The 57,671-nt window shown below is 36.2% G+C and carries 50 protein-coding genes (1 of these 50 running past the window's edge); 38 read left to right on the forward strand and 12 right to left on the reverse strand.

Features of this window, described 5'->3' with window-relative positions:
• The 14 genes from CDIMF43_RS02590 to CDIMF43_RS02655 all read left to right on the forward strand — a co-directional run.
• The coding region (locus tag CDIMF43_RS02590; protein ID WP_199198144.1) for an Ig-like domain-containing protein at positions 1-819 on the forward strand (819 nt) is incomplete at its 5' end.
• Between the two features lie 81 nt (positions 820-900).
• Entirely contained in the window at positions 901-1,566 is a 666-nt protein-coding gene (locus tag CDIMF43_RS02595; RefSeq protein WP_074402098.1) for a cyclic nucleotide-binding domain-containing protein, read from the forward strand.
• Positions 1,567-1,798: 232 nt separating this feature from the next.
• Positions 1,799-3,484, forward strand: a complete 1,686-nt coding sequence (kdpA, locus tag CDIMF43_RS02600) for a potassium-transporting ATPase subunit KdpA (RefSeq protein ID WP_109841121.1) — start codon at positions 1,799-1,801, stop codon at positions 3,482-3,484.
• Positions 3,485-3,510: 26 nt separating this feature from the next.
• Positions 3,511-5,568: a potassium-transporting ATPase subunit KdpB gene (gene kdpB, locus CDIMF43_RS02605; RefSeq protein WP_109841122.1), complete on the forward strand. Its 2,058-nt coding sequence runs from the start codon at positions 3,511-3,513 to the stop codon at positions 5,566-5,568.
• A gap of 18 nt (positions 5,569-5,586) precedes the next feature.
• Entirely contained in the window at positions 5,587-6,138 is a 552-nt protein-coding gene (locus CDIMF43_RS02610; protein ID WP_074402101.1) for a potassium-transporting ATPase subunit C, read from the forward strand.
• Positions 6,139-6,156: 18 nt separating this feature from the next.
• On the forward strand, positions 6,157-8,874 hold the full coding sequence (locus CDIMF43_RS02615; RefSeq protein ID WP_074402102.1) for a sensor histidine kinase: 2,718 nt from the start codon (positions 6,157-6,159) through the stop codon (positions 8,872-8,874).
• Entirely contained in the window at positions 8,871-9,557 is a 687-nt protein-coding gene (locus CDIMF43_RS02620; RefSeq protein ID WP_074402103.1) for a response regulator transcription factor, read from the forward strand. Before CDIMF43_RS02615 ends, CDIMF43_RS02620 begins: the two co-directional genes overlap by 4 nt.
• Positions 9,558-9,706: 149 nt before the next feature.
• Complete coding sequence (locus CDIMF43_RS02625) at positions 9,707-10,060, forward strand: iron chaperone (protein ID WP_109841123.1); 354 nt, start codon at positions 9,707-9,709, stop codon at positions 10,058-10,060.
• Positions 10,061-10,175: 115 nt separating this feature from the next.
• Complete coding sequence (locus CDIMF43_RS02630; protein ID WP_074402354.1) at positions 10,176-10,937, forward strand: alpha/beta fold hydrolase; 762 nt, start codon at positions 10,176-10,178, stop codon at positions 10,935-10,937.
• A 411-nt stretch (positions 10,938-11,348) separates the two neighbouring features.
• Entirely contained in the window at positions 11,349-12,785 is a 1,437-nt protein-coding gene (locus tag CDIMF43_RS02635) for a helix-turn-helix domain-containing protein (protein WP_109841124.1), read from the forward strand.
• An 87-nt stretch (positions 12,786-12,872) separates the two neighbouring features.
• Positions 12,873-13,835: a ribose-phosphate diphosphokinase gene (locus CDIMF43_RS02640; protein ID WP_074402106.1), complete on the forward strand. Its 963-nt coding sequence runs from the start codon at positions 12,873-12,875 to the stop codon at positions 13,833-13,835.
• A 17-nt stretch (positions 13,836-13,852) separates the two neighbouring features.
• Complete coding sequence (locus CDIMF43_RS02645) at positions 13,853-14,074, forward strand: DUF2829 domain-containing protein (protein WP_074402107.1); 222 nt, start codon at positions 13,853-13,855, stop codon at positions 14,072-14,074.
• Positions 14,075-14,130: 56 nt separating this feature from the next.
• Positions 14,131-14,889 carry a 3-oxoacyl-ACP reductase gene (locus tag CDIMF43_RS02650; RefSeq protein ID WP_074402108.1) on the forward strand — a complete coding sequence of 253 codons (759 nt, stop codon included), beginning with the start codon at positions 14,131-14,133 and terminating at the stop codon, positions 14,887-14,889.
• Positions 14,890-15,051: 162 nt separating this feature from the next.
• The gene (locus CDIMF43_RS02655) at positions 15,052-15,561 is read left to right on the forward strand and encodes a QueT transporter family protein (RefSeq protein ID WP_074402109.1); all 510 of its coding nucleotides are present in this window, start codon (positions 15,052-15,054) and stop codon (positions 15,559-15,561) included.
• A 44-nt stretch (positions 15,562-15,605) separates the two neighbouring features.
• Here CDIMF43_RS02655 and CDIMF43_RS02660 read toward each other — a convergent pair whose 3' ends face one another.
• From CDIMF43_RS02660 to CDIMF43_RS02675, 4 genes are all read right to left on the reverse strand, one after another.
• On the reverse strand, positions 15,606-16,226 hold the full coding sequence (locus CDIMF43_RS02660) for a hypothetical protein (protein ID WP_109841125.1): 621 nt from the start codon (positions 16,224-16,226) through the stop codon (positions 15,606-15,608).
• On the reverse strand, positions 16,223-16,582 hold the full coding sequence (locus CDIMF43_RS02665) for a hypothetical protein (protein WP_109841126.1): 360 nt from the start codon (positions 16,580-16,582) through the stop codon (positions 16,223-16,225). The genes CDIMF43_RS02660 and CDIMF43_RS02665 overlap by 4 nt, the downstream gene beginning before the upstream one ends.
• A gap of 239 nt (positions 16,583-16,821) precedes the next feature.
• A complete protein-coding gene (locus CDIMF43_RS02670; RefSeq protein WP_162532902.1) occupies positions 16,822-20,022 on the reverse strand; it encodes an ABC transporter permease in 3,201 nt (1,066 codons plus the stop codon).
• Between the two features lie 14 nt (positions 20,023-20,036).
• Complete coding sequence (locus CDIMF43_RS02675) at positions 20,037-20,732, reverse strand: ABC transporter ATP-binding protein (protein WP_109841128.1); 696 nt, start codon at positions 20,730-20,732, stop codon at positions 20,037-20,039.
• A gap of 402 nt (positions 20,733-21,134) precedes the next feature.
• On the opposite strand from CDIMF43_RS02675, the gene CDIMF43_RS02680 reads away from it, so the two are divergent.
• Positions 21,135-22,004 carry a class II fructose-bisphosphate aldolase gene (locus CDIMF43_RS02680; RefSeq protein ID WP_034572287.1) on the forward strand — a complete coding sequence of 290 codons (870 nt, stop codon included), beginning with the start codon at positions 21,135-21,137 and terminating at the stop codon, positions 22,002-22,004.
• A gap of 103 nt (positions 22,005-22,107) precedes the next feature.
• Entirely contained in the window at positions 22,108-22,827 is a 720-nt protein-coding gene (locus CDIMF43_RS02685) for a pseudouridine synthase (RefSeq protein ID WP_074402114.1), read from the forward strand.
• A 56-nt stretch (positions 22,828-22,883) separates the two neighbouring features.
• On the opposite strand, the gene CDIMF43_RS02690 is transcribed toward CDIMF43_RS02685, so the two are convergent.
• The 3 genes from CDIMF43_RS02690 to CDIMF43_RS02700 all read right to left on the reverse strand — a co-directional run bounded on the left by CDIMF43_RS02690 (position 22,884) and on the right by CDIMF43_RS02700 (position 25,360).
• Positions 22,884-23,732 (reverse strand): PhzF family phenazine biosynthesis protein, encoded by an 849-nt coding sequence (locus CDIMF43_RS02690; RefSeq protein WP_109841129.1) that lies wholly within the window; start codon positions 23,730-23,732, stop codon positions 22,884-22,886.
• 109 nt (positions 23,733-23,841) lie between these two features.
• Positions 23,842-24,561 carry a YebC/PmpR family DNA-binding transcriptional regulator gene (locus CDIMF43_RS02695; protein WP_034572283.1) on the reverse strand — a complete coding sequence of 240 codons (720 nt, stop codon included), beginning with the start codon at positions 24,559-24,561 and terminating at the stop codon, positions 23,842-23,844.
• A 94-nt stretch (positions 24,562-24,655) separates the two neighbouring features.
• Entirely contained in the window at positions 24,656-25,360 is a 705-nt protein-coding gene (locus tag CDIMF43_RS02700; protein ID WP_074402116.1) for a GntR family transcriptional regulator, read from the reverse strand.
• Positions 25,361-25,539: 179 nt separating this feature from the next.
• Between CDIMF43_RS02700 and CDIMF43_RS02705 the strand changes: the two genes are divergently transcribed.
• Complete coding sequence (locus tag CDIMF43_RS02705) at positions 25,540-26,856, forward strand: PTS sugar transporter subunit IIC (RefSeq protein ID WP_074402117.1); 1,317 nt, start codon at positions 25,540-25,542, stop codon at positions 26,854-26,856.
• Between the two features lie 27 nt (positions 26,857-26,883).
• On the forward strand, positions 26,884-28,320 hold the full coding sequence (locus tag CDIMF43_RS02710) for a 6-phospho-beta-glucosidase (RefSeq protein WP_109841130.1): 1,437 nt from the start codon (positions 26,884-26,886) through the stop codon (positions 28,318-28,320).
• A gap of 43 nt (positions 28,321-28,363) precedes the next feature.
• On the opposite strand, the gene CDIMF43_RS02715 is transcribed toward CDIMF43_RS02710, so the two are convergent.
• Complete coding sequence (locus CDIMF43_RS02715) at positions 28,364-28,981, reverse strand: DNA alkylation repair protein (RefSeq protein ID WP_233218337.1); 618 nt, start codon at positions 28,979-28,981, stop codon at positions 28,364-28,366.
• On the reverse strand, positions 28,909-29,073 hold the full coding sequence (locus CDIMF43_RS13790; RefSeq protein WP_233218279.1) for a DNA alkylation repair protein: 165 nt from the start codon (positions 29,071-29,073) through the stop codon (positions 28,909-28,911). Before CDIMF43_RS13790 ends, CDIMF43_RS02715 begins: the two co-directional genes overlap by 73 nt.
• Before the next feature lie 139 nt (positions 29,074-29,212).
• Between CDIMF43_RS13790 and CDIMF43_RS02720 the strand changes: the two genes are divergently transcribed.
• The 7 genes from CDIMF43_RS02720 to CDIMF43_RS02750 all read left to right on the forward strand — a co-directional run bounded on the left by CDIMF43_RS02720 (position 29,213) and on the right by CDIMF43_RS02750 (position 41,631).
• Positions 29,213-31,552, forward strand: coding sequence for a helix-turn-helix domain-containing protein (locus CDIMF43_RS02720; RefSeq protein WP_109841131.1), 2,340 nt, complete (start codon positions 29,213-29,215; stop codon positions 31,550-31,552).
• 143 nt (positions 31,553-31,695) lie between these two features.
• Positions 31,696-32,883, forward strand: coding sequence for a M20 family metallopeptidase (locus CDIMF43_RS02725; protein ID WP_109841132.1), 1,188 nt, complete (start codon positions 31,696-31,698; stop codon positions 32,881-32,883).
• 1 nt (position 32,884) lies between these two features.
• Positions 32,885-34,258 (forward strand): MFS transporter, encoded by a 1,374-nt coding sequence (locus tag CDIMF43_RS02730; RefSeq protein ID WP_074402122.1) that lies wholly within the window; start codon positions 32,885-32,887, stop codon positions 34,256-34,258.
• Positions 34,259-34,310: 52 nt separating this feature from the next.
• On the forward strand, positions 34,311-35,483 hold the full coding sequence (locus CDIMF43_RS02735; protein WP_109842321.1) for an amidohydrolase: 1,173 nt from the start codon (positions 34,311-34,313) through the stop codon (positions 35,481-35,483).
• Positions 35,484-35,560: 77 nt separating this feature from the next.
• Positions 35,561-35,899 (forward strand): zinc ribbon domain-containing protein YjdM, encoded by a 339-nt coding sequence (locus tag CDIMF43_RS02740; protein WP_034572271.1) that lies wholly within the window; start codon positions 35,561-35,563, stop codon positions 35,897-35,899.
• A gap of 301 nt (positions 35,900-36,200) precedes the next feature.
• Positions 36,201-40,142: a 5'-nucleotidase C-terminal domain-containing protein gene (locus CDIMF43_RS02745; protein WP_109842322.1), complete on the forward strand. Its 3,942-nt coding sequence runs from the start codon at positions 36,201-36,203 to the stop codon at positions 40,140-40,142.
• 307 nt (positions 40,143-40,449) lie between these two features.
• Positions 40,450-41,631, forward strand: a complete 1,182-nt coding sequence (locus CDIMF43_RS02750) for a NupC/NupG family nucleoside CNT transporter (RefSeq protein WP_074402123.1) — start codon at positions 40,450-40,452, stop codon at positions 41,629-41,631.
• A 71-nt stretch (positions 41,632-41,702) separates the two neighbouring features.
• On the opposite strand, the gene CDIMF43_RS02755 is transcribed toward CDIMF43_RS02750, so the two are convergent.
• Complete coding sequence (locus CDIMF43_RS02755; protein ID WP_074402124.1) at positions 41,703-42,041, reverse strand: winged helix-turn-helix transcriptional regulator; 339 nt, start codon at positions 42,039-42,041, stop codon at positions 41,703-41,705.
• 127 nt (positions 42,042-42,168) lie between these two features.
• Here CDIMF43_RS02755 and CDIMF43_RS02760 point away from each other — a divergent pair, with 127 nt between their 5' ends.
• Positions 42,169-42,891 (forward strand): SDR family oxidoreductase, encoded by a 723-nt coding sequence (locus CDIMF43_RS02760; RefSeq protein ID WP_109841133.1) that lies wholly within the window; start codon positions 42,169-42,171, stop codon positions 42,889-42,891.
• A gap of 124 nt (positions 42,892-43,015) precedes the next feature.
• Entirely contained in the window at positions 43,016-43,552 is a 537-nt protein-coding gene (locus CDIMF43_RS02765; RefSeq protein WP_074402126.1) for a dCTP deaminase/dUTPase family protein, read from the forward strand.
• 35 nt (positions 43,553-43,587) lie between these two features.
• On the opposite strand, the gene CDIMF43_RS02770 is transcribed toward CDIMF43_RS02765, so the two are convergent.
• Positions 43,588-45,069, reverse strand: a complete 1,482-nt coding sequence (locus CDIMF43_RS02770; protein ID WP_162532903.1) for a helix-turn-helix domain-containing protein — start codon at positions 45,067-45,069, stop codon at positions 43,588-43,590.
• 427 nt (positions 45,070-45,496) lie between these two features.
• On the opposite strand from CDIMF43_RS02770, the gene CDIMF43_RS02775 reads away from it, so the two are divergent.
• From CDIMF43_RS02775 to CDIMF43_RS02800, 6 genes are all read left to right on the forward strand, one after another.
• Positions 45,497-46,420, forward strand: coding sequence for a helix-turn-helix domain-containing protein (locus CDIMF43_RS02775; protein ID WP_109841135.1), 924 nt, complete (start codon positions 45,497-45,499; stop codon positions 46,418-46,420).
• A 212-nt stretch (positions 46,421-46,632) separates the two neighbouring features.
• Positions 46,633-47,370, forward strand: coding sequence for a hypothetical protein (locus tag CDIMF43_RS02780; RefSeq protein ID WP_074402129.1), 738 nt, complete (start codon positions 46,633-46,635; stop codon positions 47,368-47,370).
• Between the two features lie 127 nt (positions 47,371-47,497).
• A complete protein-coding gene (locus CDIMF43_RS02785; protein ID WP_109841136.1) occupies positions 47,498-47,908 on the forward strand; it encodes a VOC family protein in 411 nt (136 codons plus the stop codon).
• 436 nt (positions 47,909-48,344) lie between these two features.
• Positions 48,345-50,642 carry a glycosyl hydrolase family 18 protein gene (locus CDIMF43_RS02790; protein ID WP_109841137.1) on the forward strand — a complete coding sequence of 766 codons (2,298 nt, stop codon included), beginning with the start codon at positions 48,345-48,347 and terminating at the stop codon, positions 50,640-50,642.
• 90 nt (positions 50,643-50,732) lie between these two features.
• A complete protein-coding gene (locus tag CDIMF43_RS02795; RefSeq protein ID WP_074402132.1) occupies positions 50,733-51,125 on the forward strand; it encodes a hypothetical protein in 393 nt (130 codons plus the stop codon).
• Between the two features lie 171 nt (positions 51,126-51,296).
• A complete protein-coding gene (locus CDIMF43_RS02800; RefSeq protein ID WP_074402133.1) occupies positions 51,297-51,584 on the forward strand; it encodes a hypothetical protein in 288 nt (95 codons plus the stop codon).
• 98 nt (positions 51,585-51,682) lie between these two features.
• On the opposite strand, the gene CDIMF43_RS02805 is transcribed toward CDIMF43_RS02800, so the two are convergent.
• Complete coding sequence (locus CDIMF43_RS02805) at positions 51,683-52,582, reverse strand: helix-turn-helix domain-containing protein (RefSeq protein ID WP_074402134.1); 900 nt, start codon at positions 52,580-52,582, stop codon at positions 51,683-51,685.
• Between the two features lie 375 nt (positions 52,583-52,957).
• On the opposite strand from CDIMF43_RS02805, the gene radA reads away from it, so the two are divergent.
• From radA to gltX, 5 genes are all read left to right on the forward strand, one after another.
• Positions 52,958-54,334, forward strand: a complete 1,377-nt coding sequence (gene radA, locus CDIMF43_RS02810; protein WP_109841138.1) for a DNA repair protein RadA — start codon at positions 52,958-52,960, stop codon at positions 54,332-54,334.
• 59 nt (positions 54,335-54,393) lie between these two features.
• Positions 54,394-55,503 (forward strand): PIN/TRAM domain-containing protein, encoded by a 1,110-nt coding sequence (locus CDIMF43_RS02815; protein ID WP_074402136.1) that lies wholly within the window; start codon positions 54,394-54,396, stop codon positions 55,501-55,503.
• Positions 55,504-55,514: 11 nt separating this feature from the next.
• Positions 55,515-56,222 (forward strand): 2-C-methyl-D-erythritol 4-phosphate cytidylyltransferase, encoded by a 708-nt coding sequence (gene ispD / locus CDIMF43_RS02820; protein WP_109841139.1) that lies wholly within the window; start codon positions 55,515-55,517, stop codon positions 56,220-56,222.
• A 2-nt stretch (positions 56,223-56,224) separates the two neighbouring features.
• Positions 56,225-56,704 (forward strand): 2-C-methyl-D-erythritol 2,4-cyclodiphosphate synthase, encoded by a 480-nt coding sequence (gene ispF / locus CDIMF43_RS02825; protein ID WP_074402138.1) that lies wholly within the window; start codon positions 56,225-56,227, stop codon positions 56,702-56,704.
• Positions 56,705-56,788: 84 nt separating this feature from the next.
• On the forward strand, positions 56,789-57,671 hold the 5' portion of the coding sequence (gene gltX / locus CDIMF43_RS02830) for a glutamate--tRNA ligase (RefSeq protein WP_109841140.1). Its footprint extends 590 nt past the window's final position; the window shows 883 of its 1,473 coding nt (coding positions 1-883); the start codon lies at positions 56,789-56,791; its stop codon lies off the right edge, out of view.

The following is a 57,671-nucleotide window of genomic DNA, read 5'->3' on the forward strand; positions in this document are numbered from 1 at the left end:
AGTAATGGTAACTGGACAGCAGTGAAAGAAGGAACGACAGTAATTACCGTTACGACTTCAAACGGCAAGACAGCCTTTGTCTTTGTAACCGTAAAAGCCAATGGAATTCCTGTAGAAAGCATCACAGTAGAACCAAAAGAACTGAATCAACTTGTAGGAGACACTGGGAAATTAGCCATTACATTCCAACCAAGCAACGCAACAGACAAGAGCTTGAATTTTGTAAGTAATGATCCAAGTATCATGACGATTGATAGTAATGGTAACTGGACCGCTATGAAAGAAGGCTCGACAGTTATCACAGTCACAACTTCAAACGGAAAACTAGTGACAGTTCTTGTTACTGTAAAAGAAGTAGTTAAAAATGGAGTCCATGTACTTTATGAAGATTATCCGGTTACTACTGGGTATTTTGATCCAAAAGGAAACGGATATGAAAATACTGGATTCGATCATGATTTCGGTGCATTAGAGCCGTATCGTGGTTTAGGACCAGATCATTATAGAATTACAAAAGTAGGATATATTCAAATTAAAGAAGATGGACAGTACGGTTTCCTAATTGAATTAAAAGGAAATGATGCTGGTTATGTTGGGATTAATGATAAACAAATTATCAATTATGATCCTAAAATTGGTGGCAATAAAGATAATCCATACCAATTCTTTAAAAAAGGCGATGTGATAAAAGTTGAAATTAAACATTTCCACAGAGATCCATCAGCATCTGCTCCATTTAAGTTGAAATGGACTACGCCAAGTAATCCGTATTCACCAAAATCGATAGATGTATCTGAAATCATGCAAACACCGAATTAAGCAAAAAAGGTGAAATAAACTTAAAGATCAGCTATTTTTGTAGCTGGTCTTTAAGTATTTTAAAGGATTGCGAGGGGTAAAATGGATATAAAAAAAGCCTTATATTTAGAGCAAGATGCAACGTATAAATATCATCAAATGAAACTCTACAAACCTGGAGACGTTTATCAGTATGAAAACGATGAAGAAGAAAAAATTGTTTTTTTAGATGAAGGAGCAGCTTTGATACAAGCGCAAGGAAAAGAGTCTGATTGGGTTAGTCACGATTTAGTAACGCCTAAATATATTATTTCATTAGAAAATATGATGACGAATGTCTATATACCTAGCTATTTGATGTATCGAGTGAAATTTGTAGAAACTAGTAGAATGTATATTGTAGATCGAGATTACTTTTTAAACCATTTATATTTAAACCCACTTGATTTTCAAGAATTTTTTGAGAGCTTAGCGATAAAGTACATTAACAAGACACGGATGATTTCAGTAAGCAATGAAAGTCCTGTAACTAAAATCGCTAATTCGTTATTTGCGATTATTTATACACTACATCCGAATCAACAAGTTAAGTCGTACCAATTGCCAAGTTACATTACCCAAAAATTTATTTCTGAATATAGTTCAACCGGAAAAGCTAGGACTTCGGAAGCTCTAAAAGAGTTGGAGCGGATTGGAATCGTCCAGAAAAAAAAGCCTTTAAAAATAGATGTTGAACGCTTAAATCGATTTATTACAAATGAACATTAAAGCTATAGAAAAACCTGATTTTAAAATCAGGTTTTTTTATTTTCTCTATCTTTATGCTTTCTTAACACCCTAAACCTGCTTCTTAACACTATCTTTACTTCATACTTGGTATGCTGATGGTAACTTTTAAAGAAGGAGTTAACATCATGGAAACTGTCATTTTATTAAGTGGTATTGGCGCATTGCTATTGTTTTGTTATTTAATTTATGTGCTGTTCTGGGGGGACAAACAATGAAAATCGAGTTCGTATATCAATTGCTATTTTTAGTAGTTTTAGTTGGCTTAGGAATACCGTTAGGAAAATACTGTTATAAAGTGATGACCTCACAAAAGGTTTGGATGGATCGGCTGATTCAGCCAATTGAAAAAATGGTGTATCGCTTTATTGGACCAAGTAGTCAAAAAGAAATGAATGGAAAAACTTACGCACTATCAGTGATTAGTTTTAGTGTTTTAGGATTTATTGCCGTATTTTTACTAATGTTAATGCAAGGGATATTGCCAATGAATCCAGAGAGATTTTCTGGAACGACAGTGAGCTTGGCGTTTAACACGGCGTTAAGTTTTGTGACAAATACAAACTGGCAAGCATATGCTGGAGAAACAACATTATCACCTTTCACACAAATGATGGGCTTGACTGTCCAAAACTTTGTATCGGCTGCTGTTGGAATCTCGGTATTGTTTGTTCTTTTAAGAGGGTTTATGAGGAAATCTCAAAAAACGATTGGGAACTTTTGGCAAGATTTAACGAAAGCAACCTTGTATCTTTTAGTGCCACTGTCAACTGTGATTGCGATTTTATTGATTTCTCAAGGAGTCGTTCAAACATTTAGTGGAGGAATCGATTATTTTTCTTTAGAAACAGGAAGTAAAGGATTGATTCCATTAGGTCTAGCGGCTAGTCAAATCGCCATTAAACAATTAGGAACAAATGGCGGAGGCTACTTTGGAGCTAACTCTGCATTTCCGTTAGAAAACCCAACCATTTTTAGTAACTTGGTTGAAAATATCGCCATTCTCTTGATACCAGTAGCATTGATTTTTGCTTTTGGTTACTTCGTTAAAGAACATAAGCAAGGTCGCACCATTTTTATTGTATCAATGGTTTTATTGGTTTTAGCGTTGATTGGTGTGATGTTGAGTGAATATTATACAAGTCCTCAATTTGCCGATGTTGTGGCAAGTGGAAATTTGGAAGGAAAAGAAACTCGCTTTGGCGTTGGCTGGTCTGCACTTTGGGCTGTCAGTACTACCGCAGCATCCAATGGGTCGGTTAACAGCATGCTAGATAGCTTCACACCCTTTGGAGGAATGATCCCGATGTTCTTGATGCAGTTGGGAGAAATTGTGTTTGGTGGCGTCGGCAGTGGGCTATACGGTATGATCGCCTTCGTCATTTTGACTGTTTTTATTGCAGGCTTATTAGTTGGAAGGACGCCAGAATATTTAGGGAAAAAAATTGAACCTTTTGATATGAAAATGGTCTGTCTTGTTATTTTAACGCCACCGTTATTGACATTATTAGGTACGATGAGCTTTGTTTTATTGCCATCGGCCATGAGTCAATTAACCAATTCAGGAGCCCACGGCTTTTCAGAAATTCTCTATGCCTTTTCTTCATTGGCAAACAATAATGGGAGTGCCTTTGCTGGGTTAACTGCAGACACAACGTTCTTGAATACGGTTGGCGGAGTCATTATGTTGCTTGTTCGCTTTATCCCGATGGTAGCCATTATTTTCTTAGGTGGAAACTTAGCGAAGAAAAAAATGGTTGCTGTCAGTGATGGAACGCTATCAACAACTAATGGGACCTTTGTTGGGATGTTATTAGGCGTTATTTTCTTAGTGGGTGCATTAAGTTTCTTGCCAGCCATAGCATTAGGCCCAATTGCGGACTTTTTTACCACACGATAAAACTATAAGTAAAGAGGGATCTGAAAATGAAGGAAGAACAATCTCAAAAAGACATTCTAAAAGATGCGTTTAAACAATCTTTTGTTAAATTATCGCCTAAAATTCAATTGCAAAATCCAGTGATGTTTGTGGTGTATTTAGGGGCGGTACTCACTACTATTCTCTATTTTTTATCTTACTTTGGCATACAAGATAGTGCATCTTGGTTTATTTTAGCGATTGCGCTTATTTTATGGGTAACGATTTTATTTGCGAATTTTGCAGAAGCGATTGCAGAAGGGCGTGGACGAGCTCAAGCAGGTAGTCTGAAAAGTGCGAGAAAAGAAGTATTTGCTAAAAAAATCAAATCCATCAAAGATACAACTCATTACGAAGAAGTTAGTTCGGTGAATTTGAAACGTGGAGATTTAGTTTACGTTGTTGCAGGAGATCAAATTCCAATGGATGGGGATGTGGTAGATGGCGCAGCATCAGTAGATGAAAGTGCCATTACAGGTGAATCTGCTCCTGTAATTAGAGAATCAGGTGGGGATAGAAGTGCTGTCACAGGTGGCACGACGATTGTTTCAGATGAGCTAGTCATTAAGGTAACAGCTGAAAGTGGCGAAAGTTTTTTAGATAAGATGATTGCCATGGTAGAAGGCTCATCTCGTAAGAAAACACCCAATGAAATTTCATTGCAGATTTTATTGATTACATTGACCCTAATTTTTCTAGTCGTTTCAGCGACATTATTGCCTTATTCAAGTTTTTCAAGTCAATTAGCAGGAAACGGAACGGCGTTGTCTTTAACCACCATTATTGCTTTATTAGTATGTTTAGCACCAACGACGATTGGCGCGTTGCTCTCTTCAATTGGGATTGCTGGAATGAGTCGTTTAAATAAAGCAAACGTATTGGCGATGAGTGGACGTGCGATTGAAGCAGCTGGCGATGTGGATATTTTAATGCTAGATAAAACCGGAACAATCACATTAGGAAATCGTAAAGCAAGTGAATTTTTACCAGTAGAAGGTATTTCAGAACGGGACTTAGCTGACGCTGCTCAATTGTCTTCTTTAGCAGATGAAACTGCTGAAGGACGAAGCATTGTTGTCTTGGCAAAAGAAAAATTTGATATTCGAGCGCGTAACTTTAAAGAACTAGAAGCAAACTTTATTGATTTTTCAGCTAAAACAAGAATGAGCGGGATTGATTATCAAGAAGTTGAAATCAGAAAAGGTGCGGCTGATGCCATTAAAAAATACGTGCAAGAAAAAGGCAGTACGTATCCAGTTGAATGTGATGAGATTGTTGAAAGAATTGCTAATTTAGGAGGTACACCGTTAGTTGTTGCTAAAAACAATCAAGTATTAGGTGTTATTTATCTAAAGGATATTGTGAAGTCAGGTGTTAAAGAGCGTTTTGAAGATTTAAGAAGAATGGGTATTAAAACAATTATGATTACTGGGGACAACCCTATGACCGCGGCGGCAATTTCAGCAGAAGCAGGGGTAGATGATTTTCTTGCTGAAGCAACACCAGAAGCAAAATTGGAATTGATTCGTTCGTACCAAGAAGCAGGCCATTTAGTTGCGATGACTGGGGACGGAACGAATGATGCTCCTGCTTTAGCGCAAGCCGATGTGGCAGTGGCGATGAACACAGGGACACAAGCAGCTAAAGAAGCTGGGAATATGATTGATTTAGATTCAAGCCCAACGAAACTGATTGATGTCGTAAGAATTGGCAAACAGTTGTTGATGACTCGTGGTGCCTTAACAACCTTTAGTATTGCAAATGATGTAGCCAAATATTTTGCGATTATTCCAGTATTGTTCTTTGGAATTTATCCACAGCTGGATCGTTTGAATTTAATGCATTTAACCAGTCCAACAAGTGCGATTTTAGCAGCGATTTTGTACAATGCCTTAATTATTGTTGCATTGATTCCACTTTCATTAAAAGGAGTTCAATATAAAGAATTGCCAGCAAGCAAAATTTTACGACATAATTTATTTGTTTATGGTTTAGGTGGTTTAATTGCACCTTTTGTCGCTATCAAATTATTAGATATGCTATTGACCGTGATGGGGTTAGTTTAATTAAAGAGGGGAAAAAATATGAAAATTGTGATGCCAGCTTTTAAAATGTTCCTAATAATGAGTGTAATTTGTGGGGGGATCTATACGATTGCTTTAACGGGAATCGGTCAACTGTTCTTCCCAGAACAGGCGAATGGAAGGGTTGTTAAAGTGACCCACAATGGTGCTGAGAAAGTAATTGGCTCAACTTTGTTGGGGCAAGAATTTAAGGGAGCTCAGTTTTTACAAGGTCGACCAATTGGTGTCAGTAATTTATCTGGCGTGAGTTCAGAACAAAAAGATGCCGTCTCAAAACGAGTAAAACAATTAAAACAAGAAAATCCAAACCAAACAGGCAAGATTCCTGCTGATTTAGTGACGGGATCAGGTAGTGGCGTTGATCCAGAAATTTCTCTGGCTGGAGCAAACTATCAAGTTGCTCGAATTGCAGAAGCGAGAGGGATTTCTGAGACTATCGTTCAAAAAACAATCGAAAAGAATACAACTGGGGAACTATTTGGTAAAATAGGAGAACCAAGAGTAAACGTACTTGGTGTAAATAAACAATTAGAAGAGTTAAAAACCAAGTAAAATGAGGTGACAGGGCTAATGAATGAAGAAAACCGCCCAAATCCAGATCAATTATTATTGAAATACGGTGTGAAATCCAGTCATCATCGAGGAAAACTCAAGGTCTTCTTTGGATATGCTGCGGGAGTAGGGAAAACCTACGGTATGCTGCGAGCAGCGATTGAACAAAGCGAAGCAGGGAAAAATGTATTGGTGGGATATGTAGAGCCACACGCTCGTCCTGAGACGATGGCGTTGCTGAAAAATTTGGCGACGTTGCCAACCAAAACAATTGATTACCGAGGGATGTCTTTAGAAGAATTTGATTTGGATAGTGCGTTACTTGCTAAACCAGAATTAATTTTAGTGGACGAGTTAGCGCATACGAACATTGAGGGCTCACGCAATCGGAAAAGATACCAAGATATTGATGAGTTGTTAAATGCAGGAATTGATGTCTATACGACGATGAACGTTCAGCATTTAGAAAGCTTAAATGATATTGTGGAAGAAATCACCAATATTCATGTCAACGAAACAGTACCCGATCATTTTTTTGATGAAGCTTTTATTAAACTGATTGATGTTGAACCGGAAGAACTGGTATATCGTCTAAAAGAAGGCAAAATTTATCAGCCTCACAATGCAAAAAAAGCGATGAATCATTTTTTTACACTGGAGAATTTAAAATTATTAAGAGAAATTGCGATTCGAAAAGCGGCGGATTACATTGGTATGGAAAATCGTCCAGATCAGCTGTTAAATAATAAGCGTGTTCAGAGCAAACTTTTAACTTATATTGACGATACCTCTAAAGTAGGGGCAGAAAAATGCATTCGTTGGACAGCCAGATTAGCAGTTGCGTTTCGAGCAGAGTGGGTTGTTTTATTTGTTGAAAATGATGAATCTGATGGGAAATCAACAAATGAACAGGTGATGAAGAATTTTGAATTGGCGGAAACATTAGGCGCTGAAACCGTGACCTTAAATGCTCATGATAAAGTTGAAACTATTATTCAATACGCTAAGTTAACTGGAGTTACGGATATCATTATTGGTAAAAAACGTCGCGGACAAAATTTCCGTAAGCTTTTTAAAACAGAATTGGAAGATCAATTAGTTCAAGAATTGAATAATGTTGAAATTCATATGATTCCTTTTGCGGAGAAAACAGATTCTGCTAAACCAAGAGAGATAAAAAACTCGTGGAAACCAAAACTATTTTCCACCAGTAATTTTTTAAAGACGATTTTATTATTAGTCGTAGCAACGCTTTGCTCAGAAGTTGTCACATATCTGGGGATTGGCGATCAAAATGTGATCGTCGTGTATTTGCTGTTTGTCTTAATTATTGCAAGAGCAACTTATGGGTACAGCTATGGTGTATTTGCCTCTATTTTAAGTGTGCTTTTATTTAACTGGTTTTTCGTTGAACCACTGTATTCGTTAACAGTTTATAAACCAGGGTATCCAATCACGCTCCTGATTATGTTAGCTGTTGCACTCTTTACTAGTAATATGATGATTCGAGTTAAAAGCCAAGCTCGTGATTCCATTGAAAAAGAACACCGAATGGAAGTTATCTACGATTTAAATAAGGATTTGTTACGAGTTAAAAGTATTAATGGCATTGTTGAGATTACCAATCGTTATTTGGCGCAAACTTTGGAACGTAGTGTTATTTTTTATACTGAAAAACCAGAGCAAAAGCAAGCGTATCAAGTTGAGGTCTATGATGGCAATCACGAAGCGCAAAAAAGTTTGGTATCTGAGTCTGAAATAGCTGTAGCTAATTGGGTTTTTAATAACCGTAAGGAAGCCGGTTTTGGAAGCAATACATTAATGGGGGCAAGCACCTATTACTTCCCGTTACTGTCTCAAGGTGAAGCCGTAGCTGTTATTGGCGTCTACTGCTTGAATGAGGCGCCGTTAACTCATGAAAATTTAAATTTTTTAAAGTTGATTAGTACTCAAATTTCATTAGCCTTGGAACGCCAGCATTTAGCAAATGAACAACAAGAAATTTTATTGGAAAGCGAAAAAGAAAAAATGCGAGGCAATTTATTACGGGCGATTTCTCATGATTTACGAACACCGCTAACTGGAATTTTAGGAGCAAGCTCAGCGATGATTGAAAATAAGGATAAATTTACGGAAACATTAAAATTGCAACTTTTAACAGATATTAAAGAGGATTCCGAGTGGCTGATTCGGATGGTAGAAAACCTATTGTCAGTGACGCGAATTGATGAGGGGACTATGAAAGTCAATAAAGTTCCAGAAGCAGTAGAAGAAATTGCTGCAACAGCCGTTCGAAGAATTCGCAAACGTTTCCCCCAACAAGAAATTCAAGTGAAAGTACCAACAGAATTGATTTTAGTCCCGATGGATGGTAAATTGATTGAGCAAGTATTGATCAATTTAATGGAAAATGCCATTCGTCATTCAGGAAAAATCACTCCCATTATGGTGAATGTACTAAGGCAGGGAAACGACGTAGTATTTGAAGTACAAGATCAAGGGTTGGGAATCAAAAAAGAACGTTTAACGAACCTATTTAATCCTTTTGATGGGTCAAAAGTCAGCCAAGGGGCAGTTCCGGTGGATGCTAAAAGAGGCTTGGGGATTGGCCTTTCTATTTGTAAAACGATTATTGCTGCGCATAACGGGACGATTTCTGGGGAAAATAATCAATCGAAAGGTGCAGTTTTTCGTTTTACCTTACCAATTGAACCGATAGAGGAGGAAAACGGATGAGTCCACGGACCATACTGATTATTGAAGACGATCCAGGTATTTTAAATTTTATGTCTGCAATCTTAAAAGGAGAAGACTATAAAATTATAACGGCTACGGAAGGTTCACAAGGGATGAGCTTAGCAGCAACTTGGAATCCCGATTTAATTATGCTTGATTTAGGTCTGCCGGATATGGATGGTCTAGACGTGCTGAAGACGATTCGAAGTTGGTCTAAAACCCCAATCATGATTGTTTCAGCTCGAGGTCACGAACAAGAAAAAGTAGCGGCTTTAGATGAAGGTGCAGATGATTATATTACTAAACCATTTGGCACTTCAGAGCTTTTAGCACGAATTCGAACAGCTTTGCGCCATGGGGTGCCTATGGAATCAAAAGAAAGCATAGTTGAAAATGGAGAACTGGTGATTGATTTTGAGAAACGTCTTGTGAAAATTGAAGGAAAAGAAGTTCATTTAACTCCAAATGAATACAAAATCATTCAACTCTTAGCGAAACATCTGGGAAAAGTATTAACCCATGATGCAATTTCTAAAAGCATTTGGGGCCCGTATCATGGCGATAACCAAACGTTAAGGGTAAATATGTCAAATATTCGTAGAAAATTGGAAAAAAACCCGGCTGATCCAATCTACATTACCACTGAAATTGGCATTGGCTATCGAATGGTTGAACGAACTTAGAAAAACAATTAAACACCAAAAGACAAGCAAACGGCAGGTTTTCGATAAATACTCGAAAATCTCTCATCTGCTTGTCTTTTTATTAACGCTTGAAAGAAAAAAATGCGATAATAAAACTATTAAATTAAGAGAAGGAGCTGATTCAAAAGATGATTGAAAAAAGCCAAGAAATCACCACTTATATTCAACAATTTCCTACTGAAATTCAGGAACGAATGGAAACGATCAGAGACTTGATTCATCAAGAAGCACCTACAGCGACAGAAACCATAAGCTATGGGATTCCAACCTTTGTATTAAAAAAGAATTTGGTTCATTTTGCAGCCTATCAAAAGCACATTGGTTTTTATCCAACTCCAAGTGCAATACGGGTGTTTTCAGAACAACTGCAAGACTATCAGACCTCCAAGGGAACCATTCAACTGCCAAACAATAAGGCGTTGCCACTAGAATTAATTCGTCAAATTATTCGCTATAGAGTCAAGGAAAACCAAGCACTGTAAATGAAAAAACAAATAAAAAGTAGGCATTAAGCGTTAGTTATGAAAAAGTTCAGTAAGTTTGTTAAACTACTAAAAAAAGAGTAGCAGAATGAATGTGTGGAAAGGAATCCTTAGAATGAAAATCAGTGTACGACATCGTTTTATTAAAAAAATCCCAGTTTTAGAAGTAGTTCCAGAAGAATTTAAACTATTGCCGTTGCCGTTGGTGATTTATTATCATGGTTGGCAGTCGTCGAAAGAGTTAACATTAACGCAAGCAAGAAAGATGGCTAAAAAAGGAATTCGTGTTATTTTACCAGATGCAATGAATCACGGCGAGCGAAGAAGTGGCCCTATTTCTCCAATTCCGTCGATTACATTTTGGTCGAGCATTCAATATAATTTAGTTGAATTTTCTCAATTAACTCATTTTTTTCGCAAACAAGACTTGATTTTGAAGGATAGGATTGGCGTAGGAGGTGTTTCTATGGGAGGGATCACAACTTGCGGTTTGTTAACACAGCACCCAGAAATTCAAGTCGCTGCTTCTATGATGGGAACGCCAGCTCCGATGGATTATGTAGCGCTTGTTTCAAAAACGGCTAAGGAGCGAGGCGTCTTTATTCCAGAAGATTTACCGTTATTATTGAGTTGGATTAAGTACTATGATTTATCCAAAAAACCTGAAAAATTAGCTAAACGACCTGTGTTATTTTGGCATGGGACAGAGGATGAAAAGATTCCTTATCAAGAAGTAGCTCATTTTTATCAACGTATTAAAGAGGAGCCCTATGCTGAAAATAGCCAATTTATTACAGCTGAAAAAGAACGTCATTTAATTCGAGGAGAAGTGATGGATCAAGTGGCTCAGTTTTTTGCAACGCAATTTCATCTGTAAGCATAAAAAAACCACCTGTAGGGGAACAGGTGGAAAGTAGATTCATTATACTTTAGGGGGAGAATAATGAAAGGACTAAGTCATTCGTTGGTTCGTTATTTTAAGATACGTTAAGTATACCCTTTAATTGTGAAGAAAATATGTCTAAACAAGTAAGTAAGTTTGAATTATTCGCTCTTTAAGTTAATTGAAGAATACCATTGAAAGGCGAGTTAGTAAATAAAGTAAGGTCTAATTAAGAGATTATTCAATCTTTGAACATTGGTTTTTTTTATGAGTTTTTTTTAATAAGTGTAGCCTGACACCAAGAAATTTGATACCGTTTAGAAATTGAATTCAATCAGATTTTAGACTCATTAAAATCAATAATTATTTGTTATTTAATGAGGTTTGAAGAGGAAGGAACGTTATATGGAACTATATTTAGATAAAAGAAAACAAAGAGTACTAGACTTACTAGATTTTTTTGAAGAAAATTTAAATAAAGAGTTGTCATTTACCGTGTTATCAGATTCTTTGAACGTGTCAGATTTTATTTTTGATAGTGTCCTTAAGGAGTTTTTAGTAGATATTGAATTAAATGATTTAACCGAAGAAATCATTTTTAAAATGGGGACACGAAGGATTTTTGTTACGAAGGTAGGAAAAGGACGAATCAAATTAGCTTCATTGTATTTTCAAGAATCCATTGATTTTCTGATATTAGACGATGTTTTTCGCAATAAATTTATTTCAATCACTGAATTTTCATATGACAACTACGTGAGTAGAACCAATATTTATCGAAGAGTAACAGCAATTAAAGAGCTTTTAAAAGGGTATCAGCTAAAGTTGTCTAATTCATTTAAAATTGTAGGAGACGAAGCTGATATCAGTAGTTTTTTCTTGCAGATGTATTATCTCGTATTTAGTAAGGAACGATTTCCTTTCTCAGAAGAAGTAAAAGCGAGCAGCGAAAGACTTATCGACATGTTGATAACGCAAAAAGAATTGAAAATTAGTGCAGCACTAAAATTGAAAATTAGTTATTTGTTTGGCATTCGTTATATGCGGATACAAGAAAATTCATTTTTATTACATTCGAAACTTTCTAAAAAAAGAGTGCCAAAGGATGCCGTTGCGTCTGTTTATAATTCTATTTCAGCATTTATTCAACAGGAGTGGGACTTGACAGGTAAAAAAAATGAATTGGAAACCAATTACTTGGTTTCATTGCTCATTGGCGAGAATGGCTTCTATGAATTAGATGAAGTGGTGACCCAAAATCAAGAAATCCGTTTTTTAACTACTCATTTTATGCAAACGTTTAGTTCGTATTTTAAGGTAGACAAATTGCCGAACAATGTAGAAGAAGACTTAGTAAAAGAACTAACAATTCTTCATTATTATAGTTCGTATTTTGAAAATGTGGTGAGCCTCAATCAACTGACACTAGAAAGAAAACAAGCATTTCCAGTGTATCCTAAAATTTTTCATTTTTGTCAAAAGCTATTTCAGGAAATGAAGGATAAAAATAGAGAGGCCATCTCGATTGAAAGTCAAGAATTTTTAAAAATGCGTTATTATTATTTGATTGTTTATTTAGTGCCACCAGAAATTTGCAATCCTGAGCTAAAGATATATACTGATTTTTCATTAGGGAAAAATTTCAAAAAAGTTGTTGACCGAGAGATTCTGAACTATGGGTATTATAACCTAAAAATAGAAGACACCTTGCACGAAGGGGTAGACATTGTGATTTCTGATGTTTTAGAAGAGCTTCCTATCGGCGTCACCAAATCTTTAAATTGGCATATTCCTCCTACTCTTGGGGATTGGGAAAATTTTCAATGGTCTTTAGATCACTAATTCATTAGTAAAATGTGCGTTCTTTTGATAATCAAGTAGCATTTTACTGAAAAGTTCGCTAAAATAAAAGAAAAAGTAGTGGGGGTAATGATCATAGAAAGTTATAAAGATCCATCGTTAAAGATATTTAGTTTAAATTCAAATAAGCCATTAGCTGAAAAAATTGCCAATGTTGTTGGCACTCAATTAGGAAAATCTTCCGTGAAGCAATTCAGTGATGGAGAAATTCAGATCAATATTGAAGAAAGTATTCGTGGCGACCATGTTTACGTAATTCAATCAACTAATTATCCAGTCAATGATCATCTTTTAGAGTTACTTATCATGATTGATGCACTCAAACGAGCAAGCGCAAAAACCATCAATATCGTTATGCCTTATTATGGGTACGGTCGACAAGATCGTACTGCAAAGCCCAGAGAACCAATTACAGCTAAGTTAGTGGCTAATTTAGTGCAAAAAGCTGGCGCAACAAGAATGTTAATGTTAGATTTGCATACCGTGCAATTACAAGGATTCTTTGATATCCCCGTAGATAATTTATTTACCATGCCTTTATTTGCCAAGCATTATCAAGAATGTGGTTTGTCTGGTGAAGAGGTTGTCGTAGTTTCGCCTAAAAATAGTGGGGTTGGCCGTGCGCGTGTGCTTTCAGAATATTTAGATGCAACCTTAGCAATTGTAGATCAACCAACTGACGAGCAAGAAGAAGCAATAGGGTCAGTGATTGGCAATATTCAAGGGAAAACTTGTATCATGGTAGATGACATGATTAATACGGGAGAAACGTTAGCCCGTGCAGCGACTATTTTAATGGAAAATGGCGCAAAAGCGGTTTACGCATGTGCTTCCCATGGCCTTTTTTCAAATGGAGCAACGACTATCTTGAAAGAAGCGCCAATTCAAAAAATTTGTGTGACGGATTCAATCGATTTTGCTGGCAAAGAACAGCTTGCCAATTTAGAAATTATCACGAGTGCTGAATTGATAGGTAAAGGAATCAAAGGAATTCATGAAAATAAACCATTAAGTCCATTATTTAAATTATAAACAAAGGAGTTTGACCGATGACATTTGAACAAATTCTTCCTCACTTAAAACAAGGGGAAAAAGTAATTCGTAGTGGATGGGGTGGGGCTGAGTTGTACGTTGTGTTAGAAAAAGCAAGCACCCATCAAGAGGAAAAAATGAACCCTTATTTTCTCATCAATGTAACAGGAGAAGGCTATACAATGTTTACCCCAACGGTCTGTGATATTTTAGCAGAAGACTGGGAAATCGTTCAATAAAGAGAAAAAAGCTCATGAATTCATGGGCTTTTTGTCACGTTAAGGGAGGTTTTAAGATGGAATTTAAAGGATTTAAGGAAAAAGTTGTTTTTATTACGGGTGTTTCATCTGGGATTGGACAAGCACAAGCAATCGCTTTTTTAGAGCAAAATGCCTATGTATTTGGGATGGATATTGCTGAAAAGGGAATTTTCGCGGTAGCAGAATTTCAAAATAATCCTCATTTTGCCTATTTTCTTGGAGATACATCAAAAAAAGAAGAAGTTGAAGAAGCAGTGAAAAAAGCGATGCAGCAATTTGGTCAAATTGATATTTTATTAAATACCGCGGGTATTTTAGATGGCTATGCGCCTACGTTGGAAACAGATGAAAGTTTATGGGATCGTATTATGACTGTTAATGTAAAAGGAACCTATTTAGTGACAAATGCTGTTTTACCACATATGGTTGCTAGAAAAAGTGGTGTCGTCGTAAATATGGCGTCAATTGCGGGTTTTGTAGCAGGAGGCGGAGGTGCAGCGTATACGGCTTCTAAGCATGCTATTATCGGCTATACAAAACAGTTAGATTATGACTATGTAAAATTAGGAATACGGGCAAATGGAATTGCACCAGGGGCGATTGAAACGCCAATGAATCAGGCCGATTTTGCTGGAGATGGCAAAATGGCAAAATGGGTCGCTAAGGAAACGCCTGCAGGTCGATGGGCGAAGGCACAAGAAGTAGCCAATTTAACTTTGTACTTGGCCAGTCCAGAAGCAGACTATATTCATGGTACGATTATTCCAATTGATGGTGGGTGGTTAGGAAAATAAATTCCTAATTGGTTTTAATCGTGTATAATAAGAATTGCGGATAAATTTTCTATTGGCACTATGACACTTTTGGTTCAAGCGCTTGCCTGAATCATTTCCTTTGGTCGTAGTTATTACTAAAATAGTTGAAAGATGAGGCTATTTTATAAAGGAGAACTAAAAATGAATCAATCAAAAACAAGACAAGTTTCAAAATGGTCTATTGGGGCTATTTCAAAAATGGGTATGGTGACAGCCTTGTATGTTGCAGTGACAATTTTTCTTTCAGTGATGAGCTTTGGCGTGATTCAAATTAGGTTATCTGAAGGGTTTAATTTTTTAGCAATTTACAATAAGCGGTACATTCTTTCAATTACATTGGGCGTAATGATTGCAAACATAGCCTCTCCTTTAGGGATTGTTGATGTTATTATTGGCGGTAGTGCAACGTTTTTGACGTTACTAGGCGCTTCTTTTGTTGCGGGGAAAATTTCTCATCCAATTTGGAAAATAGTGGCAACGACTATTATTTTTAGCTTTTCGATGTTTACAGTTGCAGGAGAGTTGGCATTTTTTTACCAACTGCCTTTTTGGTCGACTTGGGGCATCGTTGGGTTAGGAGAGCTTATTTCAATGAGTTTAGGTGGTGTGTTGATGCACCTAGTTAATAAAAAAATTGATTTATCGGTTTAGTAGAAAAATCACCTGTCAACATTTGACAGGTGATGCAAAAGAATTTAGTTCGTTTTATATCCTGATGTAAACTCAAAAAGGTGAGCATACCAAGGAAGTTTAGTAGAGTCAAAGTCTTCAAGGGAAGTGGTTTTTTTTAGAAAAAGCACTCCTTGTTTAACGGACAAAATGGTCAGTTGAATGTTGCTAAGGTGTTCTTGTGTAACGATTTCGAAAGCAGAGTGACGCTGAATGAAGTCAATCTCTTTCTTTTTTTGATTAAGGGCGGTAGTGGTGAATAATTTTTTTAAAGTTGGGATGTCACTGAAGGATTTGGACATGCTTTCCATAAAACGCCTCTTTTCTTGTTGCAGTTGTGTGAGTTCTGTTTGTAGTTGGTGCAATTCATTAATTTTCAACTTATTTACAGGGTCAGTGATTGTCTCAATCAAAACAGTGAGGTAAGTTTTAAAATAGGTATCCAATAGTGTCAGAGCATCAAGAATAGTTTGAGCAATCAATTGATAACGTTCACAATAAGATTTAGTCGTTTCAGGTAGTTCAGAATGCTTTAGAAACAGCTGGTTTTCTGTAATTGATTTCATTAAATAGTGAGAAACAGTCTCTTTTAATTGCGGGAGTTCAGTTGAAAATGATTGGATTTCTTGAAGGGGTGTTTTAGTCATATTTGCACCTCATTCCTAAACTGAATGTAGTTTTTTTCTAATTGTTGCAACTCAAATAGGGTTTTTAATCGAATTTGTTTCAGTTCTTCTTCGCCTACAATCAATTGTTGTTGGAAAAGTCGACTTTCTTCTTTTAACTGTTCTAATTCTTCATTAACGCTTGTTTCTGAACTTGTTCCGCTACATAATTGAAGAATTTTTTCCCAAAGGTACTGTTCTTTTTTTGAAAAATATTGTGAATCTAGAAATGCATGTTCTACTATTACATGCGTCTCCTTCAAATGGCGTAATTCGAGTTTTTTAGCTGTTAGTTGTTGTTGTAATTTTCTGCAAGTATCTTGTGTTGGTAGCGTCATAATAAGGTCCTCAACTTAGTTTCTAGGTTCTTGGGATAGGCCATATAGAACACACTCCTTACATTTAGTGATCTTTTTTTAGATATATTCTTTAAGTTCTTTTTTAGTATTTTTTATATTATACCATGTTTTGCGTTAAGTTGAAGTAGTTGTGTCAAATAATCCTACATTAAATAACGAAATTATAAAAAGAACCAACTGGTTTTAATCAGTTGGTTCTTTTAGTTGCGTAGAAATTACTAAAGAAAGTTTAGAAAAAAATCATGAATTGTCCTTCGTAATTTAGTTAAATTGAAAGAGTCGTTATTGAGAAATGTTATAACCGTTAGAGATAATAAAAATACAATTAAAAGAGTCCAACTATAATTCATAATAGAAAAACTAATGGGCAAATTTAATCGTAATTTTTTAGAGAGGAAAGTGTATAGGGTCATTCCAAAGATTCCTCCTAAAAAGCAGCCGATCATGATAAAAGGATAGCATTTGTTTAAAATAGAAGCATGGATTTTTTGCTTTTCAAATCCCAAAGCACTTAAAATTTGCCGATAGTTGGTCTGGCTAGCTAGCTGATGATAGAATATAGCGTATATTGTAAGAGCTGTTATGCAAATCGTGATTAAAACAAAGACGCTGACAAGGGTGCGAAGGGAGTCGTTGGACAATGCAGCGTTTGTTTGACTGACTGCATCAACTGTTGGCAAACCTAATAAAAGGGTGGCTAAACGACTGGTTGCTTCCGCGGGAGTAGAAACAGAAGTCGGATTTTCCAATCTTTCATATAGCTTTCCTTTAAAATCAAGAGTATCTACGTCAAGAAGAGGTGTTCCAATTACTTGGTTAAGAGTAGTCGGCAATTCAAGCTGGAAAGTGTCAGCAGTGCTTTCTTTCTTAAAGACCTCTTGATAATAGGCAGATGAAAGATAGAAGCCTTCTTGCTCTATTTTTAAGATTTTTTCAATTAAAAGGAGCTGTTTTTGTCCTTTTGCGTCATAAGCTACAACTGAGTCACCCCTTTTTAAGCGTTGGTTTTTTGCAGTTTTTTCGGTTAAAAGGGCACCTTTAGTTGGAAGCAAGTTAGCAAGATCGCTTTTTTCTTTAGGAACAATCAAAGAAACCGAGGAGCCGTTTGTTAAGGTAATGTCTTCTTTATGGACCAGTGGCGGTGCTTCAATTGAATAGTAATGGAGAAGCTTTAAATAATCTGGTTTGTCCGTTTGCTCTTTTATTGGATGCAATTTAACTTCTAAAATAGTTGGATGTTCTTTTAGTTCATTCGTTTGAATAGTGAGCAGGCTATTTATTCCTAGAAATAAAAGTGTCACTGCAATAGTAATCGGGACGACAACTGAAACGGTCAGATGCTGGATTTGTTTGATAGCTTTTGTCTGTTTATGAGTAATGATGAGTGAATCATATAAGACTGGTAATAGATTGATTAATAAAGTCAGCCCAAAAGCAACGGCTAAGACTTGTTTATTGAGAAGGAATTGAGCGTTTTCAATTAAATAGCTTTTTTGATAAAGTTTAAAAACGACCATAGGAATACCGTAAATTCCGATAAAGCAACCGGCTACTAAACCTATTAAAGCGGCACTTGTATTCAACAATAAAGTAGGCGCAAAAATAGGGAAGGGAGGAACGCCTAAAGCTTTTAACGTAGCGAAGCGTGGTTGGTTTTTTCTTAAGGAATTAAAGATTAAGCTAGCTGCTACAAACATGGTTAGTCCGTAAACGATAACTGGTGCTATTTGGGTCACGTATTTTAAATGTAACAACTCTTTTTGATAGGCAGCATAACTAGGATTTTCAGTAGCCTTTTCGATAGAAAAAGCAGGTGCCTTCACTTGTTTAATTTGTTTGCTAACGTTATGTTTATCCTTGGTTTCTTTTTTTATTTCCGTTTCAAGTACCGTTTTTTGTTGAGCCAGTGTTTCTTTTAATTCAGCCAAGCTTTGCTCATCAGCAGCCACCATTTCAGAATCTGTGGTTGCCAATTCATTTTGTGTTTGTTGAATGTCTTCTTTTTCAAATAGTTTCGTTTCATAGTCCGATTCACTATCCGAAAAACGTTCTTCAAGTTGGCTCAATTGGTCAAGGGCGGTAGTGAGTGTTTCATTTTGTTGGGCTAAAATAGCTTCATTGGCAGTGAATTGTGTTTGAGACGTCGCCAGTTGATTGAGTTGAGCTGCTATTTTGGCTTGCTGGGTCTGATAGTTTTTTAAACGTGACTCGTATTTTTTTTGTGCCTCTTTTTGTTGGGCTGGATGTTGAATCTGTTTGATTTTTTTAGCATCGGCGTCTAATGAATCTTGCAAAGCAGCTACCTGTTCTTGATTGGCTTCAACAAGTTGTGTAAATTCATCCAAGCTATTTTGATTTTCTGCCATCAGCGTTTCTGACTCTTCGATGGCAGTGGTCATTGTTTCAACTTCTTGAATTTTTGCAGTCAGGAGTTGTTCGTTTTGTTGAAAAGTAGCTTGCGCTCCTGTGAGTTCACTTTCTATTGTTGTGAGTTGTTGGGAAAGGGCGCTTTTTTCAGCTTCTAACGCTATTTTTTGTTCAGAAACTATTTTTTCGGAGTCGCTTATTTCCGTTGTTTGATTGTCTAGTTCCGCGGTTAAATCAGCAATTTTTTCTTCGATATCTGCTTGCTTTGTAAGCAGTGCCTCTTTGGCCTCTTCCATTTTTTGAATGCCGATTTGATTGAGGGCGGTTCTCGTCTGTCTCGCTTGTTTAGAGAGCTCTTGCTGGTAAGGCGTTTGATAATGAGTTTTATTTTTAGTTGTTTGGTAAGTCAAGATTAAATCGTTTTTAGTTGATAAGTTAAAATCCTGTTCTAGAATCACTGAGATAAACGCAATCTCGCCATTTCCAATTGGGCTAATGCCACGGAATTGAGTGTGGATAAATTCAGGACTAGAAACAAACCCGACGACTTGAAAGGTTGTTTTCTTTAACTGATTCTGAGTGTTATGGTTGAGATCGTCTAGAAAAGTAATGTTCGAACCTAGAGGATAAATAGTTGCCATCTTTTGGTCTAGCACTATTTCACCACTTTTTTGAGGAAAGGAACCTTGTTTCAGTTGATAGGGTACGTTCTTTTGTTGTGCGTTTGATTTTGGCATCGAGCGAATCAAGGCAACTTGTTGCTTGTAGTCACTAATTGCAAACTCAGAATAGCCTAAGTAATGATTTGCTAGTTTTACTTGTTCTTGTATCGTGCTGAAATCATCTGAGGTAAAACCGGCTGTGGATTTGATAGTGGCATCTGGTAAATGATACGATTGATAATAACGGTCGCCAGTTTTGAGCATGGTTGGGTAAATGGCTTGTCCACCAATAAACAGACTAGTTCCTAACAAAAATAAAAAGGCAAGAGCCAGTAAACGCTTCTTAGCTTTTTGTAGTTCACGAAAACAGTCATTTTTAAACTTGTTCATGAAAGCACGCCTCCTTACCATTTTAAATCAGCTATCTTAGCTGGTTTTTTATTGGATTTAATAGCTGTAACGTGGCCTTTTGATAAGGTAAGTACACGATTGGCAAAGGGAATCAATTGTTTTCGCTTTGTTGCAAGAAGAATCGTTGTTCCTCGTTTTTTAGCAGTTTCTTGAAGAAAAATCAAAACAGTTTGTGCTGAAAAAGAATCTAAAGCACTAAGCGGCTCATCTAACAATAAAACCTTTGGTTTTTTGACAAGTGCTCTTGCTAAGAGAACCAACTGATAGTCACCGCTTGAAAGGTCACTTGGAAAGCGATCTAACGCTTCATGAATTCCAACTTGCGCAAGGATGTGTTTGGGTTCATAAGAAAAAGGCGCTTGTGCAGCGACTAGTTCAATATTTTCTTGAATGGTAAGGGAATCAATTAACGGTACATCTTGAAGAACCAACCCAAGCTCTTCTTTTCGATAGCGTGCACGCTGAGGTTCATTTAATTCATGAACCTTTTTTTTATTGATTAAAATTTTTCCTGCGTCTGCCGTTTCTAAACTAGCAAGTACTTTTAGAAGGGTCGTTTTTCCAGAACCAGAGCAGCCACTAATCAGTGCGAGCTCCCCTGTTTTGATTTGAAAAGTTACATTACTGAGAATTCGTTTGTTCTTTTGTTCCGAGAAAGCATTTTTAGTTAAACCGATTACGTTAATCATGGTGTTCTCCTTTACAGTATGAATCCTTTTAGTTGATGTGGATAATGAATTCGTAAAATAACAACTTTAATAATAATGGCTGTTTCTTAATATCATACCATAAACTACGGGAGGATAATTATTTAAGTATTCGCTAATTTCGAGAATTAAAAAAAACGTAAAAATTGAATTTTAGGTCGATCTTTATGGCAAAAATCATCCGGAATAGCGCTTTCTTGTGACGATAATCATTGAAATCACGTTATTTGTAAAAATATTAGCAAACATTATGGAAATTTTGCACTTATATTGATACAATATGAGGTGTAGATTCCTGAATTCTTTTGAAACTGAAGTTGACTTTAGTTGAGCTAGGATTTAAGTAATACGTACTATAGATATTTCACTAGGAGGAATTAGATTATGGCATTAGTATCAGCTACAGAAATGTTAAACAAAGCACGCGAAGGTAAATATGCAGTAGGTGCATTCAATACCAACAATTTAGAATGGACAAAAGCAATTTTAGTGGGAGCTCAAGCAGCTAACTCACCTGTAATGATCCAAACTTCAATGGGTGCGGCTAAATACATGGGTGGATACAAAGTTTGTTACGATCTTGTAAAAGATTTAATTGATTCAATGGGAATCACTGTTCCTGTTGCACTTCACTTAGATCACGGTGATTACGAAGCAGCTCTTGAATGTATCGAAATTGGATACACTTCAGTAATGTTTGATGGTTCTCACTTACCATTTGAAGAAAACATGGAAAAAGCTAAAGACGTTATTGCTAAAGCACATGCTAAAGGCGTTTCTGTTGAATGTGAAGTTGGAAGCATCGGCGGAGAAGAAGACGGAATCATCGGTTCAGGCGAATTAGCTGACCCTAAAGAATGTAAATTAATCGCTGATCTTGGCGTTGATTTCTTAGCTGCTGGTATTGGTAACATCCATGGTTCATACCCAGCTAACTGGACAGGTTTAAGCTTTGAAACGTTATCTGCAATTGCAGACATCACTGGTGGACATTTACCATTAGTATTACACGGAGGTTCAGGAATTCCAGTAGAACAAGTTAAAAAAGCAATTTCTCTTGGCGTTTCAAAAATCAACGTAAATACTGAGTGTCAAGAAGTATTTGCAGCTGCAACTCGTAAATATATCGAAGAAGGCAAAGACCAACAAGGTAAAGGTTTTGACCCTCGTAAATTATTAGAACCAGGAACTACTGCAGTTACTGAGTTAGTTAAACAAAGAATTGAATGGTTTGGTTCAACTGGTAAAGCTTAATTTTTAAGCCTTGCTTATTTGAAGCTAAAACAATAAAATCAGCAATGGGCTTCTTTAAGAAGACCATTGCTGATTTTTACATAGAAGAAAAAGGGAGTATGTTATGCGGTTAGATAAATTATTATTTGAAACAGGCTATGGCTCTAGGAATCAAGTGAAGCAATTAATTAAACGAAAGCAAGTCCGTATCAATGGTGAGTTGGTCTTAACAGATGGTTATAACGTCGATCCTGAAGTACAAACAGTCCTTGTTTCAGGAAAACAAGTCCACTATCAAGCGCATGTGTATTATATGTTAAATAAACCAGCAGGCGTTGTCAGTGCGGTGCGTGATGCCAAAAATCAAACCGTTATTGATTTGATTGCGAAAAAAGATCAACGTCCAGGATTATTTCCAGTAGGCCGTTTAGATCGAGATACGGAAGGGTTGTTGTTAATAACGAATAATGGTCAATTGGCGCATCAGTTATTAGTTCCTAAAAAAGAAGTGGTAAAAAAATATGAAGCAATTGTTAATGAACCAGTTACAGATGCAGATGTTCAAGCATTTAAGGAAGGAATTATTTTTCATGGCGGTATTCAATGCAAACCTGCTGAATTGCGTATTTTAGAAACTATGGAGAATGAAAGTCGCGTTTTATTAGCTATTAGTGAAGGGAAATTTCATCAAGTTAAAAAGATGTTTTTATCTGTTGGGAAAAAAGTAACGTATTTGAAGAGAGTAGCTATGGGGACATTGGTTTTGGATGAAGGACTAGAAAAGGGTTCTTATCGAGCATTGACGAATGAAGAGCTGGAAAACTATCAGCGTTACTTTATATAAAAAAGGCTGTAATAAACACCAACCTGATTTTAGGCGTGTTTTTTACAGCCTTTTTACTAACACTCTATATCGAGTGTTTCGCAATAATAGCCTTTGCCACCAACATAAACTTGTTCTATTTCATTTGTGTGAGTGGTTGTTAGTTTTACCAATATTTCGGAGGGAGCGTTTAGAGAATAACCTTGTTCAAATACGTAAAGTTCTTTTTTTAAATCGTTTTGTTGATAAAGGTAGCAAGCTAATGCACCGTTTGAAGTACCAGTAGCGGATTCTTCATTGATATCGTATAGGGGAGCAAAGTTTCTACATATGATGCGATCGTCATCAATGGTATATAGGTGCATTCCGATAACTTGATAGTTCTTACTGATTTCTTTAATTTTTTCAAAATTAGGTTGAAGTGCATGCAGTTGGGTTTCGCTTTTGATAGGAATTAACAGATCCTTTAGACCTGTGGAAACAATTTGGATAGGCATTTTACTGTCAATAGCTTCAATGTCAAAACAGTCAATAAACACATTTTCAGGCACAACATCATAAAATAGTGGTTTGTTTTGCTCCATAAACAAGACATCATCTTCTATGGAAATACTAAGCACACCGCTATTGGTTTCTATTGTATAGCAATGTTTAAATAGTTTCTTTAAGTGCATCAAGATGACGAAAGAACCAATTGTAGCATGACCACATAAATCAACTTCTTCCTTAGGTGTAAAATACTCAAATTTATAATCGGCAATGTCAGAATCTGATATAAAAGCAGTTTCTGCATAACCCAGCTGTTTAGCGATTGCCATCTTTTGGATAGTGGTCAACGACTCATTTTCCATCAATACCACACCTGCTTTATTTCCGCCGCCTTGATTCTTACTAAATGCACTTGCAACATAAACCGATAGTTTCATAAGACCCCTTCCTTTCCTTGTAGTATAAACACTACTTTTGATAATAAAGTAAGAGGCAAACTATCTTCAAGCATGTCTATGCCTAAAAATAATTTGCCTATCTGTTTTTTTAGTCTTCTAAGTTGACATTATGATGAACTTTTTGAACATCCTCTAGATCTTCTAGAGCATCAATCAGATTTTCAAATTTTTCTAAATCTTCACCTTCTAAAGTCACTTCATTTTGTGGAATCATTTCGATTTCAGCAACGGTAAAGTCTTCAATTCCTAATTCTTTTAATGCTCCTTGAACTGTATGGAAGTTTTCAGGTTCAGCATAAATAATGGTTTGACCGTCTTCGTCAGCAACGTCACGAACGTCAACATCGGCTTCCATCAATAACTCAAGCAATTCGTCAGCATCACGATTTTCTACTCCAAAAACGGCCGTATTATCGAAAAGATAGGCAACAGAACCACTCACACCCATATTTCCTCCATTTTTACCATAAGCGGCACGAACATCAGAGGCCGTACGATTCACATTATTTGTTAAGGCATCGACAATAATCATTGAGCCATTTGGTCCAAAACCTTCGTATCGTAATTCAGAGTAAGTTTCATCACCGGAACCTTTCGCTTTTTCAATCGCGCGATCAATGACATGTTTTGGCACGTTATAAGTCTTAGCACGTTCAATAACAAAGCGTAATTTTTGGTTAGAGTGAGGATCTGGATCCCCTTGTTTTGCAGCTACATAAATTTCAATGCCAAACTTAGCATAGATGCGACTTGTATTTTTGTCTTTTGATGCTTTTTTGTCTTTAATATTTGCCCATTTACGACCCATTCTTTTCACTCGCTTTCATTTATTCGATTCGTGTTCTACTGTGTTATTATACTTGGAAGTCCATGATTTGTTAAGTTTTTTTTGAAAATAACTCTTAGTAATGTTCTGATTGTAAAAAGAGATGCGCTTCAAGGTAGTTATAGATTACCGTAGAAATGTTAAACAGTAAGCCATTTGCTAGATAAACGGTTTCTTTGACAATCAAGGAGGGATCTCCCACTGGCAAATCTAACAGAAAGGCTTCATCGGCAGTTAACTTGCTGACATGAATAAATTTGTCAGAAAAACCAATGGATAATTTTAAATCGTCTTCAATATAAGAATAAATTGATTTCTCTGCGATTTCTTGGTTTAAATAGGGAATGATTTCTTTGTTGTAATAGGTGTACTCAATACTTAAGGGTTTTTCGTCGCTAAAACGTTGCCGTTTCAACCGATAAATAGGTGTCCCAATTGGGCAGTTCATCATTTTTGCGAGCTCTTCATCGGCTTCAATCAAGGTTAAGTCTAAAAGCTTTGAACGAATTGTTTTTTGAAGGAAATCTTTACTGATTCCCTTAACATTTCCGATATTAATACAATCTTCTTGTTCTGCTTTGCGAATGTAAATACCGCTTCCTTGGACTTGGTAAACTAGCCCTCTTAGAGAAAGGATTTCAATGGCTTTTCGAATGGTATTTCGACTTGCTTCAAAATCAATCATTAATTGATCCACAGTTGGTAATTTTGTATTTACTTCATAAACTTTTTGTCTGATACGGCGTTCGATTTCTTCAGCGATCACCTTATATTTAATCATAAAGGGTATTTCCTTTCTATTAATAGTGCTTGATGCATTTATTATAGCAGATAATGGCAAAGACGTTTGAGAATAATTATAAGTGATTGGGTATTGTAAAATTAGTACCAATGAATTATAATGAAATCATCAAAAGAAAGCGCTTTATTTTTAAAAATAAAAAATAGGGGGATTCAAAGATGGAAAAATTTATGACGGTATTAGAGGAGAAAATGACACCTATTGCAGTTAAACTCGACAACAATCGGTACATTACGGCAATTAAAGACGGTTTTTTTGGAGTCATGTCATTATTAATTATTGGGTCATTCTTTTTATTAGTTGCTAATTTACCAATTACAGGCTATCCAGAGTTTATGGCATCGCTATTAGGTGAAAATTGGACAACCTATTTCACTGTTCCTTATGACATGACGATGAATGTTATGACCTTTTATGTCATTATTGCAATGGCTCGAAGTTTAGCAAAAACCTACGGAATGGACAGCATTTCGTGTATTTCATCGGTAGTCGTTGCTTTCTTAATTTTAACACCAACATTTGAGTTTAAAGACGGAGCTCTCGGAATGGGAATCCCATTAAGTAATTTAGGCGCAAGTGGATTGTTTTTAGGAATGTTAACAGCAGTAGCAGCGGTTGAAATTGTTCATTTTATTGATAAAAAAGGTTGGAAAATCAAAATGCCTGATTCAGTTCCAGCCAATGTTTCTCGGTCATTTTCAGCGTTGATTCCAGCACTTTTTGTTATTATTATTTTTAACTTAGTCCGTATTTTGTTTAGTCTTACTGAGTTTGGTACAATGCAAGCGTTTATTTTCCATTATTTACAAGTTCCGTTAACAAGTCTAGGAAGCACGTTACCTGCTACGCTATTGATTACACTATTTGAAGCACTGTTATGGTGTTTTGGGATTCATGGTTCCAATGTAGTCGGCGGAATTATGCAACCTATTTGGTTATCCTTGACAGCAGACAATCAAGCAGCCTTTGCTTCTGGGGAAGCATTGCCTCATATTGTCAACTATCAATTTTATTCTAATTTTATGAAAATTGGTGGATTTGGTGGAACATTTGGTTTAGCTATTTTAATTTTATTATTTGCAAAATCAAGTCAATTTAAGGCGCTTGGAAAATTAGCCTTCGGACCAGGGTTGTTCAATATTAATGAGCCCTTGATTTTTGGGATTCCGATTGTTCTAAATCCAATCATGATGATTCCATTTATTTTGACGCCTCTTGTTTTATGTATTGTAGCGTATTTTTCAATGAAAACGGGTTTAGTCCCTTATACAAATGGCACGAATATTCCATGGACAACACCTCCTGTAATCGCTGGCTTTTTAGTAAGTGGTTGGCGAGGAGCGTTGTTGAATATCGTTCAAATTGTGATTTCAATGGCGATTTATTACCCATTCTTTAAATCAGCCGATAAAATCGCATATGACGCAGAAATGCAAACGTCAGAAGTAAGTGCTGAATCCGTAACCGAAGCTTAAAATAAATAGTAAAAAGGAGTTTTGATAATGTGTAGTTTGCCAAAAGATTTTTTATGGGGTGGCGCAGTTGCTGCCCATCAATTAGAAGGCGGTTGGAATCAAGGTGGCAAAGGGATGAGTATCGCAGACGTTTTGACAGCAGGAACAAAAGACCAACAGCGTTTGATTACAGAAGGATTATTGCCTGGGAAATATTACCCAAATCATGAAGCCATCGATTTTTATCATAACTATGAAGAGGATATCCAATTATTTGCAAAAATGGGTTTTAAGTGCTTTAGAACCAGTATTGCATGGTCGCGTATTTTTCCAAAGGGGGATGAGCTTGTTCCAAATGAAGAGGGCCTAGCCTTTTATGATAAGCTGTTTGATACATTATTAAAATACAATATTGAACCGGTAATCACCTTGAGTCATTTTGAGATGCCGTATCATTTAGCAACAGAGTATGGTGGTTTTTATAATCGAAAAGTAGTAGATTTATTCGTACGATACGCAACAACGGTAATGGAACGTTATCAATCGAAGGTGAAGTATTGGATGACGTTTAATGAAATTAACAATCAAATGAATACCAGTAATGATATTTTTGGTTGGACGTGTTCAGGAGTGAAATTTTCTGAATTTGCTCAGCCAGAAGAAGTGTTGTATCAAGTAGCACATCATGAACTGATTGCGAGTGCGTTAGTTGTTAAAAAAGGGAAAGAAATCAATCCAGATTTTCAAATAGGGTGTATGGCTTCATTTGTGCCAATTTATCCATATTCTTGTGCTCCTGATGATATGATGCTAGCAACAGAAAGTATGCACGATCGTTTCTTCTTTACGGATGTTCATATTCGTGGTCATTATCCAAATTATATTCTCAAAAAATGGGAACGAGATGGCATTCATGTTGCAATGGAAGCAGGTGACGAAGCCATTTTAGCTAGTGGGAAAGTCGATTATCTAGGGTTTAGTTACTATATGTCAAATGCAGTGAAGTCAGATGCGAGCAATGACAACAGTGAGTCACTAGATGGAAGCAATCATTATTCAGTACGAAATCCTTATGTGGAAGCGAGTGACTGGGGATGGCAAATTGATCCAGTTGGGTTGCGGTATGCACTAAATACGTTATACGAACGCTACGAAATTCCGTTGTTTATTGTCGAGAATGGCTTTGGTGCGATTGACGAATTAAAAGCAGATGGCAGTTGTGACGACGGGTATCGCATTGACTATTTAAAAGCGCATATTGCAGAATTTAAAAAAGCGGTTGAAATAGATGGCGTTGAGTTGATGGGCTACACGCCGTGGGGGTGCATCGATTTAGTTTCCTTTACGACAGGAGAAATGAAGAAACGTTATGGATTCATTTATGTAGATAAGGACAACGAGGGGAACGGAACGTTGCAACGTTCTAAGAAAAAAAGCTTTGATTGGTATAAGGAAGTCATTGCTAGTAATGGAGAACAATTGTAGTCAAAAAAGGAACTTCGCATCGAAGTTCCTTTTTTGATTTTGATTAACAAACCGCTCGTTTTCGTTTCTTGCCAACACGGTTCATTTCAACTACTTTTTCAATGCTTGTAATAGCAAGTGGAACTTTACAAGCAGTGTCCCCCATCCTAACGTTTACAGCTCCAATGGTAAGTGCGGTTTTTTTTGCTTCATCAAGTAAAGAAGGGCAATAACATCCAACGGATATCACAAAGCCATTCATCGTATAGCGAACAGCATTTTTTGCTTGATGAATGGTCTGTTCAATCGTATTTAATAAAAGAAGCACTTCTTGATGATTGATGGCAGTATCAGGAGCAATGGAGATAAACTTTCCATAACAACTCCAGCCGGTATCTTCAAGTAGTTCGTCATCTGAATGAATCCACTTTAAAGCCAATTCGATTGCGTAAGGACTCTCCGCAGCAACGCTAGCTACAATCGCTTCGCTGATGGCAGACCAGTTAGATGTATCTGCCCAATGTTCTAATTGATTTTTTGTCATTAACTTAGGATTGATAGCTAAGCCAGCTAAATATTGGGCATCTGAATTGCCAGTATCAAATAAATCTAAAGCAAGTTGTTGATTTTTTTTACTTCTTTCACAAGATGTTTTTTTAAATCGCCAATTTTCACTCCAAATAAAGGGCCAGGGGCACCATGGCGAATAAACGTTTTTTTTGTTTGTTGTGTTCCAAGAGCTTCAAGCTGGGCCATCACGTCTAGTACATTCATAGAATTTTCTCCTAATCGTTTAGTGGTTTGTTTTATTATATAGGAGACAAGGAGAGATATCTATTGAAATGTGGCAACGGATAAAACGATCTATGTTAAAATACAAAGTGAAAGATTTAACAAATGGGGGTGTTTATTTATGATAAAGCCAATTCATCAGTATCAAATCGCCATTTCTTCAATTCACGAGAAACAACAAGAACGTTTTTTTGGAACGAAGATTATTTTTGTTATAAAAGGAGCAGCTACGATTTGGATGGATGCTCAACAGCTGGATTTGCAGACGGATGATTTACTTGTAGTGAATCGAGGTGTGAACCATACGATAAGTGGTTCAAAAGACAGTCAAGTGATTGTCTTAAAAATAGTCGGAAACTTCTTTTTATCAAAGTATCCACAATATTTTCAATTTAACTTTGAATGTTTCTCTCGAGAAATTGATTTTGGGAAAGAAAAAGCAATTGAGGAATTGCGCCGTTACTTAGCTGAGATGGTCATTGCAGAGTTAAGCAACCATGAAAATTTCAAACTTGAAATTGAAAGCAATTTGTATCAAGTTATGTTACTTTTGACACGTTTTTTTAAGAAGCCTATTGTAAATCAAATCGAAAATGAAGTTCCAGATGAACGGATTTTAAAAGTAATTCAAGAGATTGAAGCAAACTATTATGAACCCTTAACCTTAAATGAAATGGCTCAAAAAGTTTACTTTTCTCCATCTTATTTATCACGGTATTTTAAAAAGGGAACGGGAGTGGGCTTTGTTCAATTTGTCAACCAAGTGAGATTGCGTCATTCAATTGAAGACTTAATTTATTCAGATATGGAAATCAATCAAGTCGCGTTGCAAAATGGTTTTTCAAGTGGGAAAAATTTTAGTCACTGCTTTAAAGAATATTACCATGTAACGCCAACCGACTATCGTCTTAAAAATCAAGTTACTAGAAAAAATGAAGACAATCTTGAAGATCAAGAAAGTAGTCCGTTGGAACTAACAGAAGTCTTGTTGCTATTAGCGAATTATTGTGACAATTTTGAACAATCTTCTCATGCTACTAGTAACAGTGTGGCTAATTTATCGATTGATGTTGAAAGGGAAAGGGTTGCAAAAGAATTGCCTTATGCGTCGTATATTGTTTTTATTGGCGAGTTAAAAGAGTTGTTAAAAAAACATGTTCAGCAACAAGTAAAGCAGGCTAAAACCGATTTTAGGATCACATATATAGGCGTGAAAAATCTCCTTTCAGAGAACACAATTTTAACGACGATTGAAACAGATGAAATAGTCCCCTCTTATTCTCCATATGATAGCGCGGATCTTGTATTAGATTTTATTTATCAAGAAAATCTGTCTTTATTTGTATACCTTAGCTACCATGAGATGGAAGAAAATCAAGGCGACTATCTATTAAAATTAAAGGCTTTTATTGCACATGCTATTCAGCGTTATGGCAGAGAATTTGTAAGTCGTTGGCGTTTTATGTATTACCATAAAGAATGGGATAACACTGTAGCCAAGCATCACGAAATGTATTACTTGAATGTGGTGGCGCTTTTGAAAGGAATGGTGCCTAGTGTGAAAATAGGGACATTTTTACCTTTTTCAGACAAAACAGAAACCATTCCAGCAAGTCAGCAGTGGCAAATCACAAAACAACATGAAATTGATTTTATCGCTTTTCATGCAAATCAAAATGAGGGAATTGATTTTGAACAAACCAATGAAGTGATTTTTAATACAGCCCAAAATTATTTAATAAAAAAAACGTCAAGCTTTAAAAAATTTCTAGCGAGCCATCATATGAAGCAGCCGATTACATTGATTGATTGGAATACGTTGACGGGGGAAACGCGTTTTACAAATGGAACTTTTTTTCGAGGCGCTTTGATTATGCAAGCCATTTTTGACCTTAGTTATGAAGTTGAGGGGCTGGGATTTTGGATCAATACAGAAAGCCATGAAAAAAATCAACATAGCCAATCCATTAATATTGAAGGGATGGAACTATTTCACTTTTTTAACGGAAAACGTCCAGTGTATCATGCGCTAGCATTTAAAGAACGGTTAAAAGGAACCTTGATAGGACAGGGCGTAAATTATCTCTTAACTGAAAACTGTGATGGCTATCAACTGGTGTTGATTAATTGCAATCCATTTAATCCGCGCTTATCAGTGGAAGATTTTTTTATTCAACGACGTCGAAAAGAATATTATGTTCAAATCAAAGGATTGAAGGTAGGAATCTATCAAGTTAAGCGACTTAAATTCGATCGAGAGCATGGCGCTTTATACTCGAAATATGGAGAATTTAATAGTCAGTATGGTGTGGATCATGAGATGATGGATTATATTTTACGCAATTCAGAACCGGTTTTGTCAGTTGGAGACGAGGAAATAGCAAGTCAATGGTCTTTTTATGAGTACTTGGATTTTAATGCAATTCATTTTATTGAACTAAAAAAAGTTTCGAAAGAATAAAAGACAAAAATCGCCCCTTGCTTTTTGTTGTAGCAAAGCAGCTAGAGAATAGAAAGGTTAAAAATAAAACAGAAAGTAAAAGAAATGCTCCTTATAAGGAGGGTTTCTTTTTTTATACTGATAGTAGAAAGGGTGCGGGCGAGATGAAAAAGAATTTGTTTGAAAAATTAGATGAAAAAGAAACTCGAATGGTGGAAATTAGGCGCTATTTGCATCAACACCCTGAGCTTTCTTTTCAAGAAACCAAAACAGCTGCTTTTATCACTAATTTTTATCAAGGATTGGACTGCGAAGTACAAACGCATGTGGGGGGGAATGGGATTGTTGTGACAATTGACAGTGGTTTTCCAGGGAAAACTCTTGCAATTCGAGCTGATTTTGATGCATTGCCAATTCAAGAAGAAACGGGTTTGCCCTTTGCATCGCAAAATTCTGGAGTGATGCATGCTTGTGGTCATGATGGACATACTGCATACATGATGATTTTAGGAGAGACGCTTATTGAGTTAAAAAATCAATTTGTTGGAAAGATTGTTATTTTGCATCAACCAGCAGAAGAAACGCCTCCTGGTGGAGCTAAGGGAATGATTGAAGCTGGTTGTTTGGAAGGCGTGGACCACGTGGTGGGGATTCATGTGATGTCTACGATGCCAACAGGAGAAATCAACTATCGTGAAGGTGCGATTCAAACTGGACGTTCTTATTTTAAGTTGAAAATTAAAGGACAAGGAGGGCACGGGTCATCTCCTCATTTATCGAATGATGCGATTGTGGCTGCTAGTCATTTTGTTACGGCGACACAAACCATTGTGAGCCGTCGTTTAAATCCTTTTGAGATGGGGGTTGTAACAATTGGGTCATTTGATGGAAAAGGAAGTTTTAATGTGATTAAAGATACCGTTAATCTTGAGGGGGATGTTCGCGCTATGAGTGAGGATACAAGAAAAACGATTCAAGAGGAAGTCAAACGCTTAGTTATAGGATTAGAGTCTATGTTTGGTGTAACGTGTGAATTGACTTACAACGATGATTATCCAACGCTAATAAATGACCTTGAGCTAACCGATTTTATTGTCCGGTCATTGAAGCAATCAAAAATTTCAGAAGTGACGGAAATCAAACGATGTGACCCACAACCGCCGTCAGAAGATTTTGCTTATTACGCCCAAGAGCGACCAAGTGTCTTTTTTTATGTTGGAGCAATGCCTGAAAATGGGGTTTTTTATCCGCACCATCATCCAAAATTTGAAATCAATGAAAAAAGTTTATTGATTAGTGCGAAAGCAATGGGAAGTGTTGTATGTGACTACTTAAATGGGGGAGAAGACTAAAATGGAAGCAACAAGTTATAAAGGTACAAATAAATTGATTGTAGGAATTGTATTCGGCGTGATTACCTATTGGTTGTTTGCACAATCGATGGTAAACGTTGTTCCAGCAGTCCAGCAAGATTTAGGGATTTCGTTGAGTATTTTAAATGTAGGCATTAGTATGACTGCTTTATTTTCTGGTATTTTTATTGCGGTGACAGGTGGATTAGCCGATAAAATAGGTCGTGTGAAAATGACGTATTTAGGGTTTATTTTAAGTATAGTAGGTTCACTTTTATTGATTATATGTCAAGGAACATTTTTGTTGATTGTTGCGCGAATTATTCAAGGATTATCTGCAGCGTGTATTATGCCGGCAACGTTAGCCTTAATGAAAACCTATTTTGAAGGTGCTGATCGTCAGCGAGCATTAAGTTACTGGTCGATTGGCTCGTGGGGAGGCTCTGGAATTTGTTCATTTGCTGGTGGTGGGATTGCAACTTATCTAGGTTGGCGATGGATTTTTGTTTTTTCAATCGTGATAGCATTGATTGGGATGATTCTAATTAAAGGAACTCCCGAGAGTAAGGTTGCGCGTTCGGAGACAGAGACATCATTTGATTATGGGGGACTCGTGACCTTTATTGTTTCGATGGTGGCCTTGAATCTAGTGATTACCCGTGGTGGACAATTTGGTTGGACAAGTTTGACTACCTTGATTTTAGCAGGCGTCTTTTTACTATTTGTCAGTCTTTTTTTCTATATTGAAAATCGCAAAGCAAATGGCTTTATCGATTTTTCACTTTTTAAAGAAAAGAAATACCTAGGTGCAACGTTGTCTAATTTCCTTTTAAATGCGGTAGCAGGAACGTTAGCTGTTGGGAGTATGTATGTACAAGAAGGCCGAGGATTAACCTCCTTTCAAGCAGGGTTATTGTCGCTAGGCTACCTAGCTTGTGTGCTGATAACCATTCGAATTGGTGAAAAATTGTTACAAAAAATGGGAGCAAAAAAACCAATGGTTATCGGTTCTATTTTAGCCGCAGTAGGAGTGATTATGATGAGTCTTACATTTGTTGAAGGAATGACTTTTCATGTAGTTTATTTTCTAGGATTTGCCTTATTGGGAACAGGGCTAGGAGTCTACGCTACTCCATCAACAGACACAGCCATTTCAAGTGCACCGTTAGATAAAGTTGGTATGGCTTCAGGTGTCTATAAAATGGCAAGCTCGTTAGGCGGTTCGTTTGGTGTGGCTATTTCAGTTGCAGTCTATGCAATTGTTAAAAACACTTCAGGAATTGAAACGGCTGGGATGGTAGGATTGCTAACGAATGTCTTCTTTTGTTTAGTGTCTTTAGTAGCCATTGTAGTCGTTGTACCAAACCATGAATAAAGCTAAATTAAAAAATTGAAAAGAGGAATTAATCGTGTTTAGAGAAAAATTAATGAATTTATTAGATGAACGAAAAGAAGAAATGGTTGAGATTCGTAGACATTTCCATGAAAATCCAGAATTGTCTTTTAAAGAAGAGAAAACAGCTCAATACATCATTGACTTTTATCAAGGCAAAGAAGTCAAAATTCAAACAGAAGTTGGTGGAGTTCATGGTATTATTGTCACAATTGAAGGGGGCCAACCTGGCAAAACAATTGGATTAAGAGCAGATTTTGATGCACTGCCAATTCAAGAAGAAACAGGGCTACCATTCGCTTCAAAAAATCCAGATGTCATGCATGCCTGTGGTCACGATGGACATACTGCTTATTTGATGATTTTAGCTGATTGTCTCATTCGATTAAAAGAAGAACTTCCTGGAAAAATTAAAATTATTCATCAACCTGCAGAAGAAACACCACCGGGCGGAGCTAAAAGCATAGTTGAATCAGGAGAATTGGATGATGTTTCTGAAATCTTTGGTATTCATTTCTTTCCAATGGGAAAAGCTGGAGAAATTGGCTATCACAAAGGCTTTTCAATGGCTGGTAGAACGTATTTTAAACTAGGGGTTCAGGGGCAAGGTGGACACGGGTCTTCTCCTCATATGGCCAATGATGCGATTGTGGCTGCTAGTTACTTTGTCACAGCGGTTCAAACGGTTATCAGTCGTCGCTTAAATCCTTTTGAAATGGGCGTTGTAACGATTGGGTCATTTGATGGTAAAGGAAGCTTTAATGTCATTAAGGATTATGTTGAACTAGAAGGTGATGTTCGATATATGACTAAAGACACTCAAGATAAAATTGCTTTTGAAGTGAAACGACTTGCAGAAGGATTAGAGAAAATGTATGGCGTGACAGTAACGTTAACGTACACAGCCGATTATCCACCTTTATACAATGATCCAGCAGTTACAGATTTGGTAGTAGATTCTCTTCAATCAGGAATAGGAGAGTACTCAACAGCTATTAATGAAACAGATATGCTCTCAGGTTCAGAAGACTTTGCTTATTATTTAGAAAAAATTCCAGGTACGTTTTTCTACATCGGTAGTGCTCCAAAGGGAGACGGCCCCGTTTACTTTAACCACCATCCAAAATTTGATTTAGACGAAGATGCCTTACTAGTTGCTGCAAAAGCTGTTGGAGATGTGGTATGTGGCTATTTTAAGCTTAATTAAGCAAAGGACAATCGTTGGTCGTAATTCTAGTGTAGATGTATTATAATAGAGATTACTAACTTATTGGAGGAACAAACATGCAATCTTTACCAAATTGTCCTGAATGTCAGTCAGAATATACTTATGAAGATGGTAGCCTTTTGGTTTGCCCAGAGTGTGGTCATGAGTGGAGTGTAGAATCAAACGAAGAAACGAATGAGCAAAACGTTATCAAAGATTCTAACGGCAATATTTTGAATGATGGAGACACCATTACTGTAATCAAAGACTTAAAAGTCAAAGGAAGTTCATCTGCATTAAAAATGGGAACACGCGTTAAAAATATTCGTTTAGTTGATGGAGACCATAACATTGATTGTAAAATTGATGGCTTTGGTCCAATGAAATTAAAATCGGAATTTGTTAAAAAGATTTAATTCGTAAAAACAGCGAAAAGGTAGCTAAGTGAAGCTATTTTTTCGTTGTTTTTTTTAATTTTAAAAAAGCGATTACATTGATAGACCAATTTACAAAATTCACACAAAAATAACATCAAAAACTGATAGATATTTTAAAAGAATCTGCTAAAATGAAAGGGAGTACAGATTTTATTGACTAATAGAACTAATGGTATGAAAAACTGGCTTCATTTAGTATATAGAGAATGAAAAAAGAGACATATTAGCAGTTCAACTCTTAATTTTTGTCGCTCAAAACAATAGATGGAGGGATGTTGTGTTGGAAAATAAAAAAGTTGGCAAGCGTTATACGAAGCAATTTATGCTTCATTTAGTAATGGTAACGCTAATGGTATTTGGGGGAATGGCGCCGACCGTTTCAGCAATTGGAGAGGCACAGAGTTCGCTAAGTAGTGAAACGATAGAGCCAGTTGAAACAGAACTGAAAGCGGATACTAAATCGTCTGATGGTGTCGAATCAGATGTTAAGCAAGAGATTGTTCAAGAAGAACCTATTTCTAAAGAAGAGCTTGAACCCGTTGAGAAAATGGACGATCAAACTTCTGTAGAAAAGGAACAGCCAAAAGAGGTAGCGCTACAAAAGCAAAACTTGACGATTTTAGGAACAACTGATGTACATGGAAATTTATGGGACTGGTCTTATGAAGATTCAGCTCAAAAAAATGTAGGACTAGCAAAAGTCAGTACGTTCGTTCAAGAAACACGCAAACAAAATCCAAACACACTATTGATTGATAATGGTGACAATATTCAAGGAACACTCTTAACCGATGATCTTTACAATGTGAAACCAGAACTATTAACTCAAATACATCCCATGATTGCGGCAATGAATTACATGGATTATGACTCCATGACGTTAGGCAATCACGAATTTAATTTCGGGTTAGATTTAATTAAAAAAATCCAAAGTGAAGCTAACTTCCCACTATTATCAGCAAATACGTACAAAAAAGCAGACGGGCAACATTTTGTAGATGCCTATCGCATTAAAGAAGTTAATGGTGTTAAAGTGGCGATTTTAGGCTTAACAATTCCACATATTCCAGTGTGGGATGGTGGGAAAGTCGATTCACTAGAATTTAAATCCTTAAGAGAAGAAGCTAAAAAACAAGTTAAGCTACTAAAAGAAAAAGAACAGGCGGATATTATTGTTGCATCAATTCATGCAGGCTTAGATAATCGAGATCCAGAAGCAGCAGCTATTAACGTCATTGAAGAAGTACCAGAAATTGATGCCTATTTAGTAGGACATGATCATAAAGACATTGCACGTAAAATTAAAGATAGTAATGGAACTGAAAAACCAGTTGGTGGCGCACAAGACACTGGAACTGGTGTAGTAAAAATTGATTTAGCCGTTTCAAAAACAGCAGAGACAGAAAAATGGAATGTAGAAAGCAGTTCTGTTGAAGTGGTCAAAACAGCTAAATATCCAGCAGATGAAAAATTAAAGACTTTAACAAACAGCTACCACGAAACAGTCAATCAATTTATTAAAGACCCGATTGCAACAGCAACAGCGGATTTCTTGCCACAAGAAGAAGTAAAAGGAATCCCGGAAGCACAAATAAAACCAACAGCAATGATTTCATTAATTAACAATGTACAAAAGCAAGTAACAGGAGCAGATATTTCAGCAGCCGCTCTTTTCAAAGCGTCTAGCTCGTTGCCAGCAGGCCCTGTTACTTTTGCAACGATTTTTGATATATATAAATATGCGAACACATTAGTCGGTGTGGAAATTACGGGTGCTCAATTAAAAAACTATATGGAACGGCAAGCTGCTTACTACAATCAGTACCAAGCAGGGGACATTACAGTTAGCTTTAATGAAACTATTCGCGTGTACAACTACGACATGTTTTCTGGAGTTAACTATAAAATTGACATTTCGAAACCAGTAAACTCAAGAATTACTGATTTGACCTATCAAGGAAAAGCAATTAACGATACGGATTCATTTAAATTAGCTATCAATAATTACCGCTACGAAGGTCTCAAAAGTGACGGGATTATTACTGCTGAACCTTATTATTCATCCGATCCTTTAACCTTGAGAAGTGCGATTGTAGACTATGTGAAAACAAAAGGAACCATTGACCCAACTGAAGAATTAGAAAACAATTGGGAAATCATTGGGGCAGATTTGACTCATTACCTGAGACCCTATATTGTTGAACAAGTTAACCTTGGTAATATCGAAGTTAAACAATCCGATACAGGTAGAACACCTAATATTGAATCTTTAAACGTCAACAAACTAATTGCAGAAGGAAAAATTCCAGAAGAAATAATCAATCAAAAAACACCTTTTACAATTATGCACACAAATGACATGCATGGAAGAATGGATGCAGATCCTAAAAATAATACACTTGGAGTAGCTAAATTAAAAACTTACAAAGATCAACTTCAACCAACCCTAATGGTCGATGCAGGAGATGCGTTCCAAGGGTTGCCACTTTCAAATTATCGTCAAGGATTAGATATGGCAGCCGCAATGAATGCAGTAGGATATGATGCGATGACAGTCGGGAATCATGAATTTGATTTTGGTTACGACGTGGCTATGGCATACAAAAACGCGTTAAACTTCCCAATTGTATCAGCAAATGTGTACAAAGATGGAGCACGTTCATTTGAACCCTATACAATTGTTGAAAAAGCGGGACGTAAATACGCGATTATTGGGTTAACAACGCCTGAAACAGCAACAAAAACACATCCAGATAATGTTAAAGGCGTGACCTTTACGGATCCAATTCCTGAAGCAAAAGAACTATTAACGGAACTTAAAGGAAAAGCGGATTTGTATGTATTTTTAAGTCACTTAGGAGTAGATGAAACGACGCCAACCAAGTGGCGAAGCGATACTCTAGCTAAGTCTTTAAGCGAAGACCCAGCATTTAGCGATTTTGATATGGTCATTTTAGATGGTCATTCTCACACAGCCTTAAAAGAAGGTCTTCGATTTGGCAATGTGTTACTTGCGCAAACGGGTAATTATTTAAACAACGTTGGGATTGTAAAAGCAGACTTTGGGAAAAATCCAAGCGCATTAAATGCTTCTCTAACACCAGCAGCTAGTTTAGCTGAACTAGTACCAGATCCAACCGTACAAGCCATTGTAGAAACTGCTAAAACAAACTTTGCAGAAGGAACATCAGAAGTAGTGATTCCTTATAATCCATTTACACTTAATGGCGAGCGAGACAATGTTCGTACAAGAGAAACGAATTTAGGAAACTTAATTAGTGATGCTTTGTATGATTACGGTCAAACTGGTTTTGCTCACCCCTCAGATTTTGCAGTCATTAATGGCGGGGGGATTCGTGCAAGCCTATTGCAAGGCCCCGTGACAAAGGGAGATGTCATCGCAGTTCTCCCATTTGGGAATATTATTTCGCAAGTTGCAGCAACGGGAGATCAAGTATACCAACTGTTCGAGCACTCACTTCGTTCAATGCCACGAACAGATAAAGAAGGCAAGGTCATTTTAGATGACAATGGACTTCCAGCATTAGGAGCTAATGGAGGCTTCTTACAGGCATCAGAATCGATTCGTGTCTATTACGATTCTACTAAAAAAGGCGCGGATCCAGAAGCTAAAACAGCAGGCGAACGCATTTTAAGAGTAGAATTGCTAAATAAACAAACAGGCAAATACGAGCCATTAGACAAAAAGAAAACGTACTATGTGACAACAAATGACTTCCTAGCAGCAGGAGGCGATGGCTTTACAATGCTAGGTGGGGAACGTGAAGAAGGCCCATCCATGGAATTGATTGTGATGGATTACCTGAAATCAGCCGGTACGCTTCGTGCCGTTTCAACTAAAGGAACGGTTGATTTATCGAAATACGCTACGGAATTTCCTGGTTCACGGATTGTTTCAATGACGGAAGAAGACTTCTTAAATGGAAACAAACCAAAACCAGAAGAACCTGGTGACAACGGGACTGGGACGGGTGATGGCTCAACCAATGCTGGAAATACTCATCCGGGAAACGAGCATCCAAGCAATAGACCAGCGGATCAACAAAATTGGAACGTTACAAACCAAACTAATTCTACTAGTAAGGGAAAAAACTTTCCAGCAACTGGGGAAAAACCAACAAATTGGTTGCTAGGAGGCTTTGCGCTACTTGCTTTGTCAGGTACAGGATTGGCATTCAAGAGCCGTAAAAAAACTTCTTAATTTTGAGGCGATACAAAAAGAGTCCGACCAACGAATTTGGTCGGACTCTTTTTATTCTTTTAGAAACCATTCATAAAAATCATTTTAAATCACCTGTTTTTTTAAATCTATGCTATAATATGATTTGCATGGGGAATTTATTTTTATAATGAAAAAACGTGAACCGATTTGGTTTTCAACTTCATAAAAATAGCCTATTAGCCAAATGTAGGGCTATTTTTTTTGAAAAAAAGTTTTAGATTTAGCCAATTCTTCTAGCAAAATTCGATAGAATCCAAATTCTATCAAGTAAAGGTGGGGAAGTTTGATGAAATATTTAATTGGAATTATTGGAATTTTTCTAATTTTAGGGACCGCTTGGTTATGCAGTAGAGATCGAAAAAAAATCAAATTTCGACCAATCTTTACGATGCTGGTATTGCAATTTGTACTTGGTTACATTTTATTAAATACGGGAGTAGGAAATTACTTAGTTTCTGGAATCGCAGAAGGATTTGGCAAATTACTTATGTATGCGTCAGAAGGTGTAACTTTTGTTTTCGGTGACGTTATCAATCCAAAAGGAAGTTCATTTTTCTTAGCGGTATTGATGCCTATTGTATTTATTTCAGCTTTGATTGGTATTTTACAGTATATCAAAGTATTACCTTTTATTATTAAATACATTGGTTTAGGCCTAAGTAAAATTAATGGGATGGGTAAATTAGAGTCGTATAACGCAGTCGCTTCTGTTATTCTAGGTCAATCAGAAGTCTTTATTTCAGTCAAAAAGCAACTGGATTTATTATCTGAAAAACGTCTATATACGCTATGTGCTTCAGCCATGTCTACGGTTTCAATGTCGATTGTTGGTTCGTATATGATGTTGCTAAAACCAGAATATGTTGTTACAGCATTAGTTTTGAATTTATTTGGCGGTTTTATCATTGTGTCATTATTAAATCCATATGAAGTTTCTGAAGAAGAGGATATGTTGGAAGTTCAAAATGAAGAAAAACAAACCTTCTTTGAAATGTTAGGCGAATATATTATGGATGGCTTTAGAGTAGCGATTACAGTTGGAGCGATGTTGATTGGGTTTGTAGCCTTAATCGCAATGATTAACGCTATTTTTGAAGGTATTTTTGGAATTTCTTTCCAAAATGTATTAGGATATGCCTTTTCACCATTAGCCTTTTTAGTGGGGATACCTTGGAGCGAAGCCATTGATGCAGGAAGCATTATGGCAACTAAATTGGTTTCCAATGAATTTGTGGCAATGACCAACCTAAAAATGGGAAATCTTCAATTTTCAGACCGTTCAATGGCCATTCTTTCTATCTTTTTAGTTTCGTTTGCTAATTTTTCATCAATTGGAATCATTTCAGGCGCAATTAAGAGCTTAAATGAACGTCAAGGAAATGTAGCGGCAAAATTAGGGCTAAAATTATTATTTGGAGCAACCTTAGTTAGCTTCTTATCAGCTGCTGTTGCCGGTTTGTTATTTTAAGCTGAAAGATAAGCATGCAAATAAAAAGTCAGTAATCTCAATGGCATTTTGCCTCAGATTACTGACTTTTTCTATTCTTCATTACATAATAAACGCTGGATTTTATCATGAGAAATATGTTCCAATCCCCAATTACAAATAACATCCAATACAGGAATCATACTTTTTCCGCTTTCTGTCAGAGAGTATTCAACATGAGGAGGAACTTCCTTAAAGATTTTTCGTTGAATAAGTTGGTCTTGTTCTAATTCTCGTAGTTGATTGGTTAACGTTTTATGTGAGATTTGTTCGATGTATTTTTGAAGTTCATTGAAACGAACGGTCTTGCTTTCGTAAAGTTCATATAGAATCATAATTTTCCACTTGCCTTGAATTAATTTCATGGTGGCATCAAATTCATTTAAATACATTTTTTTCGCTCCTTTAGACTAGTACATCGTTACTAAAAGGTTCCTTAGTGAAAAACAAGTGCGTACTAGTAATCTTCTAACAGTATAATATACTAAGAAGATAAATACACGAAAAGAGGACAACGAGATGAAAAAATTAATTGTGATTACAGGCGCCAGTAGTGGTTTTGGAAAAGAAATGGCCTATCTATTTAGTAAAGCGGGGCATCCACTGTTATTAATTGGGCGTCGTGTAGACTTAATGGAACAATTTAATTTGCCACACACACTAGTTCGAAAAGTAGATGTGAGAGATGCTAGTGAATTTGAAAAAGCTGTTCGTGAAGCAGAACAAAAATACGGGAAAGTTGATTTATTAATTAACAATGCAGGCATGATGTTGCTTGGAAATGTATGGGAACAAGACAGTGATGAGTGGCAAATGATGTTGGATATTAACATCAAAGGAGTCTTAAATGGAAGTAAAATTGTACTAAACGATATGATGGAAAGAAATGCTGGTTCAATTATAAATATTTCGTCCATTGCAGGACGTAAAACCTTTGGCAACCATGCAGTTTACAGTGCGTCGAAGTTTGGTGTTCATGCCTTAACAGAAACTATTCGAGAAGAAGTAGCCAGCACTAACGTTCGAGTAATGCTAGTTGCGCCAGGGGCTGCTGAGACGGAACTGTTGGGTCATACTACTAGCGATAGTATCAAAGAAGGCTATCAAGAATGGAAAGCAACGATGGGAGGAACGTCAATGAATCCTAAATATGTTGCTGAATCTGTTAAATTTATGTATGAGTTGCCACAAGAAGTCATCATTCGGGAGCTGCTAATTGCGGCCACAAAACAAGATGCTTAATCTGATTTAAATTGTTGAATAATGTTTCGCTTCTAAGTGTTATCTTTGCTATAATAAACGAGATTGCGTATCTTTTAATAACGTAAAATAGGATGGATAGGATCATTAAAAAGGAGCCATTAGAATGACAAGAAAAAGAGGATTTGAAGTAGTTAGTAAGTATCAAGAGCAAGGAATCAACCTGCCAACAAGAGCTACCAAACAGGCAGCTGGCTATGATTTTGAAGCATCGGAAGACATTGTAATTCCTACTTTTTGGAAAACATTAGTAAAAAATGTGATTTGGGAAGTAACGAACGCATTTAAAGATACAGAGATTACGATGGAAGATCAAAAATTTTTAAAACCTGTGTTAGTACCAACTGGTATTAAAGCGTATATGGGGGCCGACGAATATTTACAGTTAGCTAATCGTTCTGGCAATCCTTTGAAAAACTTCTTAATTTTAGCCAATGGTGTTGGTGTAATTGATGCAGATTATTATGGAAATGATGCCAATGAAGGTCATATTATGTTTCAATTTATTAATTTTGGATTAACAGACAAAGTTATTAAAAAAGGCGAACGAGTAGGTCAAGGAATCTTTTTGCCCTTTTTAAAAGTAGACAATGATACATCTGAAACAGAACGAACAGGTGGATTTGGTTCTTCAGGTAACTAGCAAAAAACATCCCATATATTTAATGGGATGTTTTTTTATTTCTTATTTTTTGCATAGTGTAATTCAGAAAGAATTGCTATGACTAATTTTAAATCTTTTTTGGTAGGGATGGGGTTCCAATGGAAAACAGGAATCTCTTTGCTAAAAATTTTAGGAATTGAAACGTCGGTTACAATCAAATCAATGTCCTCAGTATGTTCACTAAACTTGAGTGGAAAGGGATTTAAGTCTTGTAGTTGTGCTTGCAAAGAGTCTCGTTCAATAACGTTTAAGCCTGAGGCTAGGTAAATCGAAACAGGCTGCTCTTTTCGTTTAAGCAAATCCATCACTAAAATTAAATACTGAGGAATCAATTGATTGTTGCGTTTAAAAATAAGTGGGAAGTAAGGTTCTTCTTTTTCTAGTTTCAAACAGAATTTTTTTATTTTGGCATAGTTGTCTGGGGAACGTTTGAAAGTATTCGAACCATTATCCAAGATTCCATACACATTACTTGGGCCGATTAAATAGAGTGCGCGACTGTGTAAAGAGAGTAGATTTGTATACAGATAGAAATACTCATTAGGCGTTAGTGAAATGTCAAAAAAAGAGCAAAAGCGTTTTATCCATAGTTGACTAGCAGTCACAGGTAAAAACTCGTGGTTGGTATCAATATCAACAACAGAATAAAACTCATGATGAGAAAAAGCGCTAGTTGTCGCTAGTGAAAAATATAAGAATTGTAGCTCGGATGTTGTCAACAACTCAGCCGGTAAGCTTAACGTTTCAGCTAGAGTTAGGGCAAACTGTTGAAATTGATCATAAGAAATAGTGTGATTTTTAAAATGCTGATAGTCTTCTTCATAATCAATCACGTAACCTTGATTAATTCGAATAAGTGAGACCGCAACCCAGACAATCATTTTATTGATATCAGGAATCGGAAGATTTTTAAAATCTTTAGTAATTTCGTGAAGACTTACTTGTAGTGCGTGCAAATCAATTTCAGGAAATGGCCATTGTGTCGAACTGTAGGATTCCCAGAAAAAAGTATAATAAAAATAGCGGATTTGATGTTCTTTCCCAACAATCATTTGATTTTTAGCAAGATCGAGGCTTAACTCGTATTGCTTCATCAAACGTTTTAAACTATCCAAGGAACGTTTCGTCGTTGAAACACTTTGATAGTGCTTCGCGGAAAACTGGGAAATATTCGTGAAATCTTGGTTGAAAATATCCAAACAAGCATTAAAATTGATTGACTGTTCCAAATAATTCACATAGAGAAATTGAGGATCAAAAGAATTTGCGAGTTCAAAAATAATGTTACGTTCATTTTGAAAGTTTAAATGAATATCCTGTTCTAACTGAAATTGAATAATATCTTGTTGAAAAGCTTGTAGCAATCTAAGCGTTGTTCGTTTATCTAGATTAAATTTTTTAGACACTGATGAAATAGTTTGAATTTCTTCAGATTCCTTTAAAAGATAGAATAATTTTAATTTATTTAATGCATCTTTATTTAGTAACCGTATCAAAGTGTAACCTCCTAGAAAATGAAAGATGAATAAGAGTCTAACTAGCTCAAATTATGTCGGAATATACACAAAGTGAATAAAATTCGGTTTTTATTCACTTTTCCTGTTTTTATAATACGATTTTATGCATAACTTCATCTTTTTTTTTATTAAATCCAGATGAATGTAAGCGTTTTATGTCAATATATATAATATTAATTAAGGTATAAACTGATAATTGCTATAAGAAAAAGCATAAAATGAATCTTCCTAATGAATCTCTTATCGGATATAATGAAAATATAGCGATACAAAAGCTATGTAATCACGGATAGAATGATTAAATGTCAATAAATAATAGCTTTATTTTAACAGAAATTAGTTAAAACCTAAATAGATAAACATTGGAAATTGTCTAGATAAAAATAAATAGAAAAGGATTGGTAGAATGAAGTCACTAATAGAACAAAAAGACAGTAGAAAACTTGCTTTACTAGAGTATTTGGCAACAACTAAAACAACATCAGTAGCAGCTTGTTGTGTCTATTTAAACGTGAGTGAAAAAGTTTTACTATTAGAACTGATGCAGCTTACGACATTTATGGAACAATGGTCGAATCAACTAAAGATCGTAATCGAAAAGGATACGATTTCACTTATTAAAGATTCTACATTTGAAATGGAAACCGTTTATGTTGCTCTTAGAAAAAATTCTACTTTCTATTCTTTATTAAATGAATCGTTCCAAGCAAAAGAAGCAACGTTAGATGATTTTGCAGGAGAGTATTACTGTAGTTACAATTACATTTACCGCGCAAAAGAAAAAATTGCACACTATATAGCTGAATATAACTTTCAATTTGATTCAAAAACATTAGCGCTAAAAGGCAATAAACAAGCACTTCGCTTCTTTTTTTATAATTTTTACTGGGATGTTTTAAAAGGAAAAGATTGGCCCTTTGGAAAAGAGCTCCGAGTTGAGCTAGAAGAAAAATACCAAAGAATTGAAACGGACATTCCGTTGACTGCGATTGAAAAAGAAAAATTTCTATATTGGATGGCCATTTGCTATCTACAAGTACAAAAACAACAAACAGTGGACCAAAATTCGTTATATCAACTAGTTGCTGAACAAGATCCACAATTTGCAAAAGTTAAAGAGGTGCTCGCTTCTCTTTACGAAACCGTTGAAATGGATGGTACGGTTAAAGAAGAAGAAATTTATTTTTTATATTTTGGACTGTTGCTTGTTCAAGAAAAAAATAGTTTAAGCTCAATTAGTTCAGCAGATAAAAAAATCTTAGCGGAGACGCAACCGTTAATTCAAATGAAAACAAAATTAGCAAAAGAAAACAACTTAAAATTTAGATAAAACGGCAATGTACAATTGCTGTTTTTTTTAATCAAAAAGACGGATAAAAACGTGCTGGAACAAGCCTTTTTATTTTTCCATCAAAATTAGTTCATTTAAATTACAAGTAAAGATACATTTTTATTGAAAATGAGATATAATGATAATTAGTGAATAACTCTAGTTTTAATTTAAAAGAGACGATTACAATACACACAATAAGGGGAAAAAAAATGACAGAAAAAAAAGATAACTTAGAAGAGCAAAAAGAGTTGAAAGATAATGAAGAAAAGGTACACGAAGAAACGACTGAACAAACAGAACAAGTACTTGTTGAAAATGAAGAAGTGGTTGAGGCAATTGAATTAGAAGAAGAGTTAGAAGATTTTACAGATGAAGAACTTGAAGAAGAGCCTAAAGGAAAATTAGCTCAATATATGGGCCCAATTTTATACAGTCTATTGGGAATTATGATTGTAGCAGCTCTGATCTTTACTTACTATGTGTTCCCATTCTTTAGTAAAGTGTCTGGCGAATGGACGGGTTCAAGCGCTTCAGGAACTTTCAAAATTGTGAACAAAGGCAAAGATTCAGAATTTCGTTTTGTTGATATGAACGGAACTAAAGGCTTAGATTTAATTTTTGAAAGCAACTTAAGTCGTAAAGGTGTGAATCAATATGACGTGACCAACACAAAAGTGAAACTATCCTTGTCTAAAAAAGACATTTCTAAAGAAAATATTGAAGCGATGAAAAAAGAAACAAAATTAGTAAAAGTTGAAAAAGAAACAGCTAAAGAAGTTATTTTAAGCTATACAAAAGAAGGAATCCAATCAAGCTTTGGTGATACGAAACTAAACGATCTCTTTCATTACCAACTATCAGACATCAACTGGATGCTAAAAGGTGAAACACTTGTGTTGAAAAATCAAGTATTTGCAAATCCATCATTAGATTTTCAACGTAAGTAATCATTCGAAAGATCTTAACTAGACCTGTGTCTTAGTTAAGATCTTTTTTGAGGATATCATTATCCTTTTATTTAAACTATGTGCTATACTCTATTTAATTAAAATAAATAGAAAGAAGGAACCAAAAATGCCTTTAAACATCTATTTAAATTTCAAAAATCAAGCAAGAGAAGCAATCGAATTGTATGAAGAAGTATTTTCAACAAAATGTCAAGATATTATGACCTATGGAGAAGTTGAAATGGAAGGCGCGCCTCCCATGGATGAGGCATCTAAGAAGTTGATCATGAATGCCAGTATTGAAATGGAAGGTACGAAAGTCATGTTTGCGGATGTTCTTGATTTTATGGAGTATAAGCCAGGTGATACTATTACCTTAGTCATTGATACCACTGATGAACAACAGTTAACCACACAATTTAACCAATTAGCTGAAGGCGGAAAAATAACGATGCCCTTAACAGAAACATTTTGGTCGAAGAAGTATGGACAAGTAGTCGATAAATTTGGTATTGGTTGGCAATTTAATCTATCCTAAAAAAATAAAAGAGCGATTTACTTGGTTTATCTTTCCAAGTAAATCGCTCTTTTAAACTATCAATTATCAAAATAGATATAAAAGGATTGAGTTATTTTTATTCAAATAACTATTGCTTTAGTGTAATAAAGTAATCTGAATGTGTAAAAATAAATAATACTGTGTAAGCGCTGTGTGTAAGATTAAAATGAGGAAACACGCCATCTTACTCTTGGCACGATAATTGCTTTGTACATAAATGGGATGGCAAAATACGTAAAGGAGGGTTGGCATACTATTCTGTAATTTAATCATCTTTAATAAAAAAAGAAGATTAAACAGTGTTCTCAAGAATATTCAAAGATACGGAGTTAAGAAAACTTAAAATGATAGCGTTTTCTTAAAAGCTACAATTCTATTAGACTCTAATAGAAAACTAACTAAAAGAGGTGTCAAAATGAAGAAAATGAATCGAAAAGTTTTTGGAACATTTGCGACTATTTTGTTAACATGTGGATTAGCTGCTTCAACAGTTGTAACGGTAGCGATTGCTTCACCAGAAAAAGTGCAGGCAGCAGAAACAGCTCCTTACCGCAACGTGATGTATTATGGTGATTGGTCAATCTGGGGTGGAGAAGGAAACTTTTATCCAAAGGATATTCCAGCAGATCAATTAACACATTTGAATTTTGCCTTTATGGATTTTGATAGCAATGGGAATTTTAAATTTACAGATAAAGATGCAGCAGTCGGTGCACCAGTTGGACAAGAAGGCGTTCAATGGGGTGGCGCAAATGCGGGCGTATTAAATGCCCTCCAAGATTTACGTGCAAGCAATCCAAATATGAAAATTGGAATTTCAATTGGCGGTTGGTCAAAATCAGCAAACTTTTCAACAGTTGCTGCAAATCCAACAGCAAGAGCGAATTTTGTTGCCAATGCTATGAAATTTGTTAAATATACAAACATGGATTTTGTCGATATTGATTGGGAGTATCCAACTTCTGTTCGACAACCAGACACGGTAGATAATAAAAATGATACAGGAACTCCAAATGCAACACCAGCAGACAAAGACAACTATATTACACTATTAAAAGATTTACGTGCTGGACTAGAAAAACAAGGAACTGAAATTGGCAAAAAATATGAACTAACTGTTGCTTTACCTGCCTCTCAAGGAACACTAGCAGCAGGAATTGACGTGGCCAACTTATTTAAAGTCGTTGATTTTGCAAATGTTATGACCTATGACATGAATGGCGCTTGGGGCAATCAAAGTGCCCACCATACAGCTTTATATGGCAACCCCAAAGACCCTCAATACAACAGTGGACTGTCTGTCGATCAAACGGTTAAATACCTTGAAGACAAAGGAGCATCCCCAGATAAAATTGTTATTGGCTCCGCTTTTTATACAAGAGGTTGGAATAAGGTAGCGCAAGGAAATGACCCATTACAACCAGGACTTTTCCAAGCAGCAGAAAAAAACAATAAAGATGCTGATTTATCTTTGACCTATGGCGCTAAAAATGAAAAACCTTTAACTTCTGGTGATGGTGGACGAGCTGGTGGTGTTTGGGCGTACCGTAGCATCGATGCGTTGAAAAAAGCGACGACGGGTTTGACTGAATATTGGGATGACGTGGCGAAAGCACCTTATCTATATAGTAAAGATACCGGCGAATTTTTCAGCTATGACAATACACGCTCAATTGGCTATAAATCACAATATGTAAAGGATAAAAAATTAGGTGGAATTATTTCTTGGATGCAGTCACAAGATAAACCAACAACGTCAACAAAACGTGACGAATTGACAAAAGCGATTAAAACAGGTTTATTAGGCAATGCTGCCATCCCAAGTAATCCAATCGTTTATACAAACCTAAATGTTCAAGCTACCATTACACCCTATAACGAAAATGGTGCAGGTTATGAAATTACAATCAAAAACAATGAAGTTGCAAATGAAAGCAATGAAGTTCTAAAATTAACAGAACTTGCTTTTGAAACGGTTAAAACTCCAAAATTCTATTTAACAACAAGTGCAAATGAAACCCTAACGGCGGGTGATTACACTGCTGGAACAGTAACAACAGCAAATGGCATGACTGCAATTGACCTTTCATCTGTTTATGACGGTCAAACGATTCCACAAGGAGCCTCATATAAATTCCGTTTGAAATCAAGTGCAGCTGCAGTTGATGTGAAAAATATTCAAAAAATCAGCTTAACTCAACGAATGGCAAAAAATGGTGTTGAGTTAGGCAAGCAAGATATTTATACAGGTAGTGGCGAAGTAACACCACCCGATCCAAACGATACTGTAGCACCAAGCGTTCCAACGAATTTAGTGGCAAGCAATGTAACTGGTTCAACAGCAACCGTTACATGGGCTGCTTCAACAGATAATGTAAAGGTTGCAGGTTACAAAGTCCTTCGTGATAGCGTGGAAGTTAGCAACGTTACAAACGGTGTGAGCTTTACAGATACTAATTTAAAAGCAGCAACCACTTACAATTATACAGTTAAAGCTTATGACGCAGCTGGAAATAGTTCAGCAGCAAGTGCAGCTTTAGTTGTAAAAACAACGGATACACCACCACCGGCAACCAATGAATGGAGTGCAACGAAAGTCTATGTTGGTGGAGATATCGTAACGTATCAAGGCCACCAATATAAAGCTAAATGGTGGACACAAGGCAATACACCAGGAGCAGAAGTCGGAGGACCTTGGGAACTAATTAAGTAAGAACGTAAATCTATAAAGATGAAAGCCTATCCGAATAAAGATAGCGCCTTTCATCTTTATATTTTTTTAAGAACGGGAGGGGATATAAAAATGACTGTTAAAAGAATCTCATTAGAACTGTGGGAGCAGTGTAAAGTAGTTGTGCTAGGAATTATTACTCATGAAGGAATACCTGAAATGAAGGGATTGGTTACACCGATTAGTTGCATAGGATTAAAAACATTCTATTTTGACATTACAAACTACCAAATTGAGTCAGCGCTTTTTGAACTACCTGTGACAGGAATTATTTGCTATTATAGCCAAACTATTTTTAAAAGTGTGACCTTAAAAGGGTGTCTGAATTTATTAACAACAGAAGAAGTTCAGCATATTCGAAACACTCACAAAATAAACCCATCAAATAAATGCAAAATCTTAAAATTTACTTCACAAAAAGGAACCTTATATAGTGACTACCAAACGTACTTGTTTGATATTTAAATAAATAAGGGGGATCATTAGTTAAAAAATCATGTGAAAATAATCACTATAGCTTTACAAATCAGGTAGAAAATGCTATTTTATTTTCAGAAACGCTGAACATGAAAATGTAATTGTAAAATTAGTTATTAAGAATGGTTATTTAATTTATCAAGGATGGGGTTGTGTAGGATGGACGCACAGATTAAAAAAGAGTTATTAGATTTTATTTGGAGTGAGGGTCTTTTAGCAAAAGGGCATTTGGTGAGTTCGCCAGAACATCCTGAAAAATCATATCGAATTGTCATTAAAAAAGATGAGTTCATGGATATTATCGCAGAACAAAACGGGGATATGTTAGTAGTTGTTCCTGAAAAATCAATTATGGCATTTTCTAAAAAAACAGAAAAAACGTGGGAACCTAAATATTATGAAAATTTAAGTATCGAAGATAAACTAGTTGCAAGAGTTCATTTTTAAAAGAAAAACGGATGGAATCAAGACCACTAAAAAGGATATACACTAAACGAGGAATGAACTTCCTGTTAGCGTATATCCTTTTTTAGCATGGCATTGGCTTAAATAGTGTCCTCAAATAAAGCTAAAACTTGGTTAAATGGTGAATCAACCAGCTTATCCTTTATTTCGGTAAGTAACGTTTTATTTTCATTCAAATAGGCAGTCGTTAACGCCAGTAAGTAATTTTTGTTGGCTTTTTGGAAATCGTTGATGGCAAAAAAAGTATTGCCCATTTCATAATAAAGTTCATCTACTCGTTTGGTCAGGTTTTGCTTTTGAATTAATTTATGAGCTTGTTTGTAGAGTTTAAAAGCCTTTGCATAGTGTTGGTTGGAATTGAAAAAACCAGTTGTATTTAAGTATAAGTGAAGCAGCTGTTGATACGGTATAGCATCCACTTGGTCAAATTTTTGAAGTTGCTTGATTGATTTTTCAAAATAAGTGTGCGCCTTGACACTGTCTTTTTGTAGTTGGTAGGCAACGCCAATGGCATTGGTGGTTAGTACGTCAACAAAGTCAATCTTAGCTGTTGGATTCTCCATTAATAAAACTAAGTTAAAGTAATAAAGGCTATCTTCTAAACTTTTGAAGACGTAAAGCTGTGTGAGACCTAAAAAATAATTGTAATACTTCGTTTCTAAAGTCGTAAAGTGTTTCACTTTTGGATTGTGTTTTTCAATTAACTGTTGAGCCAATTGGTATTGTTGATTGTCGCACAACTCTTCCAAAGATTTAAAAAAAACATAATTTGAATGATCATTTGAATTTTCGATGCAAACCTCACTAATGGGAATGCCAAGGCGTTTGCAAATATTATTTAAAATAATTAGGTTTGGCAACTTATCGTAATTTTCGATTTTACTGATGGTTACCTGTGTGCAAATACCTTGAGATAAATCCTTTTGTGTTAAGTTTTGTTGTTTCCGAATTTTCTTGATTTTTTTGCCGAGTATAATCATGTAAAAGCCCCTCTCAACGGGTTATTTATGTAGAGAGAAAAAAATTGGCGGAAGAAATAATAACGATTATTATTATATTACCATGTTTACAGCCGTGATAAAAGCGAACAACAGAAAAAATAATGATTAAAAGCTAAAAATAAAAATAAAATCGTCAATTTAACGGATAATAAAAACGATGAAAAAAATTAAAAATAGCCGAGTGAAAACTGAATTTAAAGCAGTTTAAGGGACTTTACAGAAATTTTAAGCAGTATTTAACAAAATATCAATTTCTTAAAGCTTTTTTCAAGGTTTTTTCATCTAGTTGAAACAATTCTATGTTAAAATGAACGTAATAGTTTAGTTGATTAGACACAAGGAGGATAAAAAACAGTGGCCAAGAAAAAAAGTACGAAATTTGTTTGTCAAGCTTGTGGCTACGAAACTCCTAAATGGATGGGGCGTTGCCCAAATTGTGGCGCGTGGAATCAAATGATGGAAGAGATAGAAACTGATAAAAATGATCGCAGAAGCCGAGTTAGTATGTCTGGAAAGTCAGCTAAAGCTGAAGCGATTCAAGATATAACGGTTTCAAAAGAACCAAGAGTCAAAACAAAACTAGGCGAACTCAACCGTGTTCTTGGCGGAGGTGTTGTTCCAGGTTCACTTGTTCTAATTGGCGGTGATCCGGGTATAGGGAAATCAACTTTGTTACTCCAAGTATCTGCTCAATTAAATCAAGTGGGTGGAAGAGTTTTATATGTGTCAGGAGAAGAAAGTGCAAGTCAGATTAAAATGCGAGCAGATCGTTTGGAAGTGAACGGCTCCGGCTTTTTTATCTATCCAGAAACAGATATGGCAGCCATTCGGCAAACCATAGAAGACATCAAGCCGGATTACGTGATTATCGACTCAATCCAAACAATGAGCCAACCAGATGTTCAAAGTGTCGTTGGAAGTGTTAGCCAAGTACGCGAGAGTACGGCAGACTTAATGAAAATTGCTAAAAGTAATAACATTGCGATTTTTATCGTTGGTCATGTGACAAAGGAAGGCGCAATCGCAGGACCCAGAATGTTAGAACACATGGTGGATACAGTCCTTTATTTTGAAGGTGACCGCCACCACACATTCCGAATTTTAAGAGCTGTCAAAAATCGTTTTGGCTCAACCAATGAAATTGGCATTTTTGAAATGCGAGACGGTGGGTTAATTGAAGTTTTGAACCCATCTGAACTCTTTTTAGAAGAACGATTAGCTGGCGCAACGGGTTCAGCGGTTGTGGCAGCAATGGAAGGAACACGACCTATTCTAGTAGAGGTTCAGTCTCTAATAACTCCGACAGTTTTTGGAAATGCAAAACGAACGGCTAGTGGACTTGATCATAATCGAGTATCGTTGATTATGGCTGTTTTAGAAAAACGAGCAGGGATGTTATTACAAAATCAAGATGCTTATCTAAAAGCCGCAGGTGGTGTTAAACTAGACGAACCAGCGATTGATTTAGCAATCGCTGTGAGTATTGCATCAAGTTATCGAGAAAAAGAGACCAAATCAACCGATTGTTTTATTGGCGAAATTGGATTGACGGGTGAAATTAGACGTGTGAGTCGAATTGATCAACGCGTTCAAGAAGCTGCTAAACTAGGATTTACACGTATGTTTATTCCGAAAAATAACATCGGTGGGTGGACGTTCCCTAAAGAAATTGAAATCGTAGGCGTAAGCACTATTGCAGATACATTAAGAAAGATTTTTGGTGAAAATTAAACAGAATAATAGAGGTGTCTATTTTACGAAAGACACCTTTAGATAGAGGAGGAATTTCTTTGACAAAAAAAATTATTACAACGATCTTGGTCATTATTGGCGGAAGTATCGGCGCAAGTTTTCTACCAAATGTCTGGAATCTATTCAATGTAACAAACTTATTTATCAATAATACTGTCACGAATATTTTGCTTGGAGCCATTATATTTTTACTAATTTCAGTTGTTCTCGTGAAGTATATTGAACGCGGCGTAAAAAAAGCAGAGGCCTATTTAAATCAACTAAGTGCAAGTTACTTGTTATTCGGCAGTATCGGAACCATTATCGGGCTGTTAGTTGCCTTTTTAGTGACAATGCCGTTAATTGGGTTGAAATGGCCGGTGTTAAGTAGTACATTGCCAATTTTAGTTTATGTGATTTTTGCTTATTTAGGATACCGAATTGGAACGACAAGACGTGAAGAATGGCGTAAATTATTTCAATCAAAACCTAAAAAAAATGCGGATGACGAAGGGCAACTGTTAGAACGTAAATACGACGAAAGTTACCGTAAGTATAAAATTTTAGATACAAGTGTGATTATTGACGGACGGATTTACGACATTGCCAAAACAGGTTTTATTGAAGGAACACTATTAATACCAAATTTTGTTTTACAAGAATTACAATATATTGCAGATTCAGCAGACAGTTTAAAACGAGTGAGAGGTCGCAGAGGGTTAGACATTTTAAATGCATTGCAAAAAGAATCAGATATGAACGTTGAAATGTATGATGGCGACTTTGAAGACATTACTGAAGTAGATAGCAAATTGATCAAATTGGCGAAACTATTGGATGGTGTCGTTGTAACGAATGACTTTAATTTAAATAAAGTGAGTGAATTTCAAAATGTTCCCGTGCTAAATATAAATGAATTAGCGAATGCTGTAAAACCTGTTGTGATTCCAGGCGAAACAATGAATGTAATGGTTGTAAAAGCCGGGACAGAACGAAATCAAGGGGTTGCCTATTTAGACGATGGAACAATGATTGTAGTTGAAGACGGTCAATTTTATATGAACAAAGCGATTGAAGTCGTTGTGACAAGCGCGCTTCAAACAGCTGCTGGACGAATGATTTTTGCTAAACCCGTTCATGCGCAAAGAGGAATTAAAGACAAAGAATAGGAGCGGTTGCAATGGACTATGAGCTGGTTTTACTGGCAGCTGGTCAAAGTCGGCGTATGGCTGCTTCTACGAATAAAATCTTACTTCGTTTGCTTGATCGACCTGTTATTGAGTACAGTCTAGCAACTTTTTTACAAGACAAAAATTGTACTCACATAGTATTAGTTGTCGAAAAAAGTGAACAACAGTTACTGGAAACATTCATCGAAGAAAGCGGCTTTTTACAAACAACCCCAATCACTATAGTCGTTGGAGGGAAAGAACGTCAAGACAGTGTTTACAATGGATTAGAAGCATTGAAAGGGAAAGCGGGTTTTGTATTGATCCATGATGGAGCGAGACCTTTAATCGAATCAAAAAGAATTCATCATTTAGTCAGTAAAACGGTAACGACTGGCGCTGCAATTATTGCGGTGCCCGTTAAAGATACAATCAAATGTGTTCAACATCAGTTTGTGGAAAAAACAATTCCAAGAGAAGCACTATGGCAAGTACAAACGCCTCAAGGTTTTTCAATCGAGACAATAAAAAAAGCCCATCAACAAGCAAAAATAGAAGGGTTTCATGGGACAGATGATGCCTCTTTAGTAGAACATTACGGGGGAAAAGTTGCTGTGGTGACTGGTAGTTATGACAACATTAAATTAACGACGCCAGAAGACATGGTAATTGGTGAAGCGATTTTGCTGAAGCGCAGCAAAAATAAGGACGGTAGATAATCATGATACGAATCGGACAAGGGTATGATGTTCATCAATTAGTGTTAGGTAGAGATTGTATTATTGGTGGCGTTAAGCTTCCGTATGAATTAGGTTTACTGGGTCATTCCGATGCGGATGTGTTGATTCATGCAATTATTGATGCATTGCTGGGAGCTGCTGGAAAAGGTGACATCGGTCATTTCTTCCCAGATACAGATGAACAGTTTAAAAACTGTGATTCACGATTTTTACTGCGAGAAGTTTGGGATATATTAAGTAAAGAAGGCTATTCATTAGGGAACATAGATGCTACAATTGTAGCGGAACGTCCTAAAATGCAACCTTATCTCGAAACAATGAAACGGCATATTGCCGATGATTGTCAAACAGTAATGACAAAGATTAACATCAAGGCAACTACTTCTGAGAAGATGGGATTTATTGGTCGTAAAGAAGGAATAGCCGCTATGGCTGTTTGTTTATTAGAGAAAAAGGTATAATGAGTTTAAGTCAATAAGGGAGTCGCTTGGCTTTTTAAATGAAGGCAAGGCAACAACCTAAAAATAAGAAAAGAGGAAACAATTATGACTAAGAAAATCCGTGTACGTTACGCACCAAGCCCAACGGGACATTTACACATTGGAAATGCTCGTACAGCACTATTTAATTACTTATTTGCGCGTCACAATGGTGGAGATTTTATTTTAAGAATCGAGGACACTGATGCCAAAAGAAATATTGCAGATGGGGAATCTAGTCAGTTAGACAATTTAACATGGTTAGGCATGGACTGGGATGAAGGCCCTTCAAATCCAGGCAAATACGGTCCATACCGCCAATCAGAACGTGGCGACATTTATGATCCACTAGTGGAACAATTACTATTGAGTAATCGCGCCTATAAGTGCTACTGTACAGAAGATGAATTGGAAGCAGAACGTGACGCTCAAAGAGCTCGTAGCGAAATGCCTCATTATGCTGGGAAATGCGCTAATTTAACACCTGCCCAACAAGCAGAAAAAGAAGCAGCTGGTTTAAAACCTGTTATTCGTTTCCGTGTACCACAAAATACAACGTATAGTTTTGATGATTTAGTAAAAGGTCCAATTAGCTTTGAATCAGGTAGTGTTGGTGGCGATTTTGTTATTGTTAAACGTGATGGCGTACCGACTTACAATTTTGCTGTAGCAGTTGATGACCATTACATGGAAATTAGCCATGTGTTACGTGGTGATGACCATATTGCAAATACACCCAAACAATTAATGATTTATGAAGCATTCGGTTGGACTCCTCCAACATTTGGTCATATGACCTTGATCATTAACAGCGAAACAGGGAAAAAATTAAGCAAACGTGATGGAAGTATTTTACAATTTATTGAACAGTACCGTGATTTAGGCTATGTGCCAGAAGCGATGTTTAACTTTATTACGTTACTTGGTTGGTCGCCAGTTGGAGAAGATG

The organism is Carnobacterium divergens, assembly GCF_900258435.1.
Lineage (GTDB): Bacteria > Bacillota > Bacilli > Lactobacillales > Carnobacteriaceae > Carnobacterium > Carnobacterium divergens_A.

Bases quoted from the DNA above. Each gene is read 5' to 3' on its own strand.
- CDIMF43_RS02700 (WP_074402116.1), bottom strand. From the start codon at position 25,360: ATGATTAAATATAAGGTGATCGCTGAAGAAATCGAACGCCGTATCAGA.
- CDIMF43_RS02790 (WP_109841137.1), top strand. From the start codon at position 48,345: ATGAAGAAAATGAATCGAAAAGTTTTTGGAACATTTGCGACTATTTTG.
- CDIMF43_RS02635 (WP_109841124.1), top strand. From the start codon at position 11,349: ATGGAACTATATTTAGATAAAAGAAAACAAAGAGTACTAGACTTACTA.
- CDIMF43_RS02755 (WP_074402124.1), bottom strand. From the start codon at position 42,041: ATGTATTTAAATGAATTTGATGCCACCATGAAATTAATTCAAGGCAAG.
- kdpA (WP_109841121.1), top strand. From the start codon at position 1,799: ATGAAAATCGAGTTCGTATATCAATTGCTATTTTTAGTAGTTTTAGTT.
- CDIMF43_RS02630 (WP_074402354.1), top strand. From the start codon at position 10,176: ATGAAAATCAGTGTACGACATCGTTTTATTAAAAAAATCCCAGTTTTA.
- CDIMF43_RS02765 (WP_074402126.1), top strand. From the start codon at position 43,016: ATGACAAGAAAAAGAGGATTTGAAGTAGTTAGTAAGTATCAAGAGCAA.
- CDIMF43_RS02805 (WP_074402134.1), bottom strand. From the start codon at position 52,582: ATGATTATACTCGGCAAAAAAATCAAGAAAATTCGGAAACAACAAAAC.
- CDIMF43_RS02650 (WP_074402108.1), top strand. From the start codon at position 14,131: ATGGAATTTAAAGGATTTAAGGAAAAAGTTGTTTTTATTACGGGTGTT.
- CDIMF43_RS02705 (WP_074402117.1), top strand. From the start codon at position 25,540: ATGGAAAAATTTATGACGGTATTAGAGGAGAAAATGACACCTATTGCA.
- CDIMF43_RS02670 (WP_162532902.1), bottom strand. From the start codon at position 20,022: ATGAACAAGTTTAAAAATGACTGTTTTCGTGAACTACAAAAAGCTAAG.
- CDIMF43_RS02655 (WP_074402109.1), top strand. From the start codon at position 15,052: ATGAATCAATCAAAAACAAGACAAGTTTCAAAATGGTCTATTGGGGCT.
- ispD (WP_109841139.1), top strand. From the start codon at position 55,515: ATGGACTATGAGCTGGTTTTACTGGCAGCTGGTCAAAGTCGGCGTATG.
- CDIMF43_RS02610 (WP_074402101.1), top strand. From the start codon at position 5,587: ATGAAAATTGTGATGCCAGCTTTTAAAATGTTCCTAATAATGAGTGTA.
- CDIMF43_RS02685 (WP_074402114.1), top strand. From the start codon at position 22,108: ATGCGGTTAGATAAATTATTATTTGAAACAGGCTATGGCTCTAGGAAT.
- CDIMF43_RS02660 (WP_109841125.1), bottom strand. From the start codon at position 16,226: ATGACTAAAACACCCCTTCAAGAAATCCAATCATTTTCAACTGAACTC.
- CDIMF43_RS02695 (WP_034572283.1), bottom strand. From the start codon at position 24,561: ATGGGTCGTAAATGGGCAAATATTAAAGACAAAAAAGCATCAAAAGAC.
- CDIMF43_RS02640 (WP_074402106.1), top strand. From the start codon at position 12,873: ATGATCATAGAAAGTTATAAAGATCCATCGTTAAAGATATTTAGTTTA.
- CDIMF43_RS02730 (WP_074402122.1), top strand. From the start codon at position 32,885: ATGGAAGCAACAAGTTATAAAGGTACAAATAAATTGATTGTAGGAATT.
- CDIMF43_RS02780 (WP_074402129.1), top strand. From the start codon at position 46,633: ATGACAGAAAAAAAAGATAACTTAGAAGAGCAAAAAGAGTTGAAAGAT.
- CDIMF43_RS02710 (WP_109841130.1), top strand. From the start codon at position 26,884: ATGTGTAGTTTGCCAAAAGATTTTTTATGGGGTGGCGCAGTTGCTGCC.
- ispF (WP_074402138.1), top strand. From the start codon at position 56,225: ATGATACGAATCGGACAAGGGTATGATGTTCATCAATTAGTGTTAGGT.
- kdpB (WP_109841122.1), top strand. From the start codon at position 3,511: ATGAAGGAAGAACAATCTCAAAAAGACATTCTAAAAGATGCGTTTAAA.
- CDIMF43_RS02620 (WP_074402103.1), top strand. From the start codon at position 8,871: ATGAGTCCACGGACCATACTGATTATTGAAGACGATCCAGGTATTTTA.
- CDIMF43_RS02750 (WP_074402123.1), top strand. From the start codon at position 40,450: ATGAAATATTTAATTGGAATTATTGGAATTTTTCTAATTTTAGGGACC.
- CDIMF43_RS02690 (WP_109841129.1), bottom strand. From the start codon at position 23,732: ATGAAACTATCGGTTTATGTTGCAAGTGCATTTAGTAAGAATCAAGGC.
- CDIMF43_RS02615 (WP_074402102.1), top strand. From the start codon at position 6,157: ATGAATGAAGAAAACCGCCCAAATCCAGATCAATTATTATTGAAATAC.
- CDIMF43_RS02760 (WP_109841133.1), top strand. From the start codon at position 42,169: ATGAAAAAATTAATTGTGATTACAGGCGCCAGTAGTGGTTTTGGAAAA.
- CDIMF43_RS02785 (WP_109841136.1), top strand. From the start codon at position 47,498: ATGCCTTTAAACATCTATTTAAATTTCAAAAATCAAGCAAGAGAAGCA.
- CDIMF43_RS02595 (WP_074402098.1), top strand. From the start codon at position 901: ATGGATATAAAAAAAGCCTTATATTTAGAGCAAGATGCAACGTATAAA.
- CDIMF43_RS02800 (WP_074402133.1), top strand. From the start codon at position 51,297: ATGGACGCACAGATTAAAAAAGAGTTATTAGATTTTATTTGGAGTGAG.
- CDIMF43_RS02735 (WP_109842321.1), top strand. From the start codon at position 34,311: ATGAATTTATTAGATGAACGAAAAGAAGAAATGGTTGAGATTCGTAGA.
- CDIMF43_RS02625 (WP_109841123.1), top strand. From the start codon at position 9,707: ATGATTGAAAAAAGCCAAGAAATCACCACTTATATTCAACAATTTCCT.
- CDIMF43_RS02795 (WP_074402132.1), top strand. From the start codon at position 50,733: ATGACTGTTAAAAGAATCTCATTAGAACTGTGGGAGCAGTGTAAAGTA.
- CDIMF43_RS02775 (WP_109841135.1), top strand. From the start codon at position 45,497: ATGAAGTCACTAATAGAACAAAAAGACAGTAGAAAACTTGCTTTACTA.
- CDIMF43_RS02665 (WP_109841126.1), bottom strand. From the start codon at position 16,582: ATGACGCTACCAACACAAGATACTTGCAGAAAATTACAACAACAACTA.
- CDIMF43_RS02720 (WP_109841131.1), top strand. From the start codon at position 29,213: ATGATAAAGCCAATTCATCAGTATCAAATCGCCATTTCTTCAATTCAC.
- CDIMF43_RS02675 (WP_109841128.1), bottom strand. From the start codon at position 20,732: ATGATTAACGTAATCGGTTTAACTAAAAATGCTTTCTCGGAACAAAAG.
- CDIMF43_RS02740 (WP_034572271.1), top strand. From the start codon at position 35,561: ATGCAATCTTTACCAAATTGTCCTGAATGTCAGTCAGAATATACTTAT.
- CDIMF43_RS02680 (WP_034572287.1), top strand. From the start codon at position 21,135: ATGGCATTAGTATCAGCTACAGAAATGTTAAACAAAGCACGCGAAGGT.
- CDIMF43_RS13790 (WP_233218279.1), bottom strand. From the start codon at position 29,073: ATGAATGTACTAGACGTGATGGCCCAGCTTGAAGCTCTTGGAACACAA.
- CDIMF43_RS02725 (WP_109841132.1), top strand. From the start codon at position 31,696: ATGAAAAAGAATTTGTTTGAAAAATTAGATGAAAAAGAAACTCGAATG.
- CDIMF43_RS02645 (WP_074402107.1), top strand. From the start codon at position 13,853: ATGACATTTGAACAAATTCTTCCTCACTTAAAACAAGGGGAAAAAGTA.